This window comes from Spirosoma knui (assembly GCF_054780635.1).
Genome location: NZ_BAAGVY010000009.1, coordinates 230,136 through 287,806 on the forward strand (window position 1 = coordinate 230,136; position 57,671 = coordinate 287,806).

Here is a 57,671-nt window from a genome sequence, read left to right on the forward strand (position 1 = left end):
CCGGCGATTGCGTGCGCAGGCTGTCGACTACATGGGTGCCCAAAACGTGGTTGATCTGGACCTCTGGATGGCGGGCGAAGATTTTGCGTTCTACTCGCAGGTCGTTGATTCCTGCTTTTACCGGCTCGGTACCCGCAACGAAGCGCGCGGCATCACCTCGGGCGTTCACACCCCGACCTTCGACATCGACGAAGCCGCTCTGGAAACCGGCGCCGGACTAATGAGCTGGCTGGCCGTTCAGGAGTTGAACACCGTATAAAGCAGCATGAGCGTACGCTAATAATATTGTTGTACTCCAATAGCGGGCGACTTAAGTCGCTCGCTGTCAGTTGAACACGTCCTTCGGAATGTGCGTTATCCGGCAGGCTAGATCGACCTCGCCAGATGCGACGATGTAATGATCTCCGGCGTCGAGGATGCCGGTCGTAAACACGACGTCGGAGACATACATCTGTTCTTTTAACTCCTCAAGTAAATCAGGGCGCGATTCCAGAATGGGCGTTTGGTCTTCGAGCCGGAGAATGGTGGTGGGGTCGTTCGCATCGAGTAAGGCCCAGAATGTCCGGTAAATACCAACTATACCCTGTCGCTCCACTCCGTGATACAGCAGCAGCCAACCTTTATCAGTCAGAATGGGCTGGGTTCCCCCACCAATTTTCGAGGTCGATGTAGACGCCCGTCTGGGCCGGATAAAGGGCTCATCGGTGGGTTTCCAGTGAAGTGCATCCGGCGATTGAGACAGGTTAATGGCTGGTCCCGGCAAATACGGACTGCCCGGTGCATACGCAAAATACAAGTCGCCAAGCGGTCGGGTCAGCGCGAAAAATTTGTCATTGATCTTGCCTTCAAACAAGACCATGTCTTTATTCTGGTGGTCCAGAATAATACCCTGCAATGCATAATTCAGCCCGTCGGTTGAGGTGTAAAGCGTTGTGCTATGCCGTTCGGCGCTGACCGAACAGGTCGTCATGTAGTACGTATCGTCGACCTTCGTAATACGGGCATCTTCGACACCATATTCTTGATACGTCCTCTGCGGGGCGATAATCTTGTCGTAATGAATTTGCCGCACTTCGGTCCCATCTTCGTTTAATTCAACGGGCAGCAACCAAGATAACGACGTCAGCGCCATCACCCGAACCGGATAATTAAGTACCTGAAACTTCCTGGGATCAGCCGCATTGACCTGATCTAACAGGTATTCATCCAGGACGTATCCAGCCTGCGCATCCCACCGAATGGTATGAATGTACGCGCCAACAATGGGTTGGCGTAATGCCTCGGCCACCCGAATCATGATGAGCAGGTTGCCGTTGGGTAAGCGCGCTAGCCCCGGATTAAACGCTCCTAACACATACGTTTCAGCCTGGATCGTATTTCGCAACGGAGAAAAGTTAAGGTCAATATCGTTCGGGCCGAAGACAATCAGGTCAGTTGGAAAAGTCATACGTTTAAACGCTACGTATTGAAGGAGGAAAAGTCATTAAAAATCGTCCTGCTGACGTAGCAGACGGCTAAGCCAGCAGGACGATATGCTATAAAAAACTTAGATTAGCTGCATGTGTGGCCGAATCTGCATCGATACCACATCGCAGCGGTGGGGCTGCGTCAGAACGTAATGAGCGGCTACAGCAATATCTTCGGCCAGGAGCATTTCCTCCTTCTCGATTTCGGATTTTTGCTCTTCGGCGGTTGTGCCATGAATGTCGGATTTCACTTTACCTGGTTCAATCAGGCTCACTTTTATACCCTGCTCGTTGACTTCTTTGCGGAGCGCTTCGGCAAACCCCTGGATACCGGCTTTCGTGGCTACGTATACCGAACTGCCACTTTCCCGAACGTCAGCGCTCATAGAGCCAATAAACACAATATGGCCTTTTTTGCGTTGCTGCATTCGTGAAACGGCTTCTTTCGTGCAGGCCATGTAGCCTAAAAGATTCGTTTCAACTACGTTCCGCCACTCGGCACCGTCCATTTCAGCGATTGATTCGGCAGCCAGAGCTGCGTTGCTGATAAAAATATCGAGTCCACCTAATGTCTGGTCAGCCTGTTGAAACACGCGTTCAACCTCTTCCTGCTTTGATAGGTCGGCAATCATCCCATCGGCCTGACCACCGGCCTCCCGAATCCGGCCTAGGGCCTCGTCGAGCTGCTCCTGGTGGCGACCCAGCGTAAACACATGAGCCCCGTAGGAGCCCAGCAAAATGGCAATGGCCTGACCAATACCGGTTGTACCACCCGTAATCAGAATTCGTTTTCCCTCTAGGGGTTCTACCTGCGTGTGTCCTTTGCGATTTTCCATAGCGTTGTGTTTTGGTTATAGTCAACTTTTTTTCGCCCGGCTTGTTGGTTTTCGTTCCCAGTCGATTCGGAATCGGGACCCGCCCGGCACCCGAAACTCGTAGAAGTCATCGGTGTGGGCCTCAGCTTTACATTCACGCTCCGTACCGGTTCCTAACTGAACCAGGCGAACCAGGGGCAAACGTTTCTGATTGGCAAGTACGCGAAGGCGACAGGTGAAGTCTTCAGTGCCGGCAATTGTGAACGTAACCTCCCCGTTCTTAGCCGTTCGGTTCCGAAAATCAGCCCTGAGGATGGGGTACTCAGTGAAGATAATGACCGGAACGCTGGGTATACGAACGTAAGCACTGGTTGCTAAAACCAGAGCACTGGCGCTGCCATATACTTCCTGGCCAACCTGACCCGCCTGCTGCCAGCCGGTTCGTAAATCTTCGAGTGGAATCGGCAACTTGGGTTCAATATGGCCCTCGCGGGGTTCATCAGCAACGGCATCATCGGGTAACTCGGCTGGCAGGTAATACCGCCCACGGTGGAGCAGGTATTTCATATATTCGGCCAGCAGCATACCCAGCGCAGGCGATACGTCCAGTTCCACCAATTTCAGATATTCTAGGGCCGCAGAGAACGCTTCTTCCTCTTCATAAGACGCTACGTATTCCGCATCCTGAAGGCAGGATACTCCCATGAACGTAGTGTAGTGCTTGGCGTACCCGAACTGACAATCCCACATCCACATCTTAGCAACGACGCTGGCCATGCATACTTTGCTCAGGTCGAAATAGAGCCGGTTGCTGGTAATCCGCCAGAGTTTAGCCATCGTTACCGCACTCATAATGGTGTTGTTAGTTTGGTAAAGCAGCTCGAAGCCTTTACCCATTAGCATTCGGGCCGATGTTTCAGCCTCCTTCAGGTAATTTTCATCCTGCGTAAGCTCATAGGCCTGAATCATTACGTGGGTAAACAGACCCGGCACGTCGTGCTCACCCGTAGTGCCGGGCTTGGGTTTGTCCTTGTATACTTTCAGGCTGTGTATATTGTAAAAAACCGGCCACTCATAGTCAAAGTGATGCGCAGCTTTAATAACGAATGTCAATGAGCTTAGAAACATCTTCAGAGCCTCTTTATCACCCAGTTTGGCGAGCCGCCCCAGATTCAGCAGACTGTACAGAAGGTACCAAGAATCCATCCGGACCTGATCTTCTTCCTCGCTCAGGTCGGCATCTGCTTTCGTAAAGTCAGTACCCGGCAACCAGCGGACAATCGTACCCAGCTTTTCATCGAAAAAGGAGTGAACGCTTTGTTGAAGCTGATCAGCGATTTTCACGGGGCTACCCACCCAGCGCTGGTATTCCAGCGCTGGCAATAAAATCGCTAGTTGCACCATACTTTCAGGCGGCTTGTAATCCGAACCGACATAGGCGTTCAGGTAAAATTTGCCGTTGATTCGTCGACCGCAGGCATCCGACGACGTCAGCGTCCGCAGGGTCTGCGTAGCGGCCAATGGCCAGTCGTAGTACTCGGTTTGCGGCTTAGGGATATACCGGTAGATCTGAGCAATCGCTTCCAGAAAGTGATCGGCCGCTTCGTATTCATCAGCCGGAATTGTTTCGGTCAAGAACAGGTACGCATCAGAAATAACCAACTCTTTACCACCGATTAATGGTTTCTCTGATGTAGGCAGCGCAAAACCAAGTTCTGGCCATTGCGTGCCGACGGTGCCACTGGGGTCAGTTTGCGTTTGCTGACAGTACGCGTTCAGGGCGGTCAGATTCTGAAAATACAGCACTGTACCAGTACGTGGCTGGTCGATGGAAAAGAAGACCGTACCCGACGTAGGCCCGTTCTGGGACGTATAAACCCGACCCGCGGTTTCGTCTGATTGGTAGTGTGCGTCCAGCACATACACATCGCGGGGCAACGATTCCAGCGTAAAATTCTGATGCGGACGAAGGGACGTTGTATAATGCAGAATGGGCTGATCGGGGTTGGGCCACTCAACCTGCACCGTGAACATTCCCAGTGCGCCCTCGATCTCGTACTGGATGCACGTATCATTTTCCGGGTGAGCCGCACAGGACATAAGCTGACCAGGGTCGAAGCAGGTACGTAACGCTAGTTTCCCGCCTTTCGGAAAGCTGAAAATCACCCAGAACGACGTAGCGTCCAGGCAGGTTTCCAGTTTCCCGATGGAAGTCGACAGGGGTGCCGGGTGTCGCTTTTTAGACTGTTTTAGTTCTTCCTCAACGCCCAGCGTCCATTGCGATACAACCTGGCTGCTAACTTCCTGACTTGATGTAGAGGCTTTAGGCATATACGTAACGATTTGCCCCATTAAACTTATCTCTTCCCTAAAAGTTAGTTGCAGTTCGTAACAGGCCACCAACCACGTAACAGACCGGACTGCGAACGCTAACCGCATCGTATTTTTCAGATCGCTGACGTATCGATTTACTTGTATTGGAGCGTCTCCGGCTGTCGGGAATCCGTTATGTTTACTATACTGCCCGGTTGTCAGTGCATCCTTTTTTTTCGGTATGGATCAGCGGGTTACGTTAATCGTAAAATCGACTGTCGAGTGTAAAATTATTTCCTCGAAAGCATGAATATTTTGCGTAAACATATCTGTAAAATCTCCTATTCAGTCCTTGATTTTTATACATTTGTGCTTCGTTACATCGTTCTATTTTGAAAGTATAACTGCTTTACGCACATGAACAGAAGAGACGCCCTCATGCGAGTAGCCGCGCTGGCTGGCGCAACGATGTCGTTGCCCGCGTTGGCCGACACGCTCGAAGCTTCGGCTGCCCGGCGTGCCTTAACCGGTAAGCCGCTTTTCTTTACGGCCGATCAGGATGCGACCGTTGCTGAATTAGCCGACACCATTATCCCGACGACAAGCACACCCGGTGCCAAGGCCGCCAAAGTGAATGAGGTGATCGATATAATCCTGAAAGACTGCTACAAACAAGACGACCAGAAGCGTTTTATTGAAGGATTGGCCCAAACCAACAAGCTGAGCCAGGACGCCTATGGCAAAGCCTTTGTACAGCTTGATCCAACGCAACGCATCGCCATTGTGAAGCAGCTCGAAGCAGATGCCAAACAGCAACGCGCGAAGATGGCAGCTCAGCGGGCTGCGGCCAAAGTGGAAAACTCCCAGGCCGACTTGCAGATGCCTGAAGCCAAAAAAACATACACGCCTTTCTTTACCATTCTGAAAGACCTAACCCTGACGGGTTACTTCACCTCGGAGATCGGTGCAACCCAGGCACTTGAATACGTAGCCGTTCCTGGACGCTACGACGGCTGTGTGCCGCTGAAACCCGGTCAGAAAGCGTGGGCAATCTAACAGAAGTTATATAGTCACAAAGTGACAGAGTTATCAGGTTGCTTCTGAACCAGTCTTTACTCTGCAACTTTTGGACTCTACAACTCTATAACTAACTAAACGATGAATCTAAATATTGACGCTAAAAAAGATATGACCTACGACGCCATCGTTGTAGGATCAGGTATATCAGGTGGCTGGGCGGCCAAAGAGTTAACCCAGAAAGGCCTGAAAGTATTGATGCTCGAACGCGGCCGCGATATTAAACACATCGAAGGCTACGTAACGGCAACGAACAATCCGTGGGATTTCCCCCACCGCGGCCGGATTACGACGCAGGCCGCTGAAGAATACTGGGCGAACATGCGCACCGGTTATACAGCCAATGAAGAGTGGCGTCACCACTTCGAGAACGACAAAGAAAATCCTTACCTTGAAAAGCCAGGCCGTCAGGTCGACTGGATTCGGGGTTACCACGTCGGTGGCCGGTCGCTCATGTGGGGACGGCAAAGCTACCGCTGGAACAAAGAAGATTTCATGGCCAATGCCAAAGAAGGTATTGGTGTCGACTGGCCCATTCGCTACGAAGACCTGAATCCCTGGTATACATACGTAGAAGGATTCGTCGGGGTATCGGGCAATAAAGACGGAATCGACGTTTTGCCCGATGGCAACTTCCTGCCCCCTATGCAGCTCAACTGCGTGGAGAAAGAAGCGAAAAAGCGAATCGAGAAAGCGTTTCCAAAACGTACCGTTACGATCGGCCGTACCGCTCACTTAACTGACCCGAAGCAACAGCATTACGATTTAGGCCGGGCCGCCTGTCAGTATCGGAATCAGTGCATGCGTGGTTGCCCATACGGTGCTTACTTCAGCACGCAGGCGGCAACGTTGCCAGCAGCTGTAAAAACGGGGCGCTTGACCCTGCGCCCCGACTCCATCGTGTCAGAAGTCCTGTATGATGAGAAAAAAGGCAAAGCAACCGGCGTTCGGGTCATCGATCAGAATACGAAAGAAGTACGGGAATATTTTGCCCGGATTATCTTCCTGAATGCATCGGCGTTTGCTAGTACCTTTATCCTGATGAATTCCAAGTCCAGTCGGTTCCCGAATGGAATGGGCAATGAGTCGGACCAACTCGGCCGGAACATCATGGACCACCACCTGGCGGTTGGTGCTGCGGGTACCTTCGAAGGCATGGAAGACCAGTATTACTATGGTCGGCGGGCTAACGGGGTCTACGTACCACGCTATCGGAACTGGGCTGGCGACAAACGGGACTACGTTCGTGGCTTTGGCTACCAGGGCGGTGCCGGTCGTGGCGGCTGGAACCGGGGGAACGGCATGGAAGGATTCGGGGCTGATTTCAAAGAAAGCCTGACAAAACCCGGGCCGTGGACAATGAGTCTGGGTGGATTTGGCGAAATGATTGCCGATCCAAACAACCGCATGACGCTGTCGCCTGACCAGAAAGACAAGTGGGGTCTACCGCTGATCGTGTTTGATGCCGCTTACGGCGAAAACGAACGGAAAATGCGGATCGACATGATGAACGATGCGGCCGAAATGCTCGAAGCCGCCGGGTTGAAAAACGTAACGCCGTATAACGACGAATCGAAACACCCCGGTATCGGTATCCACGAAATGGGTACGGCGCGCATGGGCCGTGATCCCAAGACGTCCGTTCTGAACGCGCACAACCAGCTTCATGCCGTTAAAAACGTCTTCAATACCGACGGAGCCTGCATGACCTCGGCTTCCTGCGTGAACCCATCGCTCACCTACATGGCCTTAACGGCCCGTGCAGCTGACTTTGCGGTTAAGGAAATGAAGAAAGGAAACCTGTAAGCCTATACATACATTACAGCAAAGCGGCAGGCCTAAAAAGTCTGCCGCTTTTTTTACGCCCATACAAGCTGTCAGCGGGGTTTTACCATTTTTTTAAACTTGAAATCGAACAACTCTATCGGAATAGTGTTATATACTTGAATGTCAAAGAAATTTGATAAACGAATAAACTCAACTATGAAAAAATTAATTGTAATGGGATGTATGCTGGCAGCCGGCATCACCCTCAACGCGAACGCACAGACAACTAATTCAACCGGTACGGGTACAACAGGTACGACCACTGGTACGTATTCAAACGGCTCGAATACGGGTACAAACTCAGGTACGTATCAGACTCAGCCCCCAACGACTAATTCAACGGGTACGATGGGCACAGGAACGACCGGTACTGGTACAATGGGTACTACCCAGCCCCCAACGACCAACTCAGGTACGACAGGTACGATGGGAACAACAGGTACATATAATTCAGGAACGACCACCGGAACTGGTACCACAACGGGTACGGGAACGTACCAAAATCAACCCCAAACCGGTACCACATCAGGTTCGGGCAGCCAGTACAACAATGCCGGAACGGGCAACTCAACCAGCGGTACAGGTTCGGTGACGAACGGTGGTAGCTCAACCTACGGTACGGGCACAACAGGTAGTGGTTCAACGAACTCTGGCTCATATTCAACCGGAACAGGCTCGATGAACAGTGGCACGACGATGGGCACCCAGGATCAGTCAAACACGACAGATCGGGTAAACGGCGGTTCGACGGGTAATAATAGCCGACGGAACAAAAGCAAATCATCTCGTTCGTCTTCGTCGTCTACGACCACAACTACTCCCCCAAATAAGTAATTAGGAGTTGTTCATAAAGTTGACCAGGGCAGTACCTTTGCTAAGGATACTGCCCTGGTTTTTTTATGGCTGATACAACACCACTAATTTCACTTATCAACTTAACGCTTCACCGAAATGGGTCGACACGATTAACAGACATAACGTTTCAGTTGCGGCCCCACGAGTGCTGGGCCGTGGTTGGCGCAACGGGCAGTGGCAAAACCTTGTTATTGCAAACGCTGGCGGGCCAGTTCCCGGTACATCCAGACACACTGACCCGTCGGACCCGCCCCGAGTTTGTCGCCTTCAAAGAGGAATCACACCAGTTTTCGTACAGTGGCCTGTTTTATCAGCAGCGTTACCAGGCGACCATGACCGAAGATCGGAATGGAGATAAAATGCCGACGTTACGTGATTATCTGCGTTACGGCGACTCGCCCGAGAACGAAGCGCTAATCCAGCGGCTTGGCCTGGACACGCTGTTGCCTATGCCTTTTCTGACACTTTCGAACGGCCAGACGCGCAAAGCCCGAATTGGCAAAGCACTCTTACGTCACCCCGATGTACTACTGCTCGACAACCCTTTTGTCGGTCTTGATCACGGATTTCGAGCGCAGTTGACGGATTGGCTGAGCGAGTTGGTCCGCCACGGGATGACGCTTATGCTGGTAACTGATCAGAACAACATACCTGACTTTGTTACGCACATCGTTGAACTCGATCAGGGCCGCATTCAATGGACGGGACCGAAAGAAGCGTATACGTTCCAGCCTCCGGTAGGTGCTCACCCAAACGTTCCGGTATTGCAAACCCCACCAAAACCGGTCGACTTTTCGGAAGCGTTCATCCTGTCAGACGTAACGGTACGTTATGGCGATACAGTCGTGCTGGCTGACATCAACTGGACCGTTCGGGCCGGTGAGCGCTGGTGTCTGCTGGGGCCAAATGGTGCTGGCAAATCGGTGCTGTTAAGTCTGCTTTATGGTGACCACCCCCAGGCGTATGCGAATCAAATCAACGTGTTTGGCTACCGACGGGGTAAAGCGGGCGAGAGTATCTGGGACGTGAAACGACGTATTGGCTTCGTATCGCCCGAATTGCACTTGTACTTTCCCCAACACCTATCCGTCAGGCAGGTCATACTAACCGGTTTGACGGATACACTTACCGTACCGAACCGTGTCTCATCCGATGCGGATGCTGACCTAACCCAGCTACTTTCTTACTTTGGATTAGCAGAAACCATAGATCGGCCATTTGGGACGTTATCGACCGGTGAGCAACGACTGGTTTTATTGATCCGGGCGATTCTGAAAAACCCACCTGTGTTACTTTTAGATGAGCCCTTTCAGGCGCTGGATGTTCGTAGCGTTGAGTTGGCCAGAATCCTCATTGATAGTCTCCCCTCAAAAACCATTTTGTTTATCACGCACGATCAGGGCGAATTACCCGACTCTGTCAATCGGCTATATCAACTCAAGCCCAATCGGGCCACTAGTTTACCCCATGACTGAAGCTAGCTTGGTGGATAAACGCTATGCCTTCGTTAAAACGAAACAATCGATAAAGCAATCAGCGACCGCAACGAACGTAATGTTGGCACAGTTTGTGATGAATTAAGGCCTCTTTTTTTTTCTGTTATGATCAGGTCGTTTGCCCAGGTATGCCACCCTTTATGGCACCGTTCACACAACGCTTTGGGCTCAAAAAAGCCGAAAAATGGGCTTGGCATGATATTCGTCCTAGTTGGCTGTGACAAGCTGGACGTATGATAAAACGATTACTGGATAAATTTATGGGTACTTATGGATGGGCAATGGTATGGCTACTTGCAATGCCTTGTGCTGTGGCCGGATCATATCCAAATGCCGATACATGCCAGCATCCGAATCCGCCTGCGCTCACTGGTACTGCTACCGCTATCTGCCAAAGCGAGACGGTTACTTTGACGGCTACCGGTTGTTCGGGGACGATTGTCTGGTCGACAGGAGAGACAGGTCCTACCCTCAACGTCCAGCCCCAGCAAACCACTACGTATACCGCCATTTGCCGTTCACAGCCCGGTTGTATTAGTTGCTTTGCCGAGCCCTGGAAAGTTACGGTAAACACACCGAAGGCACCGATTGTCACCTCTTCATCATCTCTGGTTTGCCCTAATGATCCCGTTACGTTAACGGCTACAGGCTGCTCAGGTATAATTCATTGGCCCGATCAGACGACGGGTTTAACCTGGACGGGTCAACTTCAGCAGACAACAACATTTCGGGCAACCTGCGAACAGAATGGCTGCGTCAGTACGGTATCTGCACCCGTAGCGGTTCAGGTATCAGCACCAACAATTCCCAAACCGTCCGTTGATAAAGACGAAATATGCGCCGGGCAACCCGTTCAGCTACTGGCTTCGCACTGCCTAGGTCAAATCTTATGGTCTGATGGCGGATCTGGACTATCCCGCACCGTAACGCCTAGCCGGACAATCACCTACCGGGCCATCTGCCAGATCGGCTCGTGCCACAGCGATAGTTCCCAACCCGTCACTGTTGTTGTTCGGCCGACGGTAGCTACTGCAAACGTAACGCCTACTGCAACAAACGGCTGTCCATTTCAAACCGCTGACCTCACTAAATCCGTACAGAATACGGGGAATAGCTCCGCTGGCTATTACGTATTCAGGACAGGACCGTCGCTTGATGCGCCCAGTGTGCAATCGCCCTGGGCGGTAACTGGCGGCACGTATTACGTATTCAGCCGCACTTCTGATGGCTGTTATACCGAACCGGTGGCCGTTGCTGTAACAATTACACCTTGTCAGAACGCCATTGCCCCCTGCCTGAGTAACCCCGCAACGGTTACGGCTCAACTCGACACACTCGACTGGGCGAAAGGTTTTGTGCAGTTACGCGGTCAGTTGGGCGGTTCGGCCACGCAGGCGGACTGGCAAAGTGAAGGCGGAGGCTTGTTTACCAGTTCTGACCTGAGCACCCGGTATATACTGTCCGAAGCCGACCGTCAGCGAAATACGGCCACATTTACGCTAACAGTTCCTGATCCGGACGGGAATGGACCCTGTTCCGGGGCATCGGCGAAGGTAACAGCGGCTGGCCCGAGCCTATCGCCCGAACTTGTTGGACTAAGCAAGGAAGTCAGTTCGCCAAGCTGGCTAGTCGATAATAACGCTCAGGTCGTTGACGTAACGTATCAGTTTACGGCCGAGAACTTGGGCAAACACCGCTTAACGAACGTACAAATCTCGGATGACTTAGACGCGGCTTTTTCGGCATATGGGGTTACAATCCGATCGGTACAGGTTCGGGCCGATAGTAACCTCTTCGTTAATGCCGCCTACACCGGCCGGGGAGCCGATACAACGCTTTTACTGGCCGGAAATCTGCCAGCGGGCCAACAGAGTCGTGTATGGCTAACCGTACGGCTGGATGTGAGTCAGGCCACGACCCTGACCTTCGCAAACCGGGCGCTGGCTCAGGCCGTTGATATAAACGGAGCTATCTGCCGCGACCGCTCTACTAATGGTGTCGACGCGGACCCCGATAAAAATGGCAATCCCAGCGACAACGACGAACCTACGCTGATAACCCTGCATTCAACGAGGCCCGAAGTCGCCGAAAACGTATTTATTCCGGAAGGATTCTCACCCAACGGCGACGGCCTCAACGATGTCTTTGTTATTCAGGGTGTACCCGCCGGAACATCCGTTCAGGTTCAAGTTTTTAACCGAATGGGGCATCTGGTTTACCAGAATATGAATTATAAAAATGATTGGGATGGTACATCGAACGTGGGCAATGTGGTTTCTAATGCGAAGCAGGGCCTGCCCGACGGAACGTATTATTACCAGATACGGCTCAGTGATGGCCGCGAGTTCGTCCGGTTTATGACGTTGGCGCGGTAAGTTTTTCAGCAATGATTTGTCGGCAATTTCGTTTGCCGAATGGGCGGAGGACAATGGTCCACAAGTTACATAAGTACAACACGGATGAGTAAGAAATGGGTGACGCAACTAGTGGGGGGATTGCTGTGGCTAAGCTTTACAACGGCTTGGGCACAGACCGATTCTCTATTGAGACAGGCCGACCGCCTGCTCAATTACAAGGCATATGGACGAGCAATTGATGCGTATACACAACTATTAAATGAACAGGGCGCCCAACTTACACCCGCTCAGAAAGTTACAGCCCAGGGTCAGTTAGCCTTTGCCTACCAGCAGGTGGGTGATGGGCCTAAAGCAGAGCGTTTTTACCGGGAAGCGTTAACGAATACTACAGAACCCAATCTGCAGCACATGCTGCAATACGCGAAAGTTTTGGCCGCCAACGGAAAATTTCCGGAAGCCCAGCAGCAATACGAACGCTATCTTCAACTCAAAGAAAAAGCGTCGGCACCCAGGCCAGTACCAACTGGTCAGGCCGCCAACGCACGCAAAGAGCCTATCCGGTACCGGCTCGAATATTTAGATCTGAACACCTCGGGAGAAGAGTTTAGTCCCGCTTTTTATCAGGAAGGGCTGGTGTACGTAGCAGGCAAGAAAGGAGCCGCCAACATCGAAACCACCGGCAAGGGAGGTGGCGCTGGCTACCTTGATCTGTTCTATATTCCCAACCGGAACGACATCCTGGCAGCTGGTATTGTTAACGCCGACGGCAGCCTGACCAAAGTAGCAACGGAACGGCCAAAAGCCCAACGGCAGATCGGCAGCGACAGTTACAGCCGCCCCACTCCAAACGACTCCCGAACGGTGCCGAACTACAATGCGAGTGTCGCTATTACGGAAGGGTTAGGCTATGAACCACGCGCAGTAAACCCGACACAACGCTTTAGTCAATCCCTGAACTCAAAATACCACGAAGGACCAGCCGCGTTCTTTCGGGATGGCTCACGCATTATTTTTACCCGCAATAACTATAACAATGGCCAGTCGGGCAAAAGCGCCGAAGGGGTCAACAAGTTGAAGCTTTATACGGCCCGTCAGCAAAACGGTTCGTGGGTCGACATCGAAGAACTGCCTTTCAACAGCGATGAGTATTCGGTGGGTCACCCAACGGTGAGCCGCGATGGGCAGTCGCTTTATTTTGTATCCGACGTACCCGGCGGATACGGCGGTACGGATATTTACCTGAGTCGCTACCAGAACGGACAGTGGACGAAGCCGGTAAACCTAGGCGAAACCATAAACACGAAGGGGAACGAACTTTTCCCGTTTGTCGATGACGCTGGTAATCTGTACTTCGCGACCGACGGACGGAAGGGTTTGGGCGGGTTAGACATTTTTATGGCGACCATGACGAGCCCTACCACAGCGCAGTCGGTGGAGCGCCTTGACGCGCCCATCAATTCGCCCCAGGATGACTTTGGGTTCATCACGGACATTAACCGCAGTGGCGGGTATTTCAGCAGCAACCGCCGCACGGGCAATGATGACATTTACCGGTTCGCTCGGCTGAGTTCGCTCTATGGCTGCCGTGACCTTACGATACGTCTGTATAATACCGACACGGATCAACCGCTCGACAGCGTAACGGTGGTCGTCAAATCGCGAACCGAAGGGCGGATGAACCAGACCATTACGTCCGATGCCAACGGCTTTGTGCGGCTATGTCTGGACGCAGACAACGACTACACCTTTCAGGCCAGTCGGGATGGGTTTATCAACAGCACCGTTGGATTTACAACTCGCTCTCTCACCGACGATCAGCCGAGCCGTTTGGAAATCGGCCTGATTAAACCTATCATCGTTATTGATACGGTTGCTAATACACCTGGCCTTTCTGGTGGGGCGCTCACGCAGTCGCGCATCCGCGGTGTGGTCATGAGTGAGCGTGATCAGCGGCCGCTGGAAGGTGTCGTTGTCCGGCTTCAGAACGAGTGCGACGGAACGCAACTGGAATACGTAACCAAAGCCGATGGCCGCTACGCCTTTGACCTGAACGAAGGCTGCGATTATACCCTGATCGCGTCAAAAGCGCTATTCGGTACCAATACCAACAAAATTAAGCGGCTACCCAAAAAAGCGAAGCCTAAGGAATTATCGGCTGATCTGCGAATGCTCAGCGTAGGCGATGTAGTCATGATCGATAATATTTATTATGATCTGGGCGGTTATAATCTGCGCCCGGATGCTTCCCGCGAACTCGAGAAACTGGTGGCTACGATGCGCAAATACCCGTCGCTGATTATCGAAATTCGGTCACATACCGACAGTCGGGGCGACGCGACCCGAAACAAAGCGTTGTCGGAACAACGGGCGCAGGCCGTCGCCAGCTATCTGGCCTCAAAAGGCATCAGCCGCAAACGCATGAGTACGACCGGTATGGGCGAATCGCAGTTAGTGAACAACTGCACCGATGGCGTTATCTGCACCGAAGCCGAACACCAGCGCAACCGCCGGACCGAATTCAAGGTAATTGAAATTAAATAGGTCAGGCTTAGGATATAGTCCGGGACGTAATGATTGAGGAAGTTTTAGCTTTGCGTCTCTGATTTTATCACAACCATGCTGGTTTTCCCAAATTGTAAAATTAATCTTGGCTTACGAATTACTGAGAAACGTCCCGACGGCTTCCATAACTTACAATCCTGCTTTTACCCCGTAGGCTGGAGCGATGTTCTGGAAGTCGCCACGGCCGAAACGTTTGCCTTTAGCAGCAGTGGTCTGTCTATCCCCGGCGATCCCGCCAAAAATCTTTGCGTACGAGCTTATGAGCTACTGAAAGCCGATCACGACCTACCGCCCGTGCAGATGCATCTCCTTAAAATTGTGCCGATTGGAGCTGGTTTAGGCGGAGGCTCTGCCGATGCAGCATTTGCCCTGAAGCTCCTGAATGATCGTTTCGCGCTGGGCTTAGGGGTGGCTGAGCTCGAAGCCTATGCCCGCCAGTTAGGTAGCGACTGCGCGTTCTTTGTCCAGAATCGTCCGCAGTACTGTATTGAGAAAGGAGACGTATTCGACGAAGTTAATATTGGTCTGAGTGGCTACCACATTATGCTGGTGTATCCAAACCTGGCGATCTCAACCGCCGAAGCTTACGCAAACGTTCGGCCTCATCAACCCGAAATTCCTCTCAATCAGCAGTTAAACAGTTCTATCGAGACCTGGCGCGAAACTATTCACAATGACTTCGAAGATAGTTTGTTCCTGAAGTATCCGGTGTTGAGCGCCATCAAACAGCAACTGTACGAGCTGGGCGCGGTGTATGCCAGCATGAGTGGCTCCGGCTCAACCGTGTATGGGATTTTCAATGCGCCCGTTACAACCCCAAACCAATTTAAGGATTACAGCGTTTGGCAAGGTAGACTCTAGGTAAAGACGTAAGCGTGAGCAATTTTGTAACGAAACGGCGTGAGCCGTTTCGATTTATGGTTTGGTTAGGCATCGGCAGCAGCGTCATGCTGTTCACCATCCTGCTAGTGGCCTATATCATCCGGCAAACCGGACCGGGCTGGGCCGACATTAAATTGCCGAATGTGTTTCTGTTGAGCACCGTCGTTATTGTGCTGAGCAGTCTTACCCTGAACAACGCCAATCAAGCCTTTCAACACGAACGTTTCCCCAGTTATCGCACCAATATGGCGACGACGCTCGTGCTCGGTACGCTATTCATACTGCTGCAAGGCTGGGGCTGGCGGCAACTGATCCGGGCAGGGGTTGGACTGGAAGGTAATCCGGCCGGTGGCTTTATTTACATCATCTCTGGCGTTCACCTGCTGCATATTCTGATCGGTCTTATTTTTATCGTTATCGCGCTGATCGAAGCCATGCGCCGTCGGCTGTACATCGACTCGTTTGTATACAGTGTCAATCCGCCGAACCGGCTTAAACTCAAGCTGCTTACGTTATACTGGCACTTTGTCGATATACTCTGGCTGGCGTTGTTCGTTTTCCTGCTCATTCACCACGGTGTTAATTTGACGCTTACGCTGTAGAGAGCAGCCGTCTGCTCATTTGCGCCGTGATGGAGCAGCGCCAGTACCTTATTCTGTCGCTTTCTATCGTTATTTGTATAAAAACTGTTTCATTTCTCTTTTCATGAAGAAAATAGCTCTATGGGCGAGCCTATGTTGGGTTAGCGTAGCTGCGTTCGCACAAACAGGCATAAGCACTACGTCCCCAGGGTCAAAATATGATCCGCTCGCTTTGTTTCACCCGTTGTTTAATATGCAACCGGGTAATGATTATCGTACGGGTAGCGGAGCCCCCGGGCCACGTTACTGGCAAAACCGCGCCGATTACCAGATCAACGTAACGCTCGATGATCAGCAAAATACGGTCGCGGGTGAAGTCACGATCACGTACAAAAATAACTCGCCGGAGACACTGCCATTTTTGTGGCTGCAGTTAGACCAGAATGCGTTCAGTGATACGTCCCGCGCGGCCCGGACAACCCCCACCACGGGTGGTCGATTTGGCAACCTGGGCTTTTCGGGCGGTGTTACGATTACCAGCGTGACAATTGACCAGGGAAAAGGAAAATTTGCGGCAAGTCCCTACACCATTACGGATACCCGGATGCAGATTCGCCTGGCCGAAGTCTTGAAGTCGGGTGGCGACGTAAAGGTCAAAGTGGCTTATTCCTTTAAAATCCCGGAATATGGCTCCGACCGTATGGGACAGCTACGTCGCAAAGACGGTATCATCTATGAGATTGCGCAGTGGTATCCACGTATGTGCGTGTATGACGACATCGAAGGTTGGAACGTTCTCCCTTACTTAGGCGCGGGCGAGTTTTACCTGGAATACGGTGATATCGACTACAACGTAACCGTTCCCTGGGACCACATTGTAGTTGGATCGGGCGAGTTGCTGAACCCGACCGAAGTGCTGACCGCCGAACAGATCAAGCGGCTGGCGCAGGCTCGCCAGAGCGATCAAACGGTAATCATCCGCGGCAAAGATGAAGTGACGAACCCCAATACTCGTCCCAAAAAATCGGGTACGCTAACCTGGAAGTTCCGGTGCCAGAACACCCGTGATGTCGCCTGGGCCTCGTCGCGTGCTTTTGTGTGGGATGCCGCCAAAATGAATTTGCCAAGTGGCAAGCCGTCGCTGGCCCAGTCGGTTTACCCCGCTGAAAGCGCAACCAACGATTCGTGGGGCCGTTCGACGGAATACGTAAAAGGCTGTATTGAGTTTTACTCAAAATACCTCTACGAATACACGTATCCTGTCGCTACGAACGTAGCCGGTATTGTAGGCGGTATGGAATATCCCGGTATCGTCTTCTGCGATCATAAAGACAAAAAAGACGCGCTCTGGGGCGTAACGGACCACGAATTTGGCCACAATTGGTTCCCGATGATCGTAGGCAACAACGAGCGTAAGTTCCCCTGGATGGACGAAGGGTTCAATACGTTCATAAATACGTTATCGACGGCTAATTTCAACAAAGGCGAATACGACCGCGAACGGGGTACTATGCACGACCTCGCTCCAGCGCTGTTCTCGCCCGCCGAGCCAATCATGACAATTCCGGACGTGCAGCAGCCTCGCGTGTTGGGTCTCCTGGCTTACTACAAGCCGGGTATGGGCCTGAAAATGCTGCGGGAATCAGTATTAGGCCCCGATCGCTTTGATTATGCGTTTAAGGTATACATGAATCGCTGGGCCTTCAAACACCCAACTCCCTATGATTTTTTCCGTACAATGGAAGATGCGGCCGGCGAAGATCTTGGCTGGTTCTGGCGCGGTTATTTCTACGAAACCTGGCGCTTAGACCAAGGCGTACGGGAGGTTAAATACGTTGATGGTGCGGCCGACAAAGGCTCGTTGATCTCCATCGAGAACCTGGAAAAAATGGCGATGCCCGTTACGATTGAAGTTACCGAAACGAACGGCAAAAAAGGTCGCGTGAACTTACCTGTTGAGGTATGGCAGCGTGGGGGAATCTGGACGTTCAGATATAATTCAACGTCTCCGCTAAAAACGGTTGTAGTCGATCCTGATGAGAAACTGCCGGATGTGAACGAGAAAAATAACGTTTGGCGCGCCGACGCTCAATAGAAAAAGCTAACAGCAAAGGGCTAAAGGAATCGTTTGATTGCTTTAGCCCTTTTTAGTTACTCTACTTTTCGATCAGCATGGCTCCGTACGAATAGCCTCCGCCGAAAACGGTGATTACGATACGTTGCCCTTTCTTGAACGTGTCCCATTGTTCAGAAAGCGCAATAGCACAGCCGGCACAGCCGGTATTACCAAGCCGGTCGATGTTCGAGATCAGCTTTTCTTCGGGCAGGCCCAGCGTGTTCATGACATTCTTGGAGATCCGCAGATTGGCCTGGTGCGGCAGTACGTAATCCACATCAGCCAGCGTCAGCCCGCATTTTTCCAGCACCTGCAAACTCGCTTTCGGCATATACTGACAGGCATTGATAAACACGTCGCGACCGTGCGGCATGGTAACACCGCCCTCCATTGGTTTCAACATAACTGCCGTGGTAGCTTTTGCCGTATGCGCGGCTCCACCGGTGAGTAGTGTCCGGATGACAAAGTCGTTATCGCTCTGGCGCTCTTTGGTGATCAATAAAGCGGCTGCCCCATCGCCCCAGAGGTGCCCCGATATTTTGTCCTGCTCGTTATTGTAAGCCGTGTTATGCTCCGATACAATGACCAAAGCGCGGCTGGCCTTATTTAAGGCAAAATAGCCCTCGACAACTTCAATAGCGTTCAGCAGCGACGAGCAGGCCGTTGATATCGACACAACCGGAATATCCGCAATGCCCAGGGCGTGCTGCGCTTCGTGCGCCAGTGAAACAATGGTATCGTAAGGCGTATAGGTAGCGCCAACAATCAGATCAACAGTCGATACATCTACTTTAGACATGAGTCGCTGAACCACCTCAAGCGTCATGGTATTTGTATTCTCACCAGGTCCAGCTTTACGCCGTTCTACGATTCCAGTACGTTCAATAATCCAGTCGCTAGAAAGGCCGTTGAGCTGGGTAAAATGTTCATTGCCAATTACCTCAGTTGGAAGATAATGGCTTACTTCATGGATGTACATCAGGCCAAAAATAAGGCTACTATAAGAAATAACCCGAATTATTGCCGAAAGTTAAATCCTTCCGGGAAAGTGTAGCATTAAACATTAGAACAATACCAATATGTATTAGATTCCTTTTATTTAATCGCATTTTAATGTCTTAGCTGAATCCGTTAACGCTAGGGCATAAAAATTCTGTAGCTTCCGGGCTTCACTCGTCCAATTATACTCCCGCTCAACGGCCTGACGCCCCCGCTGCCCCATTGCATAAGCCTCTTCGGGATAATCGATCAGGTACGATAACGCATCGGCAATCTGCGACGGGTTTTCGGGCGACACGCAAAACCCGCAGTTGTGGCGCTCAATCACATCCTTGTACAGCGGAAAATCAGACGTAATGACTGGCAGACCCAGGGCCATATACTCAAACAGTTTCGTGGTATACGAATCAGGATAATCGCCAACGGGTTTGAGCAACGCCAAACCCGCCGTGGCCCCGGCCGCGTACGGAAACGCATCGCGCTGGTCAGCATAGCCATGAAACTGTAACTGAGAACGTAACGTATCATACTGGGCAACGCCTTCCAAGTCTTTATCACTGAAGTTCCTCCGCCCGAATAAATGGACGATAAACTGAGGATGAACGAGTCTCAGCAATACTAAAGCGCTCACCAGCGTATCAAAAGCGCGCTCGAACGTAAGCCAGCCGATATAGAAAAACGAAGGGTGATGCGGGTCCGGTTTATACGGCTTTCGAAACGGTTCAATAAACGATAAGAGCGGGTAGTTATAGATGATCGAATACGGCTTTTCCAAATCGCAGTACGTATCCAGGTAGCCATGTTCGGTGAAGATCAGAAAGAAGTGCTGCTGCGCGGCCCGGTCAAACCAACGAAACGCCTTTTCCAGCCAGTAGCCACGGTTTTGGGTCCGAACATGCAACTTTTTATAGAGGTTTTCCTGAACCTCGTAAATAACCGGTATGCCGAACAGGTGGAAGACAAACGCGAACGGAATGAACTCTGGTACGTAGACATGGATAAGTTTTGGCCGCAACCACAGCCCTCGCAGCAACACCAGTGGACAGGTGATCAGTATTCGCCAGATCACCAGCCGGAAATAAGGCAATCGAATAAACCGAATATCAGGCGCAATCGCTGAATCGGCACGCGGTAAGGCACAAAAAACTTCGTACTCAGCCGCCAGCGTCTGGCATTGTTTGAAAACGATACGGGGGTCTTGTGGCGGATGGGCCGTGCTGATATGCAAAATGCGTAATTTCTTCATAAAACCCATCTGCGGGCACGGCCGATTATTTCAAGACACCGAATGAGCGCAGTTCGGCATCGATCTGCTGATTCCAGCGCTCCTGAGCCGCCTGGTTCGTACTGTGGTTGGTTTCCAGATCATACCGCTGCTGCATCTGGTTCATTTCCCGAAAAGACTCTATAAATTGATACTGGATAATGCTGTTGTAGTCCTCCAGGGTCAAGCTATCCGGCTGAATTTTTCGTTTAAACCGTTCGGCAGTAATCTTGGCAATGTCAAAATGTCGTTGTTCGTGGTTAAGCGCGTACGCGTTTTTAGCATCGGGCCGCCCCCAGGATGAATTTTTGAGCATATAACTTTTTACCGTTAGGTTTACGTTGATCACCCCATTCTTAACCGCACTCTTGCCTTCATAAGCAAAGCTGGTAAACACTTCGGCTGCGTAATGGCTTCCCTTACGTGGTTCCGCTCGAAAATCGGCCCATACGAGCTTACGAGCCGGATTGTAATGCACGGTATCATCATCCGTAATACGCGAGTCTTCGCTGAAATTCACCACTAGGCGCGTTGCCAGCTTTTCGTTCTGACTGGCCTCCCGGTTCATATAGTCGTTCAAACTGCGCAACGACGCAACCAGCGCCTGACGAATGGTTGGCTCGATTACGGTCGTTTGCTGAAGCGGACGGACATAGTTAGCACTACCCCGATACGTCGTCAGGCGGGTACTTGTCTCGCGGCCATCTTCTTTCCCCAGTAAATCAAAAGCGGCTTCGAAAGAAAACCGACCCGTTACCCGATTACCAGCCGCTGTTTCGGTCAGGCGGAGCTGTATGATCCGCATGGCGATCGGACGCAGTTTTTTGGTTTGAGTCAGCGATCGGTTGATAAACGCGCGAACCCCTTCAGCGGCTCCCCCTTCAAGGTCAACCGGTTGAACAGGCTGGTTAAGAGCTACGGCTAAACGGGCAACGGCCCCGCGCTCCTGGCGCTGATCCGTAACCGCTGCGATAAAAAACTCTTTCGGCGTAAACGCTAGCTTTTCGGGCTGTAGCTGAATGGGATCATTTTTGGGCGACACCCCGGATAACACAGACAAAAACACAAACCATATTACCTTATCCATCGTATCAAAAACTGATTGTTAAGGACAAAAGTGCCTGTACCAAGGTAATGGCTGGATTGTATTTATCGGTGAAGAAAAACGGGAGGTGACTTAACTATGTTGAAGAACGAAAATAAACAGTTATTGATAAATAGGTCGATCACCGTGCCATACATTACTACTTATTTAGAAAAACGAATTGTGCGCCGGTTGAGCCGTTTCAAGTGGGTGCAAAGCGTCAGATGCTTACGCTCTAGCGTTTGCAACAAAGCCTTAGCTTCGACCCGAACCAATTGATTCAGACAATCATAGTGAGCCAGCACCAGGCATCGAGAGTTTCAGCCACTAACATGAGTTTGAACGCTTTATTACAGCGCTAGCAAGCGCATGAGTCCGGCGGCCAAAGATGAAAGCGACTACCTCACCAGTAGCGACATCTTCCATTCACCATAACCACCGAGGGAGCACCTTATAGCTCACAAAGCTTGCATTACGTCGACCTTGAGTCTGACAGTACCCCTTGGCTCATTAGTAACGTTAACGCTGTACGTTTATAATTCCGCCCAACTGGTATTTGTAAGTAATCTAGCTTTATAATATTGTGGGCAAACGATGTTACTTTATCAACGGCAACGATAAATGAGCGGTGAACCCTGACAAATTTGTTCTGCGGAAGCTTTTGTTCAAGATAGCTAATTTTTTGGTAGCTGATTACCTCCTGTTTGGTTGTTCTTACACGTACGTAGTCACGGAGACTTTCGATGTAAATAATGTCTTTCAAGAACACTTTAATCATTTCACGATCTGCTTTCAGGTATAAATAAGCCTCTTCATTTATTACGTTATTCTTTTTGTCTTTTTCGGAAGGTGCATACCGTTTCAATTGCTTGATTTTGGCAATACTGCGAAGAAAACGATCAAAGCTGACGGGTTTTAATAAATAATCGACTACATCAAGATTATAGGCTTCAAAAGCATAATCGCGATAAGCAGTTGTCAGGATGACATGGGGTTTGTTAGGTAAGGAATGGAGAAGGTCAATACCGGTAACATTCGGCATTTCTATATCAAGAAAAATAATATCAATCGTATCCAGTTGAAGGGTTGTCATTACATCAAGGGCATTTGAACAACTTTTCACCGCGACAAGCTCTTCTATCCGTTTCACATAAGACTCCATTAGTTGCCGGGCTAAGGGCTCATCATCAACAATAAGGCAACGCATAGACTATTTCAGATTTTAACTAGTTAGTTGCTAACCGTTTGCTAGCTTAAATTTGTGTTTAATGACAATTTCAGTACAGCCATATATGTATCCGCTTCGTCGAATAGTTGTAGGGAATGACGATCAGGGTATAAATAGCTCAATCGCTTAACTACATTTTCCAGGCCAAGCCTTGGCGACTCTGTTTTTTTCGGCTGATGTGGGGGTTTATTGTTTTCGACCTTTAAAATCAACATATCATTGACAACTTCCAGATCAATGTGTATCCAACTGCCCTGCAATTGGTTCCGCGCCCCATGTTTAAAACTATTTTCAACGAATGGCAGCAGTAGCAGCGGAGCGATCAGGTGCGTAGCCTCATTAGCATAATTGACAAAATGGACTTCAAGCCGGTCACCATAGCGAAGTCGTTCAAGGTCAATGTAGTTCTGGATATACTGAATCTCTTTAGCAAGCGATACTTCCGCCTGGTTGCTATCGCAGAGCATATAACTCATCAATTCAGATAATTTGTGAACCATTTGCGGGGCTTTCTCCGAATGACTCAGAGTAAGCACGTACAGATTATTCAACGTATTAAATAAAAAGTGCGGATTGATCTGTGATTTCAAGAGCTTAAGTTCAGCCGCCAGTTTTTCCTTTTCCAGCTGCTGGGCAGCCTGCTCAAGCAATTGAGTTGCCTGTTGGTGCTGATAATAGTATTTGATTAGATGAAAGGTTGACGCAATAGCCACCCATGAGTAGGTGTAAAAAATAGCGATCAGGATCTTGGGCAGGAAGAATAAGGGTATACTTAATCCCCCCGGATAATATACAGGATAAAGAATATAGTAGGAAATAACCCGAAGAATGAATCCGCAAATGGCCATTGAGCCAATCAGGAGCATTAGAAAGATTAAGTACTTCTTCAGTACCAGAAATCTGTCAATCAGAATATACAACGTGAAGTAGGCGGCACTGATTTTTATGGGCAGCTCAACTAGGGTAGAAATCAGTTTTTCACCATACTTCCCATCTACTAGTCCCCAGATCAGGACATCGTAAAATACAATTCCTACCCAGAATAAACTATGTAATACGAAGCGATAGCGGGAAACTAGCAGATTTGGTGTCTGGGTATGCATTTGTGCAATCGTTCGCATGAAACAAGAACGAAATTTATTATAACTGAGCGCTCTTTTTTAGACAAACAACCACAAGAGCAGACAAACGACCGATTCACTTGTGGCTGGAGCCGCGGGCAAAATCAAAAAAAGCCTGACACACGCCCAACGCCGTTCAATCAATAGAAAACGTTGTCTGTCGGCTATAAGCGACACTCATCTAATAATTCTGGACATGACAATGTTTTTTAAAACTTCGCAGTCTTAAAAAGATATCGTCATGACAAAAATACAACTCACTGTAAACGGTGCTAGCCATTCTGTAGACGTCGATCCTCAAATGCCCCTGCTTTGGGTGATCCGTGACTTTATCGGATTGACAGGCACAAAATACGGATGTGGTATTGCCCAATGTGGTGCATGCACAATTCACCTTGATGGCAAAGCAGTAAGGTCATGCTCCTTACCCGCTTCTGCAGGTCTGAATAAAGCGATTGTCACCATTGAAGGATTATCGTTAACTGGCCAGCATCCTCTTCAAACAGCCTGGGAAGAAGAAGATGTACCGCAGTGTGGCTATTGCCAGGCTGGTCAGATCATGACGGCGGCAGCTTTCCTTAAACAAAACCCCAATCCTACCGACGAGCAGATCACAGCTGCCATGACGGGAAATTTATGCCGGTGCGGTACATATCTACGCATTCATAAAGCGGTGAAGCGGGCTTCATTAATTAAAGAATAATTCTTACAAACATGGACAGACGAAATTTCACTAAAGTGGCGACATTAGCAGGAGGAGGTTTCATGCTCTCGTTTCATTCTATTGCTAAAGATCAATTCATCAAAAATGAGGTCGCAAATAGTACAAATGAATTAGGAGACCTACTTAAAATTACTCCTGATGGCCAAGTGCTTTTTCAATTCATCAAACACGAAATGGGCCAAGGCGTATCCACAGCCATGGCGATGATTGTCGCTGAAGAATTAGGGGCAGACTGGCAGCAGGTAAAAATTGAATTTCCGGATACTGATTTAAAAAAGTTTCAGAATGATAAAAATGGGGGGCATGACACGGGTGGCAGTTGTACCATTACTTATCAGTACGATGTTCTTCGCAACGCAGGCGCAACAGCTCGTCAAATGCTGATCCTAGCCGCAGCCAAGCGCTGGAACACTTCCGTTGAGAATTGTTATGCCGAAAATCACTTTATCAACAATCACGTTACCGCTCAAAAACTTGGATTTGGAGAACTGGCCAGCGATGCTGCAACCCATCAGGCACCACCGACAATCGTGTTAAAAGATCAGAAAGACTTTAAACTCATTGGTAAACCCAGAAAAGCCAAACTGATTACTTCCATTGTCACAGGAAAGCTTAAGTACGGACTGGATGTAAACCTACCGGGTATGCACTACGCGGTTATTGCTCGTTGTCCTGTATTTAAAGGTAAATTAAAAAGCTTCGATGCGTCGAAAACACTGCAGGTAAAAGGGGTCAAAAAAGTTTTTGACACGAAGCCAATCGCTGGTCTGCAAACGCAGACACCATACATGCCTCATGATATTCGCGAAGGCGTAGTTGTTGTAGCGGATTCCTTTTGGGCCGCTAAGAAAGGAAGAGATGCATTGATCATTAACTGGGATGATGGGCCTAATGCGCAACGAAGCTCTGAAGATTTTGAAAAGTTGGCGGCCCGGCGAGCGCTCCACCGAACAGACCCAACTGGCTACATTGGTGATGAAAATGCCGTATCAGATTTAGGACATGTTCGAAGGACATTGCGAGCATCTTATGTTTATCCACACCAGTTACACTCTTGCCTGGAGCCGCTCAACTGCACAGCTTATGCAATGAATGATCGTTGCGAGATCTGGATGGGGTCACAAGCGCCTAATCTGATTGTAACAGAATTGATGCGTGTTTTTAATATTTCTCAGGACACTATTAAAGTGCACTCGTTCCCATCCGGTGGCGGCTTTGGCAGACGGTATTATCCTGATATGGCTGTGGAAGCCGTATTTATTTCCCGCCAGGCCGGTAACATTCCCGTCAAAATGATTTGGACACGTGAAGATGATCATCAATGCAACCTTGCCCACCTTTTTCAACACATGGAATATCAAGTCGCTCTCGACAACAATGATCGTTTATACGCATGGTACGAAAAAGAGATTCGAACGTATATGTGGGGTGCCAAATATGCCGATACCCAACTGCCCTTTATGGCTTACGATATTCCTAACATACGGTTCGATTTTGAAGACCTCATTGAGGAAGAGCTTGTTCACTCCTCGGCCTGGAGAGGAGTGGTAGGGCATGGCCGCTTTTACAGTGAGTGTTTTATCGATGAGATCGCAACAGCATTAAAAAAAGACCCTTACCAATTTCGTTTAGACTTATTGAAAGAGGGCCGCGATGTTTTTGTTGGCGATCTATATCCAATCTCCAGTTCGCGGTTATTGAGTGTGTTGAAATTGGCCGCAGGCAAAGCGGGCTGGGGGAAATCGCTGGAGCCAAACAAAGGTATGGGACTGGCTGTATGCCCGTATGGAAATAGTTATTGTGCGATAGTGGCCGAAGTGAAGGTTCAGAATAAAAAAATTTCCATCGTAAAAATTACCGTTGGTGTTGACTGTGGTAAAGTAATCAATCCGTCCGGAGCAAATAATCAAATTGCAGGTGGTATTGTCTGGGGGCTCACGGCATTGCTATACGGAGGTCTGCCCATAAAAAATGGCCGTGCCGTTCATACCAACTTTCATCAGAACAAATTAATGAGAATGGATGAATGTCCGGAAATAGCGGTTCATTTTGCTGAAACCGATGACGAACGACCCTGGGGCATAGGAGAAATATCCAGCCCGTTGGCTGTCCCTGCTGTATTGAATGCCATTTATGCGGCTACCGGTAAGCGGATCCGGAAAATACCGATCATTCCCGATGAGTTGCAGTAACGTTGTGGGTTGGTTGTACGTGGGCAGTAAAAAAGCAACAGTGTTGGCTACGATGGGTTAAGAATTTGGTAACAGAAGAGATCATTGCCTTGCTTTTCGGACGCCCTACTCAGTAAACATTTCCCCATCTGCTAAATCTGTTAGAGCAAGCCAAATAGAAGTAGTTAGGTAGATTACGGCCTCTTGGTGCCCAGCCGTCGGGTGTGGGTCTACTTTGATTGCCTGGATCAACGATTACATTTAGTCCGAAAAGCCTCCTTATAGAGTCTTAAGTGCAATTATCTCACTCTTCAAACGCGCTTGAAGCGACTGACCTGCCGAACCAGTTGCCTCCCTGAATCAGTGAAGGCCTACGATACGGCAATCGGCCTTTAATCAGATTTTCTTCACCTACAAACGTAATTTAGGCCCAACCGCATCAGTAAAGACTGACTCAATAAAAATGCCCTCTGAACGGAGTATTCGGAGGGCATTTTGGCAACTATTAATCAACTAACTTATTCAATCAGCATCGCTTTCCCGCTGACAACGTCGTTTTCAACGGTTTTGAATTTTACGTCGCGCTTCACCGAACCATCTGCATACTGCACATTTACACGGGCGTTCCGGTCGAGCTTAGCTACCCGTGCCGGAGCTTGGCGAGGAGGCATCGGTGGCGCACCGGCCCCCATCGCGTTGTTTTCCGCCATGCGCCGTGCATACTCTTCTGGTCCCGTAGCCAGGTGATCGTCGTCAAAGTCCTCCATGTTGGTGTGCAACTCAGGCTGTGGCTGCGGCCGGTGCTGCGTGGGTGCCTGCCGAATTTCCTGCTGCACTTCTTCAACATCCTGGGCTGGAATGTCGGCCTTCGACAGGAAGCTAATCGTATCGAAGTTAACTTTATTAAGGAATCGGCGGAATAGCTCTACCGACTCAAACTTGTACACCAGCAAGGGGTCTTTCTGCTCAAATACCGCGTTCTGCACCGACTGTTTCAGGTCGTCCATCTCGCGCAGGTGTTCTTTCCATTCCTGATCGATAACGGATAGCGTCACCGCTTTTTCCATTTCCGTCACCAGATCACGACCACCCGACTCTACCGCCTTCTGCAGGTCCGTAACAACCGTCAGTTCGTGCAGACCATCCGTGAAAGGAACTACAATGTTCTTCACCCGATCGCCCTGTTCGTGAAGCACCTGGGTCAGCACAGGAAGGGCCTTTTCGGCAATGGCATGGTTCTTAGCCTCGTATTTCGCTTCTACTTCCTCGTAAAGATGCCGAACCTGATCGGCTTTCTTCATCTTGGCAAACTCTTCCGCAGTCAACGACGGCTCAAAACCAAGCGTGGTCAGCAGTTGCAGCTTAATCTCTTCGTAATTACCTTCCGCGTTTGTAATGGTCTCTTCCACTACGTCGTACATGGTATTGGCAATATCGAGCGGTAGCCGGTCACCGAAGAGCGCATTCCGACGACGTTTGTAAATGGCTTCGCGCTGATAGTTCATGACATCGTCATACTCAAGCAGCCGCTTCCGAATACCGAAGTTGTTTTCTTCTACTTTTTTCTGAGCCCGCTCAATGGACTTTGTGATCATTGAGTGCTGAATAACCTCACCTTCCTCCAGCCCCATGCGGTCCATCACTTTTGCAATTCGTTCAGAGCCAAACAAGCGCATCAGGCTGTCTTCGAGCGAAACAAAGAACTGCGACGTACCTGGATCACCCTGACGCCCGGCCCGACCCCGTAACTGCCGGTCGACCCGACGCGATTCGTGCCGTTCGGTACCGATAATGGCCAGCCCACCGGCTGCTTTCGACTCAGGCGTTAGCTTAATGTCCGTACCGCGACCGGCCATGTTGGTTGCAATGGTTACAGTACCGGGCTGCCCGGCCGAGGCTACAATTTCGGCTTCGCGCTGGTGATATTTGGCGTTCAGAACCTGGTGTTGAATTTTGCGAATGGTCAGGAACCGGCTGAGTAATTCAGAGTTTTCAACCGACGTAGTACCCACTAGTACGGGACGGCCCTTCTCGACAAGACTGGCAATTTCATCGACGACCGCGTTGTACTTTTCACGGACAGACCGGTAAACTTTGTCTTCCTCATCTTTTCGGCTGATGGAGCGGTTCGTTGGAATTACCACTACGTCCATCTTATAGATTTGCCAGAATTCAGAGGCTTCCGTTTCGGCTGTACCGGTCATACCCGCCCGTTTGTGGTACATCCGGAAATAATTCTGGAGTGTTACAGTTGCGTAGGTTTGTGTAGCGTCCTCAACTTTTACGTTCTCTTTCGCTTCAACAGCCTGGTGCAACCCATCCGACCAGCGTCGGCCTTCCATAATACGTCCCGTCTGCTCATCAACGATTTTCACCTTACCGTCCATAATAACGTACTCGGTGTCCTTCTCGAACAGGGTGTAAGCCTTTAGTAACTGGTTGACCGTGTTGATACGTTGCGTTTTAACGGCGTAGTCCCGGATAACCGCTTCTTTACGTAAAATTTTCTCTGGCTCCGAAAAGTCAGAACTTTTGTCAATGGCATTCAGATCTATTGACAAATCGGGCAGGATAAAGAAGTTAGGATCTTCACCCGAACCGGTGATATAGTCAATACCTTTTTCGGTGAGGTCGATGCTATTGTGCCGCTCGTCGATTGTAAAATACAAGGGCGCATCGGCTTCCGGCATTAACTTCTGGTTCTCCGCCAGATAAATAGCTTCTGTTTTTTGAAGAAGCGCCTTATTGCCGGTTTCAGAAAGGAACTTGATAAGTGGCTTATGCTTAGGTAAACCCCGGTGAGCCCGGAACAGCGATAACCCTCCTTCTTTCTCATCACCTGCCGCAATCTTTTTCTTAGCGTCGTTCAGATAATCGTATACGAGTTTACGCTGGGCTTCTACCACACGGGAAACGCGTGGTTTGAGTTCAATGTAATCCTGTTCATCGCCCCGAGGAACAGGACCGCTGATGATTAAGGGCGTCCGGGCGTCATCAATCAAGACCGAGTCAACTTCATCGACCATGGCATAGTGGTGCTTACGCTGTACCAGCTCAGCCGGTTCACGGGCCATGTTGTCGCGCAGGTAGTCGAAGCCGAATTCGTTGTTTGTTCCGTACGTAATGTCAGCCATATAGGCCCGCTTCCGGGCTTCGGAGTTTGGCTGGTGCTTATCAATACAATCAATGCGCAGACCATGAAACTCAAAAAGTGGAGCCATCCACTCCGAGTCACGTTTCGCCAGGTAGTCGTTAACCGTTACTACGTGCACCCCACGCCCGGCGAGCCCGTTCAGGAAGGCAGGCAATGTGGCCACAAGTGTTTTACCTTCCCCGGTGGCCATTTCAGCAATCTTCCCCTGGTGGAGCACAACGCCCCCAATGATCTGCACGTCATAGTGAACCATATCCCATTTGATGGGGGTCCCGGCAGCATCCCAGCGGTTGGCCCAGAATGCCTGATCGCCTTCAATAACGACATTACCTTTCCGAGTAGCCAGTTCCCGATCAAAATCGGTGGCCGTAACCTGAAGCTGTTCGTTATTAGTGAACCGGCGGGCTGTTTCCTTAACCACGGCAAACGCCTGCGGTAAAATATCCATCAGAACGCGCTCAAGCTCCGTATTGCGGTCGGCTTCCAGCTTATCAATCTGATTGAACACCCGTTCCTTCTCGTTAACATCAACCTCAGGGTGACTTACCTGCTCATTGAGCTCGGCCAGTTGATTGTCAATAGCGGCTAGCTCATCTGCAATATGCGCTTTGAGTTCAGCCGATAGTTGACGAAGCTGGTCATTGGAAAGGTCTTTTAAGCGAGCAAATTCGGCATTCACCTTCTCAACATACGGCAGGAGCTCCTTAATATCCCGCTGTGATTTAGTGCCGAAAAATTTGGCTATGAGATTAATCATTTTTCAGTGTGTAAGTCGGTAAGCTCATGGATAAGTTCGTAAGTGTTAATACGTATCAGTTACCTGTTTACTCACAGACCTACGAACTTATTGACGGTTTTTTCTACAAATTTAGTGCATTACAGTGGTACTACAAGGTCGGTTAGACATTGATGGATGTACCTTACTTTATGGGAACAACGTTTTGAAACTATTCTATTACTTTTGCAGGATCAAATTTTGGCCCAACAGCCACTGTTCATGCGTACTACCGACAAATTGTCACGTTATACCTACCGTATCCGTCCGTTCTTTATTATCGTATCTCTGCTATTGCTAACCGTATCGTTCAGTGTGGTAGCTCAGAAGGCTGGTTCACGCGTAGACCAGCTAAGCGATGATCAGGTACTTGAGTTCTACAGACGGGCGCAGGCGAGCGGCCTTAGTGAAGCTCAGATTGAGCAGGCGGCTATGTCACAAGGATATACCCTTACTGATATTGCCAAGATGCGGAAACGGATCACGGAAATTCGATCGCAGAATCCAAAATCTTCAGGGCGTACAACGGTCGACACAGCGAGCGGTCGTCGGTTTCCCGGCGATCTGTCGCGTCGCTTTATCGATTCTTTGCCCGACGACTTTCGTCAGGACACGGTTAAGAAGTTGAAGGTATTTGGAGCTTCTCTGTTTGAGAATGCCAATTTATCGTTCGAGCCAAATTTGCGGATTGCAACCCCAAGAAATTACATTGTTGGTCCTGACGACGAAATCAGTATTGATATTTCGGGGGCATCCTCTGATAATTTCCGCTTAAAAGTATCACCGGAAGGCACCGTCAAAGTACCCAATATCCCGGCTATCTTCGTTGCGGGATTAACCATTGAGCAGGCAGAACAACGCATCATTGACCGGCTGCGCAAAGGTGGCTACCAAGGCTTGGGCGTTCCGGGTAGCGGCACCAGCGCTAACATAGCACTCAGTAATATTCGAAGTATCCGGGTGACCTTGGTAGGTGAAGTCGTTCGGCCGGGCACTTATACCATTTCCTCGTTGGGCTCTGCTTTTAATGCCTTGTATCTAGCCGGTGGTCCTAATCCGGAAACGGGTTCATTTCGTAAAATTCAAATCATTCGTGGCAATCGGGTCGTGCGCACTATCGATCTCTACGATTTCATTCTCAAAGCCGACCAGCGGGATAATATTCGGTTGCTGGATCAGGACGTCATTCGGGTCGCTGATTACGAAACTCGGGTTGAACTTACCGGTCAGGTCCGTCGGCCCGCTATTTTTGAAGTACTGCCGGGCGAATCACTGAAGACACTGCTAAGTTTTGCCGGAGGGTTTGCGGATGATGCTTATCGGGCGTCTATAACACTTCGGCGCAACACCGCCCGCGAACGGCGCATTGTGACCATTACGGAAGAGCAGATAAATAATTTTGTTCCCCAGCGTGGAGACAAATATGAAGTCGGAAAGATTCTGGAACGGTATGAAAATCGGGTGCAAGTAGCTGGTGCAGTTATGCGACCGGGCGATTACGCCCTTGAACCCGGTTTGGAAACTGTTAAACAGCTAATCAACCGGGCAGAAGGCTTACGTAAAGACGCGTTTGTAAACCGTGCCACTATCATTCGGGAACGGCCCGATATGGACCGGGAGAACGTATCGTTCGATCTGGGTAAACTGATGCGGGGCGAAATTCAGGATATTCCACTCATGCAACAAGATAGCCTGACGGTTTTGTCAATCCGTGATTTGCGGGAAGAATACTACGTAACGATTGAGGGAGCGGTTAATAAGCCCGATACAATTGAGTTTGTTAACAACATGAGCGTAGCTGATCTGATTGCGCTAGCGGGCGGGTTTCAGGAAGGAGCAAAACCGAATCTGGTTGAAGTTGCTCGCCGTATCCGTCAGGACTCCGCGGGCGTTCGAACCACTACCCTTGAAATTTATCGGTTTGCTTTAGACCGGAACCTTCAGATGAGTCCGTTAGAAACAACCTCAGGCCCCTCATCTGAGGAAGGGCAGAGGTTCAGGCTTCAACCCTTCGATATTGTGTATGTTCGCACATCACCTAATTACGAATCCCAGCGTCAAGTGTATGTGTTTGGAGAAGTGCTGCATCCCGGTAATTATGCCATTGCGAACCGACAGGAGCGTATTAGTGATGCTATTCAACGAGCAGGCGGTCTTAAACCAGGCGCTTATATGCCTGGGGCTCAATACAAGCGTTTAGGCCAGATCGTTGGTAGTGATCTACGAGGCATTCTGGATAATCCTAAATCTGAAGAGAATTTATTGCTTGATGATGGTGATACATTATTCATTCCCAGACGGTCAGAGATCGTATCCGTTCAGGGTGCCGTGTTGAATCCAGCGTCCGTCAGCTTTAAGTTGGGGTATAAATTTGATGATTATATAAGCGAAGCAGGTGGTTTCACAGATAACGCCCGTAAGAGTAAATCGTATATTATTTATCCAAATGGTCGAAAAGACCGAACGCATCAATTTCTGTTTTTCACATCGCGGCCCCGAGTTGAGCCTGGCTCTACAATCGTGGCTCCATTTAAGCCTCTAGATAATAATCGATTAAGCCCTGCGGAGCGCATAGGTATCTTATCCTTAGTGACAACATTAGCAATTACGCTTCTCAACGTACTGCGTAATTAACTACAATCATCGTTTATCATGTCCGTTGTAGAAGAACAAATTACCAAGCAGCCTGACGAGGGAGAGGTTGAAATCAGGCTGGGGGACATCGTTTATTTTTTCAAACGAAACCAGCGTATCTTACTACGTTCTACAATTATCTTTCTCATTTTGGGTGCGGTCTACGCGTTCTCTCAGCCTGATGAATATACGTCGACCGTGAAGGTGATGCCCGAACTGAAATCACCAACTGGAGCGGGCGGATTGAGCGATCTTAAATCGCTGGCCGGTTTAGCGGGTGTTAGTCTTGATAATTTTAATAGTACATCAGAAGCGATCCGGCCAGATTTGTACCCGGATATAGTGAAGAGCGTTCCGTTTACCTTGCATATTCTTGGTCAGCCGGTTCTGTCGGCTACGTCCAAGAAGGCAACCTCTCTGCACACGTACCTTAAGGATCAGGTAGAATCTGGATGGCTGAGCCAGATTACAACATCAGAAGATCCCGCAGGAAGCTTAACAACCCCTGTATCGTCTGACCCAGCAAGGTCTACAATAAGATTAACGCGCCAGCAAGAACAACTGGGTGAAAGCATTAATGAGCGTGTGAATGTTTATATGGACAAAAAGTCGGGTATCGTAACGATTACTTCGCAAATGCCTGATGCCACGGTAGCGGCTACGGTGGCGCGTTACACACTAGATTATTTGACGGCTTATGTTACCAACTACCGCACTAGCAAAGCGCGCAAACAAGTCACTTTTTTGACTCAGCAGGTTAACAGAGCCCGCAAGCGGTACGAATCAGCGGAGTATCAATTGTCGAGTTACCGGGATCGTAACCGCAGTTTATTTCTGAACACAGCGAAGATAGAAGAGCAGCGCCTTCAGGCTGATTTCTTATTGGCTCAGACCGTTTATAATGACCTTTCGAAACAATTAGAGCAGGCTCGGATTAAAGTTCAGGAAGAAGCTCCTGTCTTCCAGATCCTCGAACCCCCTCAGGTTCCACTTCGTAAGAGCGGGCCAAAGCGAGTAGCTATCATCATGGGCTTCACTATTTTTGGTGCGCTTTTGGCCTTAATCGCTAGTTTTGTCTTTCAACTTCTGAGAAGGTAGCCTAACTGTATTACATGAAGACTGCGTTGATTTGTGGCGTATCAGGTCAGGACGGAGCCTATCTGGCGAAACTTCTGTTGGACAAAGGCTATACAGTATATGGAGCATCACGCGATGCCCAAATGGGTTCTTTCCAGAATTTAGTTCGTCTAGGCATCTACCAGCAGGTTCGCCTGGTGTCGATTAGCATTAACGACTTTCGAAGTGTCTTACAGACTCTGCAAAAGGTTCGGCCCGACGAAGTATACAATCTAGCCGGGCAAAGTTCAGTAAGCTTATCGTTCGAGCAGCCTGTAGAAACCCTCGAAAGTATCAGCGTCGGCACTCTTAATCTTCTTGAGGCAATCCGTTTCAGCGATTTACCAATAAAATTTTATAATGCTGGCTCCAGCGAATGTTTTGGTGACACGGGTTCATTGGCGGCTGATGAAACCACACCTTTTCGCCCACGTAGCCCTTACGGCGTTGCAAAAGCCGCTGCCTTCTGGCAGGTCGCCAATTACCGGGAGGCCTATCAACTCCAGGCAAGCACTGGTATTTTGTTTAACCATGAATCTCCGCTGAGACCAGAGCGGTTTGTTACACAGAAGATTGTAGCAGCAGCGTGCCGGATTGCTCAGGGCAGCAATGAAATACTGACCCTAGGTAATATTGATATCGCCCGTGACTGGGGCTGGGCTCCTGATTACGTAGAGGCCATGTGGCTGATGCTTCAGCAAGAACGGGCAGACGATTACGTGATTGCGACCGGACACACGTCAAAACTGAGTGACTTTATCAACGTAGTGTTTGAACTAGCCGGTCTGAATTGGGAAGACCATGTCCGTATCGACCAGTCCTTTTTCAGGCCTACCGATATTGCAGAAGGCCACGCAAATCCTGCAAAAGCGTATGAACGTTTACAGTGGAAGGCTAAGCATAGCATGCAAGATGTTGCAAAGCTTATGGTTCAGACGCGATTGGCAGCGGTTATGCTGGCAAATACCTAACTAGCACAGTGTGGCAATGAGAGCTCAGTTGATGGAACATATCCAACGTGTACATCCCCGTACGCGTAAAGTCCAGATAAATACAATCATAAGTGTATTTTCGAAAGGGATGGGTATGTTGGTTTCGTTGCTGATCGTCCCTATAACGATTGACTATTTATCAAAAGATGTGTATGGAACCTGGCTAACAATTAGTTCAATTGTTAGCATGCTGGCTTTCATGGATATTGGCATTGGAAACGGCCTACGTAACAAACTTGCCGAAGCTATGTCTAGACAGGACACTAATTTAGCTCGGGCTTACGTCAGTACAGCGTACCTCATCTTTGGCTTGATTCAGCTTGGCGTAATCATCCTGTTTCTGCTGATATTCAGATATGTACCCTGGCAACTCGTTTTTAATACAACTATCGACAGTAACCAACTCCAATCGGTTGTATTAATGACAGTATTGGCGGTATCGATGAAATTAGTGCTGGATGTGCTTTCTTACGTATTGCTAGCCATTCAGGATTCTAGTTTAGTAGGCATTATAACGCTCCTCTCCAACCTGTTTGTACTACTAGGGACGTACTGCCTAACCCAATTTACGAACGGTAATCTAGTTTACTTAGCCGCAGTTACAGTTTTTAGTCCAGTACTTGTTTTGCTGATCTGCGGAACTCTTCTATATAAAAGCCGACTGCGTGAGATACGACCTACGCTGAACTTCGCCGATTTTAAGTACGCTAAGGGCCTGCTCTCTTTAGGCTATAAGTTCTTTGTCATTCAGATGGCCGTCATTGTGCTGTTTTATACCGACAACTTTGTGATAGCGCAATTATTTGGCCCGTCAGAAGTCACAACATATAATGTAGCTTTCCGCTATTTTAACGCAGTGAATACTATGTTTGCGATTTCGATAACTCCGTACTGGTCTGCTTTTACAGAAGCGTCAGTAAAAGGAGATGTCGAGTGGATGAAACAAAGCCACCGGCACATGCAAAAGTTATGGCTAATTCTAGTCGGTGTAGTTATAGCCATGGTCCTTTCATCCGATTACGTCTATAAAGTGTGGGTCGATCAGCGAGTAATCGTGCCCATGTCGTTGAACATCTGCATGGGATTATTCATAGTAGTCAGTTGCTGGAATAATATCATTGCCATGATTATCAATGGACTCGGCAAGATACAGCTGCAACTGTACTACGCTTTGTTTTCTGCTTTTGTAAATATTCCACTGGCTATTTATTTCGGTAAAACCCTGAACATGGGTAGCGCCGGAGTAATTTTAGCAACGGCTGTATCATTACTAGCTTGTTCAATCTTTGGCAAAGTTCAAATTGACAAGCTCATAGCTGGAACAGCAAAAGGAATTTGGAACCGGTAATACTAGATACGATGACTTGTCCAATCTGTGAATCGACTGCCAGTGAGTATAGCATTATAAAAGTGCTGGCTAAGTATAACGTTCAGTACTTTCGCTGCAATACATGTCAGCACATGTTCACGGAGTCCCCGTACTGGCTGGATGAAGCGTATAACTCAGCAATCACTCAACTCGATATAGGGTTAGTAGAGCGTAATCTAGTGATGGCTCCTGTAGTGCAGGCCGTGGTTAATACGTGGTATAATTCAGAGGCTAGCTTTATTGACTACGGCGGTGGTTATGGCATGCTGGTTCGTATGCTACGCGACCGAGGATTGGATTTTTATCGCTACGATATACACTGTGCCAACTTATTCGCCGACTCATTCGATGTAGAAGATAAGCCCCCCTTTAAAGCTGAATTGTTAACTGCTTTTGAAGTATTTGAACATTTGGTTGATCCGGTTGCCGAAATGGCGAAGATGCTGTCGTTAAGTGACACAATTTTGTTTTCAACAATTGTTCAGCCGAAGCCAGATATCACTCCTGAATCTTGGTGGTATTTTACGCCAGAGACTGGCCAGCACATCTCTCTTTATAGCCGAGCTTCCTTACAAGCCTTAGCGGACAAGTTTAACCTTGATTACTACTGGAATGACAAGCATATTCACATGTTTAGTCGCAAAAAAATAAACCATTCGCTATTTAAAGTTGTTTCTCATCCTCGAATTGCCCGTATATACAACTCTATGGGCAAAAAAAATCAAACTTTACTGGACAAAGATTATGCTTTTATTAAAGCAAAAATCAAGAATTACATAGCCCAGTAAAGCCTCGTATAATCATAGTTTGTTCAATGGTACTATTATTTGATCATCAAACTTTCTCGCTGCAAAACTATGGTGGTATATCGCGATACTTTAAAGAATTAATTGTAGGTATAAATGAGAGTACGTTTAATCATGAAGCTAAATTAGCCATAAAATATTCTAACAACGCCTATTTGTCTCCTGAATGGGCAAAGCCTTTTTTAAGCGGAATAGAATTTCCTAAAAAAAATAATCTACTTTATTTAATAAATAAGCAAAGCAGTCTTAATCAACTGCGAAAAGGCACATTCGATATTCTTCACCCTACCTATTATGACCCGTACTTTCTAGACTACGTAAAGCATAAGCCTTACGTAATAACTGTACTGGATATGATTCATGAAAAATTCTCAACCGTTTATAAGGAGCTGGCTCATGACAAAAAGATGGTACACTGGAAGAAATCAGTCATTGTGAACGCTACTAAGCTAATCGCCATCTCAGAAAACACGAAGCGAGATATTATTGATATTTATGGCATAAGCCCAGAGAAAATACAGGTAATTCATTTAGCGAACTCGTTACTTGTAAATAACGCCGAGCAAGATGATACATCTCTTAATACCGGATGCCCTTATTTGCTTTTTGTAGGTAATCGCGGGTTTTATAAAAACTTCAATCAATTAATAACGGCAATCGCTCCACTGCTTAAGCGCCACGATATCAATCTAATCTGTGCGGGCGGAGGAGCGTTCACAAAAAATGAGCTGGAACTGATTACTGATCTAGGCGTTACGTCCAGGGTACAGCAGCAGCCTATCAATGATAGGAAATTAGTCAGTTTATACAAACACGCTATCGCCTTTATCTTTCCTTCTTTATATGAAGGCTTTGGGATACCGGTACTCGAAGCATTTGCCTGCGGATGCCCAAACGTATTGACTGATAGTAGTTCACTACCAGAAGTAGGCGGTGATGCTGCATTATATATGGATTCAACGGATAATGACTCGATCAGCAATGCGATTGAAAAAATCTTGACTGATTCTTCGCTCCGAGCGAGTTTGATAGCGAAAGGCAACGAGAGATTGAAACATTTTTCCTGGACACGTACTGTCGAGGAAACCATCGGCCTGTACCAACACGTATGACCAGCGAAAGTTACCGGCAGAATAGTCCTCTCATTAGTGTAATAACTGTTACCTATAATGCAGCGAATACCTTAGAAAAAAGTATCCTTAGTGTTATACAGCAACAGACAAATCTGGAATATATAATCATTGACGGTGGAAGTACAGATGGTACAACAGATATCCTCCGTAGATACAACGATTCTATAAGTTATTGGATTAGTGAACCAGACCAGGGAATCTACGATGCAATGAATAAAGGAATCGATATATCAAAAGGTCAATGGCTTTACTTTCTTGGTGCAGATGATGAGTTGTGCGATGGGGCGTTCAATGAAGTGAGTAAGCAATTAATATCTAACTACGATGTTGTATTTGGCGTTATACGGACAGACACTGGAAAACAGTTTTCATCGTCGATAAACTTAAAAATGGCACTTAGTAATACAATACATCATCAAAGTGCTTTTTATAACAGGCGATTATTTGATACGTTTAGATATGACACTGCGCAAAAAATAATGTCTGATTATGATTTAAATTTATTTATATATAAACAGAAAAGGGCATACCAACAAATTAATACCTGTATTGCCATTTGTGGCTCGAGTGGTATCAGCTCGGTTGACAAAAAATCTTTACATGAAACAAATCGTATTCGTAGCAAGCACTATAACAGAGCTATGAATATCATAATATCTGCAGTATTACGGCTTAAATATTGGATTCATTATGACCTATTACGAAAAATATAATGTAGTCGTAGTGCTTATAGCACTTATAGGTGTTCTTAGCATTTTATTTTTAATATTTAAAAAAAATATAAGCTCTCTTATAGACCCAATCGTTTTTCACTTTATTTGGTGTGCAAGTTGTACTGCTTTGCTTATCGGATATGTATATAAACATGGAATAAGTTCCAGCGTAATAATTTTCATTCTTTCTTTTGTTTTATATATTTTATTTTTATGGTTTTTTTTAAAAAATTCATCTAATAGAAAGATAGATATAAAGAATTACGAATCAATTTCTAAGATCGAATCTTTGTATTTACTAGCACTCGTTCTAACAATATACAGTAAAGTAGATTTCATTATTTTTGCTTACAATAAAACACCTATTGAGTGGTTTCTATACCGCTTTTACGCATTAGAAGGTCGTGACCCACTCCAATTCATATTTAAAATTGGCGCATCCCCCTTCTTTTTCTATTTCTCTTTCGTTCTTTTAGCGAAGAAACATAAATGGAAGAGATGGATAGTGTTAGCATTAATCATTAATTTAATAACTGATATATTATCAGGCGGTAGATCATCAACACTAACATTTATATTTGGAATTGGTGCTTTCATACTTAAATGCCAATTTGAAAGCAAAACCTTGAGTAGAAAAGTTAATTTTTATGGGGCATTTATGATTGCATTTAGCCTTGTGCTAGCTATTATTGTAAGTTCATTTTATAGTAGAGATTCTAATTTAACTGATGGAATTCTAATTATATTCGACCGTATAATATCTGCTGGGGATGGTCTAGATATATACCTCACTAATAATGCCGAAAGATATCTTGACACAGGACTGCTTGCTTATTTGAAGTCGGCTTTTGGCATTTTTTTAGGTCAACTTTTTGGAGTAAGTACGAAAAGTGTAGGTTGGCGACTATACGAAATAGATAGCGGTTTAGACATTGACGTAGCTGCAGGTCCTAATTATATCATGCCATTACAAATAGCTGTTCTAGGCTATTGGTACATAGTCCCTTACACACTATTTTGTGCATACATAGTAGCTAAATTACGCTCTACATTAATTAAAGGTAAAGCTGGTAACGCTTTTAGCTACGCTATGTCTTACAATTGCTTTACGTTGATAACAGATGTTGAATATGCAATCTTAGTGTATGTTAGTATAATATTTGTGTACATATTTTTTATGTATCCTCTCTCTCGTTTCAAGTTGGATACGAAAATTAAAATCAATTTTTTCAAATTGCACAAACTTAAAGAATAATGATAAGTGTGTGTTTAGCCACATATAACGGAGAGAAGTTCATAGAGGAACAGTTATCCTCTATATTGATTCAGTTAGATAAAAATGATGAGATAATTATATCTGATGACCATTCTACTGACAAGACAGTAGAGATTATCCGAAAAATAAATGATACCCGAATAAGGTTATATTACAACGATGAAAGAAGGTCTGTGATAGCAAACTTCGAAAATGCTCTAAAGCGTGCTCAAGGTGATATAATCTTTCTTTCTGACCAAGATGATGTATGGCATCGTAACAAGGTTGAAAAAGTAATAAAGGAGTTAGAAGACGTAGACCTTGTCGTAACAAACTGTTTATTTATGGGTAAAGACACGCTCATACACCGTGAGTCGTTTTTTGAAGTATTTAACTCAAGGAAAGGATTTATAAAAAATATAGTTAAAAATACATACTTAGGCAACTGCATGGCATTCCATAGTCACTTATTAAAAGTTGCTTTACCTTTTCCGCCAGAGTTATTCAAGCTAGAAAAAATGTATGTATATCATGATATATGGATCGGCCTTTTAGCAGACATTTTGTATACTGTAAGATTTATACAAGAACCATTGTCTTATTTTAGACGTCATGAGGGTAACGCTAGTCCTACAGAGGATAGAAAAAAAAGCCCGAATAGTCTTTTAACGAAAATCAAATCAAGATGTATCTTATTGTATACACTAACAAAGCGAATATATTTTAAGAAATATAAACCTGCGAATTGACCAATAATAAAGCTTATCTTCTTTTTTGGTAGAAGACTTGCACTAGCTTTAGATTTTCTTCAAAAATTTATTGATCCGTGAGTACATCTGTAAAGAGTGTAGCACGCGGTTGTGGCTTTCATCAAGAATAAGCAACTTCAATAGGCTAGCGACTTTACAGACTAATTCACGGGTCGATAACTAAAGCGATAGAATTAATTTTTCTTCGGAAAGGTGATCTTAGGTTGAGCCTGTTGTAATAAATCGAAGACAATCTTTGTACGCTTTTGCACACCAGCGCTATCTAAATGATAAACTGTATCAAAAAAGTATTTATCGTCGAATACGAAAGTTTCTATATCACCGAGTATTGAGCATTTTAAATAAGCTTGATATTGATGAGCTAATTTTCTGAGCGCAATCTCATTAAGGTTATATGCTGACTTTTGATACGCAGGAAAAATAAAATAAACTTTAGCTCCTTTTCGTTGACAGTGCTCAATAAACATGTTAATCTTTTCAATACCCTTAGAGTAATTTGTATCGGAAAATACAACACCTCCACTTACAAATGCTGGTTTAGGCTTACCAAAATGACTAATTAAATCCCCTTGACTAGTGAAAGCTTCGCGGTAATAAATGGGATCTTTTTGTCTGTTTATAAGCTTATAATAAGAGCTACTTATAGACCGCTGAAGATTGAAGATAATCAATTGCGCCTTATCTATCCATGAAAGGGCCAACAACGACTGCGCATTTTGATTGATATCTATTATTTGTGCTAAAAGTTTCTTGTCTGGCTTGTCCAGAAAATGCTCGATCGACAGGATGACAATATCTTTTGGGCGAATTTTTGATTTAACTTCATTTAGTGGAAAATCCAAACCTAACCCTCCATGTAAACCCATATTGATCACAGAATAACCCGTTTCTTCACTTAAATATTTACTATTTAACCCAAGAGCTAAGTTTGATCCACCAACAAATATAATTCTAGGATAATTAATACTATCTAGTAATTTCTCTTTATCTAAAGAAGCAGCTAGATAGCTCGATTCATTCCGAGAAAATGATGATAAAAGGCTTGTGACTACATAAATTGATAAAGCGCAAAAGATTACTATTAAAAATATTTTTTGCGATAAATTTATTAATTGTCTCATCAGAATTGGAAATAAATAAACTGCTCTTGGATATCAAAAACACCAAACATTAAAATCAACAGAATAAGAGACGAGTATACGCATACTCGCGTTATTACGTTTTGTCGACTAACGTAGCTTTGTATGTAATTTGCACCTTGTAAATACTCTATGGCGAACAAAATAAATAGCATTAAAAAGTTAATTATATAGTCATACGTTGTCGATCCTAGTAAACCTGGTTTTAATTGCTTGACACTACTTACCAAATTTGAGAATAAGTGTGAGGTTATATATAAAGCATCTTGAACGTTTTTGGCACGAAAAAAAATCCATGCAAAACATATTAATGAGAATGTACTAATTAATTCTATCGTGGAGATAAACAGTGATCTTTCATTTACTCTTATTAAACTGTAAGCTTTTCTCCTATAATTTTTAGTTATGCTCTCTATTATTAGATATATACCATTTAAACTCCCCCATATTATGTAAGTCCAGTTTGCACCATGCCATAATCCGCTGATGAAAAAGGTTACAAATAAATTGAAGTACCAGCGCGAACGGGTCACTCTGTTTCCACCTAAAGGTATATATAGATAATCGCGAAACCAGGTAGATAATGATATATGCCATCTCTTCCAAAACTCCGAGATTGATTTGGAGAAGTAGGGTCTATCGAAATTTTTCATCAACCTGAATCCTATTGTTCGAGCAGTTCCGAGTGCAATATCTGAATACCCAGAAAAATCACAATATATCTGAAACGCGAATAAAATAGTGGCAAATATCAAAGGAAATCCTTCAAATTGAGTAGGATTTCCATAAACATTATTAACAATTATAGAGAGTCGGTCTGCAACTACTACTTTCTTGAATAATCCCCAAGCAATCAACTTTAATCCTTCTGAAATATTTACAGCTTTAAAATAATGTTTCTCATAAAACTGATGCAATACATTCTGAGGTCTTTCTATTGGACCCGCTACTAACTGCGGGTAGAACATTACGTAAAGCGCATAAATACCAAAATGCTTTTCTGCTTTTTGATTACCTCGATATACTTCAATCGTATAACTCATTGCTTGAAAAGTGTGAAAAGACAAGCCAATTGGTAGTAGTATTGTAAGGAACGGAAAAGGTGTATGTTGGCCAACATTTGCCAATAGGCTATCCAAATTATAATTCAAAAAATTAAAATATTTGAATACAGCTAATACTAGAATATTAGCAAACAAGCTGGAAATTAGGAAAATCTTTTTAGTTTTACCTTCTGAGCGTTCTATATATAAACCAGAGAAATAATCAATTACAATAGTAAAGCCTAATATAACTATATATATTGGCACAAAAGCCATATAAAAATAACAGCTTCCTGTCAGCAGTAATATCCATCTATACTTATGCGGTATAAGATAGTATGCACTAGTAATAATAATAAAAAATAGAGCAAACTGTAAAGAATTAAAAAGCATTTCTAATATGGTTTTGCGAAACAGTCAAAAATAGCAAATTTATTGATATGTAATTGACCTTGAAAAAGACGGATTTCTTTTCCTGAAGGACTATAACCCATTTTTGCTTTAGTATCTTGTGGAGATTTTTAGAAAATTAAGAAGGATAGAGAGTCCTGGCATATTTGTATTGATCAAACTACAAAGACATGAACAGACAATGAAAACCACTGTGCAACTCTCGGTAGGTTGCAATCGCTCCGGTGAACCGGTTCGCCCTTCTTCGACCTCAAACGTAAGTGCAAACACGATTTACGCTAAGTAATGGAATAATTTTATAGCCGCTACGAACGGGTGCCCATTCTGGACGGGATCGCATAGGAGTGCTCAAGTGACAGGTCGTTTATTGCAATTATGAGCACAGAAACAGAATGGCAACCTCGAACGAATTAATTTAGGTTCCTTGAATCAATTGGATCGTAAACGAGTCGGCGAAAAAGCGTAATATTTCATTTTTGCTATTGATTAACAGATGGTTAGATTAAGCCTTTGATCTGTTAGGCCCAGGACAGATACCTATAAAAGAGTTAAGTGCTGTAAACGATAATTTACCCTCGACATATAAGGCCGTTTTTTGGTATCGGGTTTTCATTCAGCTAATTAAGCAGATAGCCCTGCTGCAGTCCCTTTGATCGAGATTATGCTTTAGCGATGGGTGAACGCCTAGAAAAAAGATACGGATATTAACTCTATAATGACGTTTCGCTAAAGTGCCTAAGCAATCGTTACGAAAACTTCCGCTGAATGGGCTATCAGTAGCTTAGCTAAACTGTAAGTGATTTCATGCTACTCATTCCGGAGAACCAATTTTGTGGAACGCTTATGTAAACTATATTTCTCCACTACAAATTCTCTGATGCGAGAAATGAATCTTGACTCGTCAAAACTTTCAGCATGTCGTCGTATGAAATTTGAATCAAACTGGTGTTCTATATCTTCAAATTTCTGAACAGCGTCAATTATACTCTTCTTAGTTTGTTGGTTGAAGTAGATAGCCGTTGCTGCAGCGGGGTTATCTTTAACAGGAATTTGAGTCGACAATACTCCTCCTACGCCATAAGCAATTACGGGTCGGCCCGACGCGTTTGCCTCTAAAGGTGTAATCCCGTAATCTTCATGTTGCGGAAAGAGAAACGCTTTACAATTTGCGTATAACTCGGCGAGTTCTTCGGCCGACAGGCCATTATAAAACGTAACGTTCGGTCCCGCCATGGCTTTTATTTCGTCTGCCTGTAACCCTTTACCGACTACAATCAGCGGATACTTTAACTCATTGAAGACTTCGATAACTAGGTCTACCTTCTTGTATGTTTCCAAACGGGATACAATCAGATAATAGTCTTTCTTTTTAGGAGATATATAAAAGTTATTAGCCTTAACCGGAGGATTAATTAACTGAATTGGATTTTTGATTTGGTATGAATTCCGCAGCCTATCAGCTGTTTCTTCAGTCATTGCTACGTAATAGTCAGGGCGCTGAGCCGCTTTGAAATCAACACCTCTTAAAATATTTAATACCTTGTCGAAAATGGCCCGTTTCAACCCTTTTGACTGAGCGTACTGCGCGTAGGACATGGGGTCCCAAGCTAACCGAAACGGAGTGAAGCTATAGCTGATTACTAACGCTTTATCAGAAACTTTTACATATTTAGCGCAGTGCGTACCTGACATCAACACAACATCGAAGTCTGTGACGTCCTGCGTTTTCATAGCCATTACGCCTAGTGGGAAGAAAAGCCGTTTCATGGTATTATCCGTCTTAGCTATATACTGTAGCCATGAGGGACGAACGTCGCAGCTTTGGAAGTCAGGGAAAGTAAGGTGGGGCTGATAACACAATGTGTAAATCGGAGCGTCTGGAAAAGCGAGGTGAAAGCATCTGGCTACCTGTTCTCCACCCGCCTGACACATTAAACCATCCTGAACTAAAGCTATTTTCATTATCTACCCTATAATATCCGCAAAAGTAATAAATCTATCTTGTGATGATTACTTTCCGGGCGGGCCCTTATGATAACTTGTCAGACTGAGCCTTAGCATATCGCTACTGGTTATTACTTTCAAGTGAAGTTTCCATAAACATAGCCAACCTATTTTTTAATATTAAGTACCTATATTTCAATAAGTTAACATTAATCTAGTATAGATAAGTGAGTAAATAGATTTGTGTGCTAGGTATGTTTTTTTACCTGCTTAATTTCCTGAGTAACGTATGGGGGGTTATTCATAACATATAATTTGCCTTTTACGTTAAAGAACTTTACAATATCTAAAAATGGCCTACACTACCACTTATGCCAGTAAATGTTAAAGATCCTCAGTTTGGAGCTCGTGGTGATGGATCCGTTGATGACTCTGCTGCAATCCAAAGAGCAATAGATTTTGCAAGTACGCTAAGCGCTAATCCGTCTGCCAGATACTTAGCTACTGTCTACTTTCCAGCAGGTTATTATTTAATTTCTAATTCTATAAATCTAACCGGGAAAAACGGAATATGGTTAGTGGGAGATGGAGGTTCTTACTTCAATTCTATTATAATAGGAAATACAGGAAGTCGACCCATATTTGATTTTAGCGGATCATCCCATTCTGGCTGCGAAAATTTCACCTTTATACCGTCAAACAGCCCTACTCCTTCCACTCTCGGTGTACAGTTTGCCTTGACTAATGCAGGTGGGTTAAATTGTGGGATTCGAAAGTGCTATATACAAATGCCTGATTCGCCTTCGGCTAACAACGGCTTTGGGTCAGTAGGCTTGCTTAACATTCGCAGTGAAGAATTCTTTATTCATGAATGCCGATTAATTGCCAACACCCCGCTTATTCTTAGCAACAATCCTAGTCTTAGTGCAACAGGAATTAATTACACGGCTGTCAGCCCTTTTCAAACGCTCACGCCCGGCGCAGGTTCTATGGGTGTGGTCAGCATAAATGGTACGTCATTACAGGGGTTGGAAAGGCGACAACCCGCCATGGTGCTGATTGGCACAAACAGCGTAAACTTTCAAGGCTATCTAGGACGTATTGTGGCCAATACGGGCAATAACGAAACCGCTATTCAGTGCATTAGCTTTACAACAAATTTGAAAGTACACGCAACTGTAGAGTCGTACTCCAGGCTGCTCCAGGCACGCGACACGGGTTTTGGTAGCAGTGAAATCGACATTGTAACGGCCAACGCAACGGCACCCAATACGGAGCTGATCGATGTGACGGGTTCTATAGTCGCTGGCCTTAAAGCGCGCGTTTCGTTACCGCTGCCCACCGAACGCTCAAACCGTTACGTTCTCTACCATGCACCTATTGGAGGAGGTAACCAACCAGCGGGCGGTACTATATCGAACAGCGAAATCACCTGCTTTGATATTACCAGTAATCAGTTCATCACGACAGGAAATATGCTCAAACGGGCAACTAATGTCGTTTTTAATACGTCTAAACCTTTCGAGAAGCGCGGTGGACGTATCCATCAGCTATTTAACAACAATACGTCAGCAGGAACAAACAACGCTGTAGCTACAGTTACAGCCCTGCAATTTTTACAAGCGAACCAGCAAGCCATTAATAACACAAATGGTGGTTATTACCGAGTCTGGCTGGATGGCGTCGTTAGGGCTGGTAGCTATTATTCGGGGGCTGCGGCTACTTTGTCTTTTCAGGCCCAGGTTCTGGTAAACCAGCGTTTGAACGGTGCATTCGATGCGCCTTCAATCACAATTATTACGCTGGACAAGAACGTAACGAATCCATCGTATTTAGATATTAGTGGAGTCGTTGTTGCCATTACGTTTGCCAATGGAGTAGGTACTGTTACTGTTACCCCACGCGTGCTAGGCACTGCTAACAACGAACCCGTGATCTACGATGGTCAAGCGGAGTTACAGAGTGACTTTTTAGTTAATGACCCTATACCCTTATAAATACTGTGAATATTGCTTAGATGGGTTGATACGTTGCATTCATTCAGAAACCAAAGCCAACGGTTAATTGCCACAGATTTGTTTTTGCCGAGAAGCGCTCGTCATTAGCGGGCGTTTTAAGGCCTGCTGCCACGAAGTCCGATAGGTTCCCTTCGTAACGTAAGTCGAGCTGCAAACCGACTAACGATACACCTGCACCGGCCTGGTAGCCAAAGATAGCCTGCTTTACTGTCTTACTGATTGGCTGTGAAGTGTACTGGCGAAAGGCGTCATTGAGGCTATTCGTTTCTGAAATGGTGAGCGAAGCCATCGGCCCTGCATTTAGACGTAGCGGTCCTACCCGAAAACCAACTAATACCGGCATATCGAACATAGTAATCCGAACATCGATCTGTTGGGTCAGTATGCCCTGACGTACTAAATCAAATTTACCTCCTTTAACCGATAGCAATAATTCAGGCTGAATAAATACCCGCTTCCCAACTCGTAGATAAGCCCCACCGACTATACCCATCGAACGCGAGTCATTTTGCTGAAAGAAATCATACACCACCTGACCGCCCGACAAGACTGGCATGCCATCGGCCATGAGTCTAGGGGTACGAAACTCGAGTGTATTGAGCTGAGAAAAGTTAGCGCCAACTTTCAGTCCAAACGATACGCTTTGCCCGCGGCAGGACGTTATGGTCAAAACGAAGCCGACGAATACGGCGAGAAAAGAAACAGCTACTATACGAACTAGCATGGATAAGGGGTCCAGTTAGGAACTTTCAACGGTTTGAAGCCCGAAATACCTGATTTGCCCCTGTAGGTTCAATGGTGTGTCGCGTGAAGTGTACAATATAACGGTTGAGCTGTCAGAAGTCCGTGAAGCGGTGGAGGCTCTACGTAGCTTTGACAAAAGAAAGGGTAAGCGAAGGTTTGATTCGCTTACCCCTATTCTATATCGAGTCACCTACTTCTTATAGCTGACTCGATAAATGACGCCATTGTTATCGTCGCTGAACAACACGGAGCCATCTGGGAGAATAGCGATTCCCACCGGCCTGCCGAACTGCGCCTGATTGTTGTCAACTAAGAATCCAGTCACAAAGTCCTCTGACCGCACCGGCTTACCACCTTCGAAATGCACGCGAATTACTTTATATCCCGACGGTTGCGTACGGTTCCAGGAACCCCGCATGGTAACGAATATGTCGTTCCGGTACTCCGCGGGGAAACTGCTTGCAGCCGCCGTATTACCCGTGTAAAAGATCATCCCAAGCGGAGCGGCATGTGCTTCGTACAAAAGGGAAGGCAGGGTTGTCTTTGATAGATATTGGGCATATGTACTGTCGCCCATTGGCCGCGGATGCGGGTTGTACTTCCCATCGGCGTATATATAAGGCCAACCATAAAAAGCCCCCTCTTTAATCAGGTTGAGTTCTTCCTGCTGCTGTTCGTCGCCTAACCAGTCGATGCCGTGGTCGAAGCCGTAGAGTTCTTTTGTCTCCGGATGCCAGCCAAAGCCAATCGTGTTCCGTAAACCACTCGCATAAATTTTTCGGCCTGTACCGTCCGGATTCGCTCGTAGAATCGTAGCGTTTTCAGCGTTTGGTTCGGCGCAGGCATTACAGGTACTTCCTACTGTAATATACATCAGTCCGTCAGGTCCAAAAGCAATTGTACGGTTAGGGTGCTGACCAGCGTCAGGCAGATTATTAATCAACTGCTGGGGCGTTCCTAAAGTACCATCCGCATTTATAGCAGCGGTATACACTTCTTTGACCGCTACGAGATACATTTTGCCCCCGTGAATTGTAAGGCCATGAACTCCTTTAATGGTAGCAACGACCTGCTTCTGGTCAGCCTGACCATCGTTGTTTGTATCGCGCAGCAACGTAACAGTGCCCGCTTCGCGGCTTGTTACGTAAACGTTTCCAGACTCGCTCACGGTTAACATCCTTGGCTTTCCGAGCTGATCGGAAAACTTAGAAATGGTAAATCCCGCTGGTACTTTAAGCTGGGCGATGCGTTCGTTGGTAGCCGGTACCAGAGCTGGCTCAAACACATTGCCTTGTACCTGTGCTGTTGTCGGCTGATTGTTTGTCTCCGGAATCTGAGCATTAAATACCTCGTCCTCTTTATCGCAGGCGAGTAAGGTTCCTGCCAGGACTATGCCCAAAAGATGGGCTTTTCCAGATAAAGGTTTCATAAGCTGTCTAGTTATAATTAACGTTGAACAAATAAGTAGCTACTACCAATCCAGTAAACGCAAGCCTCCTCTCGTAGTAGCAGCTCTATACATCAACCAGAAACGTATAGGCTGGTTACTTATCTTTTGGTTATACTATTCAGTGGGCTGAAAAAGAAAGACCCGCTGTGAACACAGCGGGTCAGGCAAAAAGTCAGGCGTAAACAGTAGATAAGCCAATCCAGTTTTGGCCAGAAATTTCTGATGCAACGTACACGCTTAGTTGAGTGCTACTTAATGGCGCCTATCGAAGCTAGCCAGGCCTTGCAACTCTCCGGCCAGTTAGCAAGTGAACCGTGCTTTGCGGTACGTAGCCCATACCCATGTCCGCCCTTTGAGTACAAATGCATCTCCGCCGGTACGCCGTTTTTCAAACATGCCAGATAGTACAGAATGCTGTTTTCTACCGGCACTGTTTTATCATCTTCCGAATGAACCAGAAATGTAGGCGGAGTCTGACTACTGACCTGAAGTTCGTTAGAGTAGTAAGCAACCAGTTCGGGTGATGTGTTCTTACCCAGTAGTTTGTCACGCGAACCCGTGTGTGCTTTGTCGCCGAACGTAACAACCGGATACATTAGAATTGAGAAGTTTGGTTTTGCCTGTTCACTAGCCTGCGGTCCCCGGTGATAATGCGTAGAAAGCGTAGCAGCTAAGTGCCCGCCCGCCGAAAATCCAATAACCCCAATTTTATCGGCTTGTATACCATACCGATTGGCATTCTGCCTGATCAGCTTTATGCCCTGCATGGCATCCATTAGTGGCACCTCCTGCTGATTGGTCATGATTTTCTCATTAGGCAAACGGTATTTCAGAACAAAAGCGGCTATACCCAGGGTATTGAACCAGCGAGCGATGTCTTCGCCTTCGTGGCCCGACGCCAGAATTGAGTATCCTCCTCCAGGGCAAACCATGATTGCCGCGCCAGTTGCCTTGTCTTTTGAAGGCAGGTAAGCCGTAATTGTGGGCACTGATACGTTACTGATCCGCTGAATTCCGTCATTTCCGGCTTCTGACTTCTCCGGAATTTGTACACCCGGGATAGCATTCGGAACAGCTCCATCGGTCCAGAGATTTATTACTTCCTGTGATAGGGCAACTTGAGTAAGCACAGTAGAGAAAAGAAAAATAAGGAGCGAAAAGCGCATAGATGGCTTAAAGACAGAAGTTGGGTTAAAACATAAAAAGCCGACCTTGTGGTCGGCTCTACTCATATTTCTACTTCAGTATCCTCATCCGTTGACTGGGCTTTGGCTCCCTCATTCAAAATATCGACAAGTTCTTTGACTCGATACACAGTTTTATTGTAGCGGTTGCCCAGCATAATGATGACATATTCATCTTTCGGGCTAAACCAGAACATTGTATTGTATCCTTTCCACCAGCCTGAGTGATAAATGTATTCTGGCTGATTGTTTACCTGGTTTAGCATCATCCGGAAGCCATACCCGTAATTCTTCGCTCCCTTACGTTCGAAGCTCCTGGGAACGAACGCTTCGGCGAGCGTCTGGCGCTTCAACAGGCAGTCGCTGTTGAGTGCGCGGTACCACCGGAATAGATCACCCGTCGTCGAGTAAATTCCTTTGTCGCCAACGACATCATCGTAATAATCTTTAGGGATTCGTCGATTCCATTGATACCCTGCTGTTCGATGCAGATTAATCGAATCGTTCTTAGTGGTAGCCACGAAAGTCTGGTGCATACCCAGCGGCTCAAAAATGTGTTTTCGAATGAATGTTTCGAAACTCTGCCCAGTCGCTTTTTCAATGATGGACGCCAGGACCATGTAATTGGTATTGCTGTAACTAAAGCCACGACCAGGTACATTGTACCGCTTTGGCGTTGGTTTAACCGTAGCAAACCAGTGCATGATGACCGCGTTGGTTGGGTATGGCTTTTCTTTCTTATAGAAGTTCACCTTCATGCTATCATCAAACGCGTATGCATAATTGGGCAAGCCACTACGGTGACACAGTAACTCACGTATCGTAATATCGTGATATGGGAAATCGGGATAAAACTTCTGGATTGTATCTTCTAGGCTAAGTTTACCGGCTTCGATCAATTTCAGCGTCGCAACTGCCGTAAACGTTTTAGAGAGGGAAGCTAGCTGGAATTTAGAATTTTCGACCAGCGAGTCTCGCTGTCCCCGTTCGAAGTGTTCTAAGCCGAAACAGTTCTTGTATAAGACAATCCCCTTCTGAGCAACCAGCACATTGCCGTTAAAGCCCTGACGGACTTTCTGATGAATAATTTCTTCGATTTGCCGGGTTTTCTCGTCCGCGTTTATTTGCCTACGGATTACCTGTTCTTCGTTAGCAGTAAGCAACTGCCCATCGGCACAAGTACGTAGCGCACGTGTGGAGCGGTTCAACTCTTTCTGCGAGTTTTGCCCGCATGATACGCCTACGCTAACTAAAACTAAAAAACTAAACCAATGCCAAAGACTATTCATCCGCACCATCCGCACTCGCTATTTCACACTTATTATACCGACCAACTTCACAAAAATAGTAATTCCCCCTTAGCGGCCATTTTTTCCACGGATTAAATCGAGGAAAAGCTAAAAACTACAGATTGCTTTTACCGAAAACGCGTTGGTGAGCGAAGAGCACTGGAAGAACCAGACCTTGTGCCCAACAATCCGGTCTTTCGGATGCCTATGTAGCCACCGATACTGTTAGGCAGCAATCCCCCTGCATCTACGGCAAAGGACCCATTCAGCATAGTTCCACCCAAAACGTTTAACGGTACGGAAGCCGTTAACAAGCCCGAAAATTGAGTCGGTACCGTTACATACGGCGTAGCATATGTGCCAGCATTAAGACTGTATGATAGCTTGGTTAGTAATTCAATTTTGTTGAATAATAGCCCGCTGGCACCAATATGGAACACGCTGACCCGATTATTTACGATACCGGTTCGAAATGGCAGTGAAGTACGAGCCTCCGATGGCGCAGTTATAAACGGGGTTCCAATCGTACGGCCGTAATAAGTCCATCCGTCAATAAACTGACTGTGGTTAAAGTAATCATCGCGACCGCGTCGTTTCGGGTCATCGATTACAAATATGTCACCGCCCTGGCTACCTGTGAACAGGTATTCAATTAATAGTTGCCGCAGAGAGAAACCTCCCCCTGTTGGTTGCTTCAGGTTCTTAATGCGCAGGCCGTTAAGTCCATCAACCAAGTTTGTGGCATTAAACAGCGACCCGTCATCGTAAAGAAATTGCCGGTAAGCATATAGGCTCCAGTTCGGTAAATCTACGCTGGCAGCTACGTCAACCGAACCCAAATGGTTACCGATCCGGTTATCCTCAAACGACGTTACGTTCCGATCATTTGGATCGAATAGCCCTCGGGTGCCCAAGACAACCGCAGGAAAATAACGAATGCTGGAAGGTAGATTGCCGTTTACTGCTACGATCGGACTCAAATATTCTGAATAGCCAGCCCAGATTACTTCATGGTTGAACCCGGCATACAAATGGACAGGCCACGAAGGTTTTCCCAGCCGCCCATACAAGTAAGCTTGATGCAGGTAAGAACCCGTTACCAAGCGGTCAGTGTTTTCAAACCAGCCATGAGCGACTGCACCCATGACAGAAACGACTCCTTTTGTAAACGGAATATCGGTATAAGTAGGTAAGCCAATTTGCACTTTCGGTATCGGTAGGGCATTACCAGACCAGGCGTAGGCCCCAGTCGTCAGCAGGGTATCGACTAAACCGACTATTTCACGTCGACGGCCAACGTACAGCTCCAAAGCGCCTAGCCGACCTTTTACATATCCTTCGGTTAAAAGAGCCTGTGTCGTTGTACCGGCGTTAATAACGCCATCAAATCCGTATCCCCAATCAACTAGGCGCTTGCGACTCGTGCTGTCAACCCCTCGATAATCTGAATGTAAGCGTGCGTTTAGCCGAACAAACGGACCACGTAGTGGAACGGTACCATACTGATTCGCCCGTAGCCAAAATGGGGTTTGATCCGTAGCCGCTAACCCTCCTACTTCCAGCCGATATTCAGTTACGCGTTGAGAATAAGATACCAGAGTAGTTAAAAAGGCAATAACGCATAGTGAAAATCGACAATTGACTAGCATAGAAAGAGCAGGGAGAAATGCCCACTGAAGTGAGTGCAATACGGTACGTTAACCAAGTTTAGCAAATAAAGGCGTTATCACTCTATATGTACAGGGCTGGTACGAAGAAGATACGTTGGATATGAGGCTGATACTATATTCTATAAGGTCGTAAAGCGGCTTTATTACTTGCCGCGCCCTTGTGCCATCACCCGGAGCGTTTGGGCAATAATCCACATATCGAATAAGAATGAGCGCCGTTCGGGATAAAGCAGATCATAACGCAACCGCTGCACCATTTCGTCGATGCTAGCCGCGTACCCAAACTTGATTTGGCCAATCGAAGTAATGCCAGGCTTTACTTTCAATAAGGACCGGTACTCAGGCGCGACTTCGACAATCTGATCGATGAAGAACTGGCGTTCGGGTCTCGGGCCAACCACCGACATGTCGCCTTTCAGCACGTTAAAGAATTGAGGAATTTCGTCCAGGCGGGTCTGGCGCATAAACCGACCCCAAGGCGTAATACGGCTGTCTAACAAACCGGCTGAGAGAACAGGCCCCGATTTCTCAGCATCGACGTACATGCTGCGAAATTTGTAGATATGAAATGGCTTACCATGTCTGCCTACACGCTCCTGTGCATAAAATATAGGCCCTCTGGAGGTTATCAACGTAATAATGGCCAGTAGCAAAAACACTGGCATCCCCACAATCAGGACACTTAAAGAGAAGATTACGTCAAACGCACGTTTCAGGGTATTTACCCGAAAATCGGCCAGCATCTGTGAAGACAAATTTAGTACCGGCAAAAAATCATGGTACTCGATTGAGGCTCCTTTTGTTAAAAAGCCTCTGAAATCAACCAGTAGCTTAACCTGATAGTCGACATTCTCTGCCTGATCAACAATGGTCTTCAATCTTATGCTGTCTATATAGGGCATACAGCAGTAGACGCAATCAATCCCCTCGGTTTTAATGTAACTTAACAATTCATCGTAACTGCCTTTGAGCAAGTTGGCATTAGAGACGTTAGGTTCATCAAAATATCCATAAAACCGAAATCCCATTTCGGGATGTGTCTCGTAAAAACTTTGAATTGTAGCAGCTAATTTACCGTAACCGACAATCACATATTTCCGGTTGTTGTAACCGCGAGCGCGGTATTCCCGTAAAAAGAGTAAGCTGCCAATTCTAAAGGCTGTGCCTAAACTTGTGAATAATACGTAACTAATTAGTAGATGCTCGCGGGAATAATAATATCCTTTTATAGCGACCCAAAAAACAGAGATAACAGCTACGTGGATTACTAAAAGAATTAAAAGTTTCTTGATCAGGTGATCAACTTTGAACAGTTGACGAGGATAGATATATGGTTTTAGTACTAAAATTTCTATTAACCATATAAAATTAAAAAGCCACCATAAAGACGCGTATGGCGATTTAGAAACATCATCTAAAGTGCCAAATTTAATCCAGTAAGCTCCAACAAACGCTGCATTCAGACTTAGAAAATCAACGAATATGTGAAGCGGAAAAAATAATATCGAATAACGATGCCTCATGTTTGTGACTTTACCCGCCAAGCTGGATAGCGCAATACCAAACTTAGTACGCTAAAGTAGCGTATTCGGTTGATGTGTTGGCGTGAATATTATTGTACGGCTTACCAGACACAGTCATGCAGGATAACTGCGTTCGGTAACTAAGAAATTTTATAATCAATCACTTAGGGTGGCAAAGCTAATCATCCTTAGTGGATTTCCACGTTTTACGTATGCTAAAATAAGCCCCCACACTCTGCCTGTACAGTGCCCCTTGGTCGGCAGCGACCCTAGCTGATAACTCAAGTCCCCCTAACAGTTGAAGCGGTGCCATGACCCCTAAATAGCCCGAAAACTGATTACGAGTCGATGAATAGGGCACATCATACGTCCCCAAATTTTGACTGAATGATAATTTAGCCTGATAAGTGATGGGACTATCAAGCAGCGACATCAATATAGGTAAATTGCCTGCTATGCCAATATGAAGCACACGTACACGGTTATTAAGGGTAAATGTTCCAGACGGATATTCATTGTTAGGACCAAGTGCAGGCGGAACAAATGGTGTGCCAATTGTATGCTGTCGATACGCCCATCCATCTCTGTATTGTTGATGGTTAAAGTAGTTATCTTTTCCTCTACGTTTAGGATCATCAATTATAAATTCTGGCCCTCCCTGACTGGTAGTGTTTAAAAATTCAATGAGTATATCTCTAACAATCGCGTTCGGATTATTTCGGCGTATTCGGAGGCCGTTCAGACCGTCCGCTATGTTAATTAAGGAAAACAAAGAGCCGTCTTCGTATATATTTTGTCGATAGATAAATAGGGTGTGCCTGACTAAATCTATTTCAGCCCCAACATCAATACTACCTAAGTGATTACCTACCCGGTTCGTGATTTCAAAATTTGTATACACACTCGAATCAGCCCGGCTAAACCGATCACCGATCACAACGTAATAGTAGTCTAACAGGCTTGACGGTAACTTACCGTCGTCTGGCACCAAACCTGTGCCCTTTAGTTTGTCAGTACGTCCACCCCAGATCACCTGATGATTAAAGCCACCGTATACGCGTAAAACATCTTTCTCGCGCCCTAATCGAAAGTAAAGCGATTTCTGGTGGAGCATTGTGTTACGAATGAATCCATTCGCGCTCAAAAACCCATGTGCGTACGTTCCCTGAATAGCGATCCACCCCTTTGTGAAGCCAATAGGCGTGAACGTTGGTATCGACACCTGAATTTTAGGTATTGGCATGGCATTACCTGACCAGGCATATGAACCGGATGACAAGCTTGAGTCTGCCAGACCGAACCGTTCACGCCGACGCCCTGCATACACTTCAAAAATACCATACCGTGCTTTTACGTACGCTTCGGGCAAGAGAACCGATTTTTCGTACGAAAGTGGATTAGCTGCGAAATTCGCAACTACGTTTATGCCGTAGCCCATATCGAACTTACGACGAGGCTGTAGTTTATTGGTTGTGTACGTCGTATCGTAGTCACTGGAAATGCCGACCCGGATGGTTGATGCTGGCGACTGATAGGGTACGATGCCGTATTGATTTGCTCTTAACCAGAACGGAGTAGTCACTGAAGACGATACGTAACCA

At 46.6% G+C, this 57,671-nt stretch carries 42 protein-coding genes and 1 pseudogene (2 of these 43 cut by a window edge); 23 read left to right on the forward strand and 20 right to left on the reverse strand.

Annotated elements, in window-relative coordinates:
* Positions 1-259, forward strand: partial view of a M20 metallopeptidase family protein gene (locus ACYVIY_RS19145; protein WP_460977998.1) — the final stretch only. It extends 929 nt beyond the left edge of the window; the window shows 259 of its 1,188 coding nt (coding positions 930-1,188); its start codon lies beyond the left edge, outside the window; its stop codon occupies positions 257-259.
* A gap of 66 nt (positions 260-325) precedes the next feature.
* Here ACYVIY_RS19145 and ACYVIY_RS19150 read toward each other — a convergent pair whose 3' ends face one another.
* The 3 genes from ACYVIY_RS19150 to ACYVIY_RS19160 form a co-directional block, all read right to left on the reverse strand.
* Entirely contained in the window at positions 326-1,447 is a 1,122-nt protein-coding gene (locus ACYVIY_RS19150; protein ID WP_460977999.1) for a glycoside hydrolase family 130 protein, read from the reverse strand.
* Between the two features lie 99 nt (positions 1,448-1,546).
* Positions 1,547-2,302 carry an SDR family oxidoreductase gene (locus tag ACYVIY_RS19155; protein WP_460978000.1) on the reverse strand — a complete coding sequence of 252 codons (756 nt, stop codon included), beginning with the start codon at positions 2,300-2,302 and terminating at the stop codon, positions 1,547-1,549.
* Positions 2,303-2,323: 21 nt separating this feature from the next.
* Complete coding sequence (locus ACYVIY_RS19160) at positions 2,324-4,612, reverse strand: hypothetical protein (protein ID WP_460978001.1); 2,289 nt, start codon at positions 4,610-4,612, stop codon at positions 2,324-2,326.
* A 399-nt stretch (positions 4,613-5,011) separates the two neighbouring features.
* Between ACYVIY_RS19160 and ACYVIY_RS19165 the strand changes: the two genes are divergently transcribed.
* The 9 genes from ACYVIY_RS19165 to ACYVIY_RS19205 all read left to right on the forward strand — a co-directional run bounded on the left by ACYVIY_RS19165 (position 5,012) and on the right by ACYVIY_RS19205 (position 18,326).
* Complete coding sequence (locus ACYVIY_RS19165) at positions 5,012-5,650, forward strand: gluconate 2-dehydrogenase subunit 3 family protein (protein ID WP_460978002.1); 639 nt, start codon at positions 5,012-5,014, stop codon at positions 5,648-5,650.
* Between the two features lie 102 nt (positions 5,651-5,752).
* Complete coding sequence (locus ACYVIY_RS19170; protein ID WP_460978003.1) at positions 5,753-7,477, forward strand: GMC oxidoreductase; 1,725 nt, start codon at positions 5,753-5,755, stop codon at positions 7,475-7,477.
* A gap of 177 nt (positions 7,478-7,654) precedes the next feature.
* Positions 7,655-8,332, forward strand: a complete 678-nt coding sequence (locus ACYVIY_RS19175; RefSeq protein ID WP_460978004.1) for a hypothetical protein — start codon at positions 7,655-7,657, stop codon at positions 8,330-8,332.
* A gap of 65 nt (positions 8,333-8,397) precedes the next feature.
* The gene (locus tag ACYVIY_RS19180) at positions 8,398-9,828 is read left to right on the forward strand and encodes an ATP-binding cassette domain-containing protein (protein WP_460978005.1); all 1,431 of its coding nucleotides are present in this window, start codon (positions 8,398-8,400) and stop codon (positions 9,826-9,828) included.
* A 254-nt stretch (positions 9,829-10,082) separates the two neighbouring features.
* Complete coding sequence (locus tag ACYVIY_RS19185) at positions 10,083-12,224, forward strand: T9SS type B sorting domain-containing protein (protein WP_460978006.1); 2,142 nt, start codon at positions 10,083-10,085, stop codon at positions 12,222-12,224.
* Between the two features lie 84 nt (positions 12,225-12,308).
* Complete coding sequence (locus tag ACYVIY_RS19190) at positions 12,309-14,747, forward strand: OmpA family protein (RefSeq protein WP_460978007.1); 2,439 nt, start codon at positions 12,309-12,311, stop codon at positions 14,745-14,747.
* Between the two features lie 75 nt (positions 14,748-14,822).
* The gene (gene ispE / locus ACYVIY_RS19195; protein WP_460978008.1) at positions 14,823-15,629 is read left to right on the forward strand and encodes a 4-(cytidine 5'-diphospho)-2-C-methyl-D-erythritol kinase; all 807 of its coding nucleotides are present in this window, start codon (positions 14,823-14,825) and stop codon (positions 15,627-15,629) included.
* A gap of 14 nt (positions 15,630-15,643) precedes the next feature.
* The gene (locus ACYVIY_RS19200; protein WP_460978009.1) at positions 15,644-16,252 is read left to right on the forward strand and encodes a cytochrome c oxidase subunit 3; all 609 of its coding nucleotides are present in this window, start codon (positions 15,644-15,646) and stop codon (positions 16,250-16,252) included.
* 103 nt (positions 16,253-16,355) lie between these two features.
* Entirely contained in the window at positions 16,356-18,326 is a 1,971-nt protein-coding gene (locus ACYVIY_RS19205; protein ID WP_460978010.1) for a M1 family metallopeptidase, read from the forward strand.
* 61 nt (positions 18,327-18,387) lie between these two features.
* Here ACYVIY_RS19205 and ACYVIY_RS19210 read toward each other — a convergent pair whose 3' ends face one another.
* From ACYVIY_RS19210 to ACYVIY_RS19235, 6 genes are all read right to left on the reverse strand, one after another.
* Positions 18,388-19,326 carry a 3-oxoacyl-ACP synthase III family protein gene (locus ACYVIY_RS19210; protein ID WP_460978011.1) on the reverse strand — a complete coding sequence of 313 codons (939 nt, stop codon included), beginning with the start codon at positions 19,324-19,326 and terminating at the stop codon, positions 18,388-18,390.
* A gap of 120 nt (positions 19,327-19,446) precedes the next feature.
* Complete coding sequence (locus ACYVIY_RS19215) at positions 19,447-20,592, reverse strand: glycosyltransferase (protein WP_460978012.1); 1,146 nt, start codon at positions 20,590-20,592, stop codon at positions 19,447-19,449.
* Between the two features lie 25 nt (positions 20,593-20,617).
* Positions 20,618-21,697, reverse strand: a complete 1,080-nt coding sequence (locus ACYVIY_RS19220; RefSeq protein WP_460978013.1) for a hypothetical protein — start codon at positions 21,695-21,697, stop codon at positions 20,618-20,620.
* A 161-nt stretch (positions 21,698-21,858) separates the two neighbouring features.
* Positions 21,859-21,999, reverse strand: a complete 141-nt coding sequence (locus ACYVIY_RS19225) for an IS1 family transposase (protein WP_460978014.1) — start codon at positions 21,997-21,999, stop codon at positions 21,859-21,861.
* Between the two features lie 167 nt (positions 22,000-22,166).
* Positions 22,167-22,901 carry a LytR/AlgR family response regulator transcription factor gene (locus ACYVIY_RS19230; protein ID WP_460978015.1) on the reverse strand — a complete coding sequence of 245 codons (735 nt, stop codon included), beginning with the start codon at positions 22,899-22,901 and terminating at the stop codon, positions 22,167-22,169.
* Positions 22,902-22,942: 41 nt separating this feature from the next.
* The gene (locus ACYVIY_RS19235; protein WP_460978016.1) at positions 22,943-24,043 is read right to left on the reverse strand and encodes a sensor histidine kinase; all 1,101 of its coding nucleotides are present in this window, start codon (positions 24,041-24,043) and stop codon (positions 22,943-22,945) included.
* 241 nt (positions 24,044-24,284) lie between these two features.
* Between ACYVIY_RS19235 and ACYVIY_RS19240 the strand changes: the two genes are divergently transcribed.
* Positions 24,285-24,746: a (2Fe-2S)-binding protein gene (locus ACYVIY_RS19240; RefSeq protein ID WP_460978017.1), complete on the forward strand. Its 462-nt coding sequence runs from the start codon at positions 24,285-24,287 to the stop codon at positions 24,744-24,746.
* A gap of 11 nt (positions 24,747-24,757) precedes the next feature.
* Positions 24,758-26,959: a xanthine dehydrogenase family protein molybdopterin-binding subunit gene (locus ACYVIY_RS19245; protein WP_460978018.1), complete on the forward strand. Its 2,202-nt coding sequence runs from the start codon at positions 24,758-24,760 to the stop codon at positions 26,957-26,959.
* A gap of 497 nt (positions 26,960-27,456) precedes the next feature.
* Here ACYVIY_RS19245 and secA read toward each other — a convergent pair whose 3' ends face one another.
* Positions 27,457-30,849, reverse strand: a complete 3,393-nt coding sequence (gene secA / locus ACYVIY_RS19250) for a preprotein translocase subunit SecA (RefSeq protein ID WP_460978019.1) — start codon at positions 30,847-30,849, stop codon at positions 27,457-27,459.
* A gap of 240 nt (positions 30,850-31,089) precedes the next feature.
* On the opposite strand from secA, the gene ACYVIY_RS19255 reads away from it, so the two are divergent.
* The 9 genes from ACYVIY_RS19255 to ACYVIY_RS19295 all read left to right on the forward strand — a co-directional run bounded on the left by ACYVIY_RS19255 (position 31,090) and on the right by ACYVIY_RS19295 (position 41,634).
* Positions 31,090-33,501 (forward strand): SLBB domain-containing protein, encoded by a 2,412-nt coding sequence (locus ACYVIY_RS19255; protein WP_460978020.1) that lies wholly within the window; start codon positions 31,090-31,092, stop codon positions 33,499-33,501.
* 18 nt (positions 33,502-33,519) lie between these two features.
* A complete protein-coding gene (locus ACYVIY_RS19260; protein ID WP_460978021.1) occupies positions 33,520-34,599 on the forward strand; it encodes a Wzz/FepE/Etk N-terminal domain-containing protein in 1,080 nt (359 codons plus the stop codon).
* A 14-nt stretch (positions 34,600-34,613) separates the two neighbouring features.
* Entirely contained in the window at positions 34,614-35,588 is a 975-nt protein-coding gene (locus ACYVIY_RS19265; RefSeq protein WP_460978022.1) for a GDP-mannose 4,6-dehydratase, read from the forward strand.
* A gap of 16 nt (positions 35,589-35,604) precedes the next feature.
* On the forward strand, positions 35,605-36,957 hold the full coding sequence (locus ACYVIY_RS19270; protein ID WP_460978023.1) for a lipopolysaccharide biosynthesis protein: 1,353 nt from the start codon (positions 35,605-35,607) through the stop codon (positions 36,955-36,957).
* Positions 36,958-37,070: 113 nt separating this feature from the next.
* Positions 37,071-37,766: a class I SAM-dependent methyltransferase gene (locus tag ACYVIY_RS19275; RefSeq protein ID WP_460978024.1), complete on the forward strand. Its 696-nt coding sequence runs from the start codon at positions 37,071-37,073 to the stop codon at positions 37,764-37,766.
* Positions 37,767-37,792: 26 nt separating this feature from the next.
* The gene (locus tag ACYVIY_RS19280) at positions 37,793-38,896 is read left to right on the forward strand and encodes a glycosyltransferase family 4 protein (protein ID WP_460978025.1); all 1,104 of its coding nucleotides are present in this window, start codon (positions 37,793-37,795) and stop codon (positions 38,894-38,896) included.
* Complete coding sequence (locus ACYVIY_RS19285; protein WP_460978026.1) at positions 38,893-39,630, forward strand: glycosyltransferase family 2 protein; 738 nt, start codon at positions 38,893-38,895, stop codon at positions 39,628-39,630. The genes ACYVIY_RS19280 and ACYVIY_RS19285 overlap by 4 nt, the downstream gene beginning before the upstream one ends.
* A complete protein-coding gene (locus tag ACYVIY_RS19290) occupies positions 39,608-40,885 on the forward strand; it encodes an O-antigen polymerase (RefSeq protein WP_460978027.1) in 1,278 nt (425 codons plus the stop codon). Before ACYVIY_RS19285 ends, ACYVIY_RS19290 begins: the two co-directional genes overlap by 23 nt.
* Complete coding sequence (locus tag ACYVIY_RS19295) at positions 40,885-41,634, forward strand: glycosyltransferase family 2 protein (RefSeq protein ID WP_460978028.1); 750 nt, start codon at positions 40,885-40,887, stop codon at positions 41,632-41,634. The genes ACYVIY_RS19290 and ACYVIY_RS19295 overlap by 1 nt, the downstream gene beginning before the upstream one ends.
* Before the next feature lie 194 nt (positions 41,635-41,828).
* Here the strand turns inward: ACYVIY_RS19295 and ACYVIY_RS19300 are convergent, their stop codons facing one another.
* The 3 genes from ACYVIY_RS19300 to ACYVIY_RS19310 form a co-directional block, all read right to left on the reverse strand.
* Complete coding sequence (locus ACYVIY_RS19300; protein ID WP_460978029.1) at positions 41,829-42,776, reverse strand: hypothetical protein; 948 nt, start codon at positions 42,774-42,776, stop codon at positions 41,829-41,831.
* Positions 42,776-44,230 carry an MBOAT family O-acyltransferase gene (locus tag ACYVIY_RS19305; protein ID WP_460978030.1) on the reverse strand — a complete coding sequence of 485 codons (1,455 nt, stop codon included), beginning with the start codon at positions 44,228-44,230 and terminating at the stop codon, positions 42,776-42,778. Before ACYVIY_RS19305 ends, ACYVIY_RS19300 begins: the two co-directional genes overlap by 1 nt.
* Positions 44,231-45,055: 825 nt before the next feature.
* Positions 45,056-46,015 (reverse strand): glycosyltransferase, encoded by a 960-nt coding sequence (locus ACYVIY_RS19310; RefSeq protein ID WP_460978031.1) that lies wholly within the window; start codon positions 46,013-46,015, stop codon positions 45,056-45,058.
* A gap of 548 nt (positions 46,016-46,563) precedes the next feature.
* On the opposite strand from ACYVIY_RS19310, the pseudogene ACYVIY_RS19315 reads away from it, so the two are divergent.
* Positions 46,564-46,803, forward strand: a pseudogene (locus ACYVIY_RS19315) (glycosyl hydrolase family 28-related protein); the annotation flags it as partial.
* Between the two features lie 177 nt (positions 46,804-46,980).
* Positions 46,981-48,189: a glycosyl hydrolase family 28-related protein gene (locus ACYVIY_RS19320; RefSeq protein WP_460978055.1), complete on the forward strand. Its 1,209-nt coding sequence runs from the start codon at positions 46,981-46,983 to the stop codon at positions 48,187-48,189.
* Between the two features lie 43 nt (positions 48,190-48,232).
* Here the strand turns inward: ACYVIY_RS19320 and ACYVIY_RS19325 are convergent, their stop codons facing one another.
* From ACYVIY_RS19325 to ACYVIY_RS19355, 7 genes are all read right to left on the reverse strand, one after another.
* The gene (locus ACYVIY_RS19325; protein ID WP_460978032.1) at positions 48,233-48,934 is read right to left on the reverse strand and encodes an outer membrane beta-barrel protein; all 702 of its coding nucleotides are present in this window, start codon (positions 48,932-48,934) and stop codon (positions 48,233-48,235) included.
* A gap of 210 nt (positions 48,935-49,144) precedes the next feature.
* Positions 49,145-50,383 carry a PQQ-dependent sugar dehydrogenase gene (locus ACYVIY_RS19330; RefSeq protein ID WP_460978033.1) on the reverse strand — a complete coding sequence of 413 codons (1,239 nt, stop codon included), beginning with the start codon at positions 50,381-50,383 and terminating at the stop codon, positions 49,145-49,147.
* A gap of 269 nt (positions 50,384-50,652) precedes the next feature.
* Entirely contained in the window at positions 50,653-51,570 is a 918-nt protein-coding gene (locus tag ACYVIY_RS19335; RefSeq protein WP_460978034.1) for an alpha/beta hydrolase, read from the reverse strand.
* A 62-nt stretch (positions 51,571-51,632) separates the two neighbouring features.
* Positions 51,633-52,886: a serine hydrolase domain-containing protein gene (locus ACYVIY_RS19340; protein WP_460978035.1), complete on the reverse strand. Its 1,254-nt coding sequence runs from the start codon at positions 52,884-52,886 to the stop codon at positions 51,633-51,635.
* Positions 52,887-53,005: 119 nt separating this feature from the next.
* A complete protein-coding gene (locus ACYVIY_RS19345) occupies positions 53,006-54,526 on the reverse strand; it encodes a capsule assembly Wzi family protein (protein ID WP_460978036.1) in 1,521 nt (506 codons plus the stop codon).
* Between the two features lie 164 nt (positions 54,527-54,690).
* Positions 54,691-56,070 (reverse strand): sugar transferase, encoded by a 1,380-nt coding sequence (locus ACYVIY_RS19350; RefSeq protein WP_460978037.1) that lies wholly within the window; start codon positions 56,068-56,070, stop codon positions 54,691-54,693.
* A 178-nt stretch (positions 56,071-56,248) separates the two neighbouring features.
* A protein-coding gene (locus ACYVIY_RS19355) for a capsule assembly Wzi family protein (RefSeq protein ID WP_460978038.1) crosses the window boundary here: on the reverse strand, positions 56,249-57,671 show its 3' portion. Its footprint extends 113 nt past the window's final position; only the last 1,423 of its 1,536 coding nucleotides appear in the window; its start codon lies beyond the right edge, outside the window; its stop codon occupies positions 56,249-56,251.

Coding starts and splice junctions, on each gene's coding strand:
- ACYVIY_RS19350 (WP_460978037.1), bottom strand. CDS start 56,070: ATGAGGCATCGTTATTCGATATTATTTTTTCCGCTTCACATATTCGTT.
- ACYVIY_RS19170 (WP_460978003.1), top strand. CDS start 5,753: ATGAATCTAAATATTGACGCTAAAAAAGATATGACCTACGACGCCATC.
- ACYVIY_RS19205 (WP_460978010.1), top strand. CDS start 16,356: ATGAAGAAAATAGCTCTATGGGCGAGCCTATGTTGGGTTAGCGTAGCT.
- ACYVIY_RS19300 (WP_460978029.1), bottom strand. CDS start 42,776: ATGAGACAATTAATAAATTTATCGCAAAAAATATTTTTAATAGTAATC.
- ACYVIY_RS19265 (WP_460978022.1), top strand. CDS start 34,614: ATGAAGACTGCGTTGATTTGTGGCGTATCAGGTCAGGACGGAGCCTAT.
- ACYVIY_RS19305 (WP_460978030.1), bottom strand. CDS start 44,230: ATGCTTTTTAATTCTTTACAGTTTGCTCTATTTTTTATTATTATTACT.
- ACYVIY_RS19210 (WP_460978011.1), bottom strand. CDS start 19,326: ATGTACATCCATGAAGTAAGCCATTATCTTCCAACTGAGGTAATTGGC.
- ACYVIY_RS19245 (WP_460978018.1), top strand. CDS start 24,758: ATGGACAGACGAAATTTCACTAAAGTGGCGACATTAGCAGGAGGAGGT.
- ACYVIY_RS19340 (WP_460978035.1), bottom strand. CDS start 52,886: ATGGTGCGGATGAATAGTCTTTGGCATTGGTTTAGTTTTTTAGTTTTA.
- ACYVIY_RS19330 (WP_460978033.1), bottom strand. CDS start 50,383: ATGAAACCTTTATCTGGAAAAGCCCATCTTTTGGGCATAGTCCTGGCA.
- ACYVIY_RS19285 (WP_460978026.1), top strand. CDS start 38,893: ATGACCAGCGAAAGTTACCGGCAGAATAGTCCTCTCATTAGTGTAATA.
- ACYVIY_RS19215 (WP_460978012.1), bottom strand. CDS start 20,592: ATGAAGAAATTACGCATTTTGCATATCAGCACGGCCCATCCGCCACAA.
- ispE (WP_460978008.1), top strand. CDS start 14,823: ATGCTGGTTTTCCCAAATTGTAAAATTAATCTTGGCTTACGAATTACT.
- ACYVIY_RS19310 (WP_460978031.1), bottom strand. CDS start 46,015: ATGAAACGGCTTTTCTTCCCACTAGGCGTAATGGCTATGAAAACGCAG.
- ACYVIY_RS19220 (WP_460978013.1), bottom strand. CDS start 21,697: ATGGATAAGGTAATATGGTTTGTGTTTTTGTCTGTGTTATCCGGGGTG.
- ACYVIY_RS19280 (WP_460978025.1), top strand. CDS start 37,793: ATGGTACTATTATTTGATCATCAAACTTTCTCGCTGCAAAACTATGGT.
- ACYVIY_RS19320 (WP_460978055.1), top strand. CDS start 46,981: ATGCCTGATTCGCCTTCGGCTAACAACGGCTTTGGGTCAGTAGGCTTG.
- ACYVIY_RS19175 (WP_460978004.1), top strand. CDS start 7,655: ATGAAAAAATTAATTGTAATGGGATGTATGCTGGCAGCCGGCATCACC.
- ACYVIY_RS19185 (WP_460978006.1), top strand. CDS start 10,083: ATGATAAAACGATTACTGGATAAATTTATGGGTACTTATGGATGGGCA.
- ACYVIY_RS19190 (WP_460978007.1), top strand. CDS start 12,309: ATGAGTAAGAAATGGGTGACGCAACTAGTGGGGGGATTGCTGTGGCTA.
- ACYVIY_RS19325 (WP_460978032.1), bottom strand. CDS start 48,934: ATGCTAGTTCGTATAGTAGCTGTTTCTTTTCTCGCCGTATTCGTCGGC.
- ACYVIY_RS19180 (WP_460978005.1), top strand. CDS start 8,398: ATGGCTGATACAACACCACTAATTTCACTTATCAACTTAACGCTTCAC.
- ACYVIY_RS19240 (WP_460978017.1), top strand. CDS start 24,285: ATGACAAAAATACAACTCACTGTAAACGGTGCTAGCCATTCTGTAGAC.
- ACYVIY_RS19270 (WP_460978023.1), top strand. CDS start 35,605: ATGAGAGCTCAGTTGATGGAACATATCCAACGTGTACATCCCCGTACG.
- ACYVIY_RS19345 (WP_460978036.1), bottom strand. CDS start 54,526: ATGCTAGTCAATTGTCGATTTTCACTATGCGTTATTGCCTTTTTAACT.
- ACYVIY_RS19160 (WP_460978001.1), bottom strand. CDS start 4,612: ATGCCTAAAGCCTCTACATCAAGTCAGGAAGTTAGCAGCCAGGTTGTA.
- ACYVIY_RS19335 (WP_460978034.1), bottom strand. CDS start 51,570: ATGCGCTTTTCGCTCCTTATTTTTCTTTTCTCTACTGTGCTTACTCAA.
- ACYVIY_RS19230 (WP_460978015.1), bottom strand. CDS start 22,901: ATGCGTTGCCTTATTGTTGATGATGAGCCCTTAGCCCGGCAACTAATG.
- ACYVIY_RS19290 (WP_460978027.1), top strand. CDS start 39,608: ATGACCTATTACGAAAAATATAATGTAGTCGTAGTGCTTATAGCACTT.
- secA (WP_460978019.1), bottom strand. CDS start 30,849: ATGATTAATCTCATAGCCAAATTTTTCGGCACTAAATCACAGCGGGAT.
- ACYVIY_RS19255 (WP_460978020.1), top strand. CDS start 31,090: ATGCGTACTACCGACAAATTGTCACGTTATACCTACCGTATCCGTCCG.
- ACYVIY_RS19260 (WP_460978021.1), top strand. CDS start 33,520: ATGTCCGTTGTAGAAGAACAAATTACCAAGCAGCCTGACGAGGGAGAG.
- ACYVIY_RS19165 (WP_460978002.1), top strand. CDS start 5,012: ATGAACAGAAGAGACGCCCTCATGCGAGTAGCCGCGCTGGCTGGCGCA.
- ACYVIY_RS19275 (WP_460978024.1), top strand. CDS start 37,071: ATGTTCACGGAGTCCCCGTACTGGCTGGATGAAGCGTATAACTCAGCA.
- ACYVIY_RS19295 (WP_460978028.1), top strand. CDS start 40,885: ATGATAAGTGTGTGTTTAGCCACATATAACGGAGAGAAGTTCATAGAG.
- ACYVIY_RS19235 (WP_460978016.1), bottom strand. CDS start 24,043: ATGCGAACGATTGCACAAATGCATACCCAGACACCAAATCTGCTAGTT.
- ACYVIY_RS19155 (WP_460978000.1), bottom strand. CDS start 2,302: ATGGAAAATCGCAAAGGACACACGCAGGTAGAACCCCTAGAGGGAAAA.
- ACYVIY_RS19150 (WP_460977999.1), bottom strand. CDS start 1,447: ATGACTTTTCCAACTGACCTGATTGTCTTCGGCCCGAACGATATTGAC.